The sequence below is a fragment of the Bacteroides sp. RTP31139st1_H2_RTP31139_211217 genome, assembly GCF_040227615.1.
In the GTDB taxonomy this organism is placed as follows: Bacteria; Bacteroidota; Bacteroidia; order Bacteroidales; family Bacteroidaceae; genus Bacteroides; species Bacteroides uniformis.
The window spans coordinates 1-54,319 of record NZ_JBCNZM010000014.1; the positions used below are offsets into that span (position 1 = coordinate 1).

The following is a 54,319-nucleotide window of genomic DNA, read 5'->3' on the forward strand; positions in this document are numbered from 1 at the left end:
ACAGTCAATGGATATGGGGGAAGACAGACAAAGGAAAATGAGAAAAGTTAGTGTTTTAAGGGGTGGGAAACTTTAGTACATAACTTTACGGAAAAATATGTTTCTAAAATATATAAATCAGGGCAACCGCATCAAAATGTCAATAACCTGATAATCAATACTTGTCGATTTTGTATTAATAGGGATAAGTGGGGTGGATACAAGGATGAGAAGTTTCAACAATTTACAATATCCCCCCTTAAAAATGCATAATTTTGTATTTGTCTGAATAATAGCCTGTTGTCAAAAATCATGTTTCTTAAAAAATATTACCCGCAAGGGAAATTTGAATTATATGGGGCAAAAAATCAATTTTTATGGGGTAGTAGTTTCGATTTGGACCAATGGTTTTTTTAGGAAAATGGACAATAAGGGAGAGGAGGAGGTTGAAAACTACGTTTGTTTCCTAAGCTAACGTTATTTTGATGCGGTTGCCCTGTATATAAATAGACAGCTGTGGGGAAAATGTGGGGAAAAATTAGATAATTAAAAAGGCTAAATGACTGAAAATAATCACTTAGCCTTTTAATCCGTACCCAGACCCGTACTTCGTAATTGCTGCGCCCATCATTCAAGACTGTCAAATCGGGTCTTTCCTGTCAAGCCAATGATGCCTATGCGTATGCCAAACACATGGATTACGGATTTCTCGTTCCGTGAACAAACACTTTATCCGCAACTCTGCTATGTGGTGTATTGGCTTAACTCCATTTCTATGGGCAACACTTTTGTTGCAGATTTCAAGCAGCTTTTATCGAAATACCCATCAGTAAGAACTCGTTTATTAGGCTTTCCTCATAATTGGGAACAAGAGCCTTTGTGGAGATAAAATAATTGCCCTGTTTCTTAAAAAGCACTGGGGCAAACCAGCTCCGTCTTTAATTGTTTCCAATAAATGGATTGTTTCAAGCCCCTATAGAAAGAGAACAAAAATTCCTGTGTGAAAATTAATCTACGACAAGGAGCAAGCAAGGAGCAATATCAAACAAAAATCAATACCTTTGCAGTACATATGAGATAGACCAAAACAAAAGTGGAATATCGGAAACGAATAGCAAGGAAAAGAGAAGAAACGACCCAAGTTGATGTCCTTTTTGAGTTAATAATCAATAAAAGCGTTAAATCTTCACCTTTTAGAATGTGCAATTAAAAATAACAACCATATTTCTGACTTATTATCTATAAAATATTGAGTAATAATCGGTTGTAAATACATTTATAGTACAAATGACGTAAAGAATGTCAAGGTACGTAATTTGAGGGTCACGAATGGAAAAATCGCAGCAGTGCTGGATGAATGTCTTAAGAATAGCGGATTGGCTTATGTCGTAAAAGACGGGGCCATTGCTATCCGTCCAGCCAATGAAGTGAATGCTGTGAAGGCAGTAGAACAAGCTAATGTTATTTCCGGAACAGTGGTGGATGAGACCGGTGAGCCCGTCATTGGAGCCAATGTTTTGGTCAAAGGTACTACAAACGGCCAGATTACCGATTTGAATGGAGGTTTCTCTATCAAGGTGGAGCATGCATCGGCTACCTTGCTTGTCTCTTATGTTGGCTATGTTCGTCAGGAAGTGAAAGCTACTTCGGGTAAGATATTGAAGATTGTATTGGTGCCGGATGCAAATATGATGGAAGAGGTGGTTGTAACCGGTTACGGTACATTCAAGAAATCTGCTTATGCGGGTTCGGCTGCCAGTGTGAAGAATGAAAAGATTGCCGATGTGCCTTCCGTTTCTTTCCAGGATTTGTTGCAGGGAAATGCTACGGGTGTACAGTTTACTTCTGCTTCTGGCCAGCCGGGTTCTTCAGCTTCTTTGAGTATTCGTGGTATGGGCTCTTTCAATGCCTCCAACTCTCCGCTGTATGTTATTGATGGAGTGCCCGTTACTTCCGGTTCGATAAACTCCATCAGTTCGGATGGTGGTCTGGATGCCATGTCAACCGTCAACACTTCGGATATTGAGAATATTACGATTATCAAGGATGCCGCTGCTGCATCACTCTACGGTTCGCGCGCTGCGAATGGTGTGGTTCTGATTACGACGAAGAAAGGTAAAACCGGTAAGGCTTCTATCAGTTTGAAAGCCGATTGGGGATTCAGTGACTTTGCTATGGATTATCGTCCTATTTTGAGCGGAGCAGAACGTCGCGAATACATATACAATGGTATGGTTCTTGGACAACAGCGCAGCGGCAAATCGGATGCGGATGCCATAGCTTATGCTGATAAGAATATCGACAAATATGCTCCGGTTCCCTGGTGCGGCTATACGGATTGGGGAGATTATCTGTTCAAGAAAGGAAGCCATTCCAGTTATGAGGCTTCCATATCCGGAGGAACCGACAAATTCAAATACTATTCTTCATTGTCCTATCTCAACCAAGAAGGTATTGTAAAAACATCGGGGCTGGAAAGAATTACCGGGCGTTTGAATGTTGATTTTCAGGCTACGGATAAATTGAAATTCGGTGGCAACATCATGTTTACCAATCTGAATCAGGATGTATATAGTGAAGGAACCGGTTATACTGCTCCTTTCTACTCCAGCGTAAGCAAATTGACGCCTTCAGATCCGGTTTACAATGAAGATGGAAGCTATAACCAGGACTTGATTTCGTTGTCAAGAAGAAATCCCGTTCTTGCCCAGGAGTACAATTACCAGCGTGAGTATGTTACCCGTATGTTCAATACGATTAATGCCGAATATGAATTTATCAAGGACTTGAAGTTAAAGTCTATTTTGAGCTATGACTATAACATCAGTAAGGGTAAAGAATGGAAAGACTCCCGTACCTCCGACGGTGAGAAGAATAATGGTGGAGCCGAAAAGGCATATAGTGAATATAACAAGTTGGTGTGGTCAAACCAGTTGACTTACAAGACTACTATCCAAAAGGACCACAATTTGGATGCCCTTGTCGGATATGAAATCGATTCCAAGTACAATGATTTCTTGTCGGGATATGCTACTAACTTCCTGACTCCGATAAAGAATGACATTGCCAACGGGCAGACTTTAGAGAGCATAGATGGTTCTTCCAAGAGGTCAAGAATGGTTTCTTACATCACCCGTCTCAACTATGACTACAAGAACAAGTATTATCTGGGTGGGAGCTATCGTATGGATGGCAGTTCACGTTTGCACAGAGATAATCGCTGGGGAAGTTTCTGGTCTGTTTCAGGAGCATGGCGTATTATCGAAGAGGATTTCATGAAACCCACGTCCAAATGGCTGACCGATTTGAAACTCCGTGCATCCTACGGTGTGAATGGTACGTTGCCCTCCGACTTATACGGCTATATGGGCTTGACGAGCCTTAGTGGCGGCTATATGGAGAATCCTGCATTGATTCAGTCGCAGATTGAAAATAGGGATTTGGAATGGGAAACGAATTACAACTTGAATATCGGTCTGGACTTCGGCTTCTTCAACCGTTTGAACTTCACTTTGGAGTACTATACCCGTACTACTAAGAACCTTTTGATGGACTGTCCCGTATCTATGACTACCGGTTTCAGTTCCTATCTGATGAATATCGGTGAGGTGAAGAACCAGGGTGTGGAATTGGAAATCAATTCCAAGAACATTGTGTCCAAAGACTTTGACTGGTCTACCTCTTTCACCCTTTCGCACAACAAGAATAAGATTGTGAAACTGGACGGCGAACAGACCCAGATTATCAGCGGCTCGCAGATTCACATGATTGGCAAGTCCTACCGTACATTCTACATGATAGAATTTGCTGGAATCAACCCCGAGACCGGTGCACCTCAGTTCTATACCAACGACGTGGACGAGAATGGAAACTATATTAAGGAAATCACAGAGAATAACAAGGATGCCAAAGCCATTCCTCTGAAGAAACATGCCGAGCCCAATGTGACCGGTGGTCTCTCTAATACTTTGCGTTACAAGTGGTTCGATTTGAGCTTCATGTTCTCTTATCAGTTCGGTGCTTATGGATATGATAACTGGGCACAGAAAACAGAACATGGCGGCAAGGACTTTACTCTTAATATTCCGGCCTATTATCGTGACAATTGGAAGCAACCGGGAGATATCAGTAAATATGAAGTGTTTATAGAGAAGCCGGCGGTAGCCATGAATGGCGTTACCACTACCCGCCGCTTGCACAGCACGGACTTTATCCGTCTGAAAACGTTGACTTTCGGTGTGACCGTTCCTAAAACATGGACCCGGAAAATCGGCGTAAACAGCCTGCGCCTTTACGCATCTGCCAACAACTTGTGGACTTGGGCCGCTTACGATTTCTATGATCCGGAATCAGTCAGTGCAGGTACAGCCGGCTGGGGAACACCTCCTTTGAAAACAGTAACTTTCGGTCTTAATTTGAATTTCTAACCTCATAATAAAGAAACACAATGAAAGCATTAAAATATATGATGATGGGGATGTTGGTCAGCCTGACCGCCTCCTGTGGCAATGACTGGCTTGATGTTGAATCCAGTACAAAGATTCCGACTGAAACCGCCATACAGAATCTGGATGATGTGGAATATAGCTTGAACGGTATCTACGACGTGATGCGCAGTACCAACTATTACTCGGGCCGTATGATTTATTACGGAGACGTGACGGGTGACGATGCGCAGTCCATAAAGACCGGAAAGCGTACCACCAGCTACTATATGCTGGACTATACAAAGGATTCCGGTCCGTCTTCCCACTGGTCTTATGCCTATAAGATTATCCAGAATTGTAATATCATTTTGTCTCAAATAGACGGATTGGATGTCAGTGAGGATGATACGGAATACTTCAACGACCTGAAAGGCCAGACCTTGGCTCTCCGTGGATTTGCCTTGTTCGACCTGACCCGTTTCTTCGGCTATCCGTATGCCAAGGATGGAGGAGCTTCTTTGGGAGTGCCTATTGTGACCGAAGTATCCAATACGGAAAACAAGCCGTCGCGCAATACCGTTGCCCAGTGTTATGAGGCAATCATCAAGGATTTGAAGGAAGGTGCTGACCTGCTGGATGAAGAATTCAACAAGGGTAAGATTAATAAGTGGGCGGCAATGCTGTTGCTGAGTAGAGCCTATTTGTATATGGAAGATAATCAGAATGCCTTGATTACGGCTGAAGCTGCCATTGCGGGAGCGGAAAAGAATAAGTACCGTTTGTGGACCAATGATGAGTATGGCACGATATGGGGAACTGATTTTGCCTCTTCCGATCCGGGAGAAGTCTTGTTTGAGTTGGTGAATCTGACAGTGGACGGCGTTGGTAAAGAAAGTGTGGCTTACCTTTGCTGGCAGGCGGGTTATGATGATTATTGCCTGACCAGTTCTTTCTATGAACTGATGCAGGAAGATCCGGATGATGTCAGGAATCAGGCATATACGGTTGTTCCTAAGACAAAGAGAGCTTACATAGCCAAGTATCAGCCGCAGAGCGGCAAGGCTGTGGAAGATTCCAATATTCCAGTACTTCGTCTGTCCGAACTTTATCTGATTGCTGCCGAAGCGGCTGTAAAGCTCAATAACAATGACAAGGCTGTAAAGTATCTGGATGCTATTGTCAGCCGTGCCAATCCGGAAAAGACCGTGCAGGGTAAGACGGTGACGTTGGATGATGTTCTGTTGGAACGCCGTAAAGAGTTGTTCGGTGAAGGACACCGTTTCTTCGACGCCCTTCGTAATCATCAGACTATCGTGCGCAAGGAGTCGACCAAGGAATTCCCGGAAATAGCCGAGACTTCACATCTGAAGATGGTGGATGAGAGCGTATCTTTTGATTGGAACTATTATCGTGTAGTATTGCCCATTCCTAAGGCGGAGATGAATTCCAATCCGAATATGCAGCAGAATCCGACTTATGGTGATTAATTCCAAAAAAGCGAGAATATGAAGTATCAGACTACTATTGTAAAGTCTTTTTTTACTGTATTTATTCTAACTTTCATCAGTTCCGGCCTAAGTGCCGGAACTCTTGGTTTAGACGGTAAGAAGAAGGATAAGGAGAAGAAGGAGGAATTGTCGGCAGACGGACCTTATGTGATTTATGAACCGGACGGCAAGGTGTGCGTCATAAGTGTTACAGCCCAAGGGCAGATAGAAGATACGACTTATACGGTGCTTCCTCAGGATTTCACCCTTCATGTCACGGACCACAAAGGGCGTTATCCGTTTGATGTGAAGCTGCATCCGGTCAAACGTCCGGAATGGCAATACAGACAACCGGATAAAGTGTTTGTGATGTCTGACCCCCATGGCAAGTTGAATTGCGTGATGAGCTTGCTGCGAGGCAACAATGTCATTGATAAAGACTACCATTGGAGTTTTGGAACCAACCATCTGGTGGTTATCGGTGATATATTTGACCGTGGCAAAGATGTGCCGCAGATATTTTGGCTGTTCTATAAATTGGAGAAGGAGGCGGCAGATGCAGGTGGTCATGTTTCGTTTCTGTTGGGTAACCATGAACCACTTGTGACGGCAAATGATTTGCGTTATACCAAAGAAAAGTACAAGACATTGGCCCGAAAACTGGGTATGGATTATCCGGCATTGTTCGGTCCGGACACAGAACTTGGCAAATGGCTTGGTACCCGTAATACGATGCAGACCATCGGACCTAATCTGTATGTGCACGCAGGTTTGGGAAAGGAGTTTTATGACCGTGACTTGAATATTCCCACAGTGAATGAGGAAATGAGCCGTGCATTGTTCATGAGCAAGAAGGAACGTAAGGCCTTATCGCCTCTCACGGCTTTCCTATATGGTAATAGCGGACCTATCTGGTATCGTGGATTGGTACGGACGGATGCAAAATACCATCCATTGGCACAAGACTCCCTGCAACTGATGTTGAAACGTTATGACGTCGAACATATCATTGTGGGGCATACTATCTTTAAGGATATTTCCACTTTCTATGATGGACGGGTGATTGGAGTGAATGTGGATAACGAGGAAAACCGAAAGAAGAAACGTGGGCGCGCTTTACTGATTGACGGGAATACCTATCTTGTGGTAGGAGATAAAGGAGCGATGCGAAAATTGTTCTGAGGCTGTTCTCTTTCTGATTATTTTTTAGGCGTGGAAGTACGTGGATTTCACGGAGAGACAAAGAAAAACTCCGTGTTTTTCGCGTAATCCGCGCCTAAAAAATATCATAATGTAAATATGCACTCTCGGATAGCTGGGGGGGAGGGAGTGCCTTCTCAAAGAGCGGCGATAACGGCAATCTCCGTAGCATTGTCTACGATATGTGCCGGATGAAACTCTTCCAGTTCTGTGCGGGGACGGAATCCCCAGGTGACTCCGCAGGCAGTGACTCCGGCATTGGCGGCCGTCTGCATATCCACTCCGGAGTCTCCCACATATAGCACGTCTTCACGGGATATCCGGGTGATGTCCAGAATGTCATGCACCACTGTTGGGTCGGGCTTCACGTTGACCCCTTCCCGTTGTCCGAAGACGGCGGTAAAACGTATGTTGGGGAAATAATGTGAAATCAGTTTCACGGTAGCCGATTGATATTTGTTGGAAGCCACTGCCAATATCATCCCTTTCTCCTGCAACTGTTCCAGTAGTTCGGGGATGCCGGGGTAAGGGCGGCTTTTATCAGCATTGTGCACGTCATAATAAGGCACAAACTCCTTGCGGACGCGCAGGACGTTTTCTTCGCTCTTTTCCCCTTCCGGGAGGGCGCGCTCGAACAGTTTGTTGATTCCGTTGCCAACCATGAAGTTATAGGCCGATTCCGGGTGAGTGGGATAGCCAAGCGCTTGCAGGGCATGGTTTGTACTTTGTGCCAAATCGGCTATTGTATTCAGTAAAGTTCCGTCCAGGTCAAATATAATCAACTTCTTCATTGCCTTCTCTATTTTTTAGTTTGCTGCAAATATAGGGCTTTTTGCGCTCATGTTCAAATGCTGTCTCGGGTTTCATCAGGTATTTGCAGAATAGGAAGCCCTGGGCTGATAATCAGTGCGTTATTACTGCATTCCTGCTGCATGCGTTTTGCAGTAGTACTGCAGATGGAGTGCAGCGTTACTGCAAATATGTTTGCAGTGATACTGCAACTGTATTGCAGTGGTACTGCACAAGCGTTGCAGTAGTTTTGCAGTGGGTGATCGGTATATTTTTTGCCGTTCTTCCCTTTTCTTTGCACACTTTCGGGCTTTTTATGCAAAAACTTCCTATCTTTGCAGCCGAATTTTACTAAAAATAGGTATGAGTTACAATTTGTTGAAAGGAAAAAGAGGCATTATTTTCGGTGCTCTGAATGAGCAGTCCATTGCCTGGAAAGTAGCAGAAAAAGCAGTAAAAGAAGGTGCAACCATCACTTTATCGAATACACCGGTTGCTGTCCGTATGGGCGAAGTGTCCGCTCTTTCGGAGAAACTGAACTGCGAGGTGATTCCCGCAGATGCTACAAGTGTAGAAGATTTGGAAAATGTATTCAAACGCTCTATGGAAGTATTGGGTGGCCCGGTTGACTTCGTGCTGCACTCCATTGGTATGTCTCCCAATGTGCGTAAGAAACGTACATATGATGATTTGGATTACGATATGTTGGAAAAGACGCTGGACATCTCCGCTGTCTCTTTCCACAAGATGATACAAGCTGCCAAGAAACTCAACGCCATTGCCGACTACGGTTCAATTCTGGCTTTGAGTTATGTGGCTGCGCAACGTACGTTCTACGGTTACAACGATATGGCAGATGCCAAGGCACTGCTGGAATCCATTGCCCGCAGCTTCGGTTACATCTACGGACGTGAACACCATGTACGTGTCAACACCATTTCCCAGTCTCCCACGATGACCACTGCCGGTTCCGGTGTGAAGGGTATGGACAAACTGTTCGACTTCGCCAACCGCATGTCTCCTCTGGGTAATGCTTCTGCCGATGAGTGTGCGGACTACTGTATCGTGATGTTTTCCGACCTCACCCGCAAGGTCACTATGCAGAACTTGTTCCACGATGGAGGTTTCTCCAGCGTAGGTATGAGCCTTCGCGCCATGGCTACTTACGAGAAGGGACTGGATGAGTATAAGGACGAAAACGGAAATATCATTTACGGCTAATGGAACTCGCACTTTATCTTTTGCCAGTCACGCTGGGCGATACGCCTATTGAAACGGTGTTGCCTCCTTATAATAAGGAGATAATACTGGGAATCCGCTATTTCATCGTGGAGGATGTGCGCTCGGCACGCCGTTTTTTGAAAAAGGTGGACAAGGGAATAGATATTGATGCGCTGACATTCTATACGTTGAACAAGCATACGTCGCCCGAAGACATCTCCGGCTATCTGAAGCCGCTGGTGGAGGGGCATCCGATGGGCGTGATCTCCGAAGCCGGTTGTCCGGCTGTGGCCGACCCGGGAGCGGACGTAGTGGCTATTGCACAACGGAAAAACTTGAGAGTGGTCCCCTTGGTGGGGCCCTCTTCCATTATCCTCTCCGTCATGGGTTCCGGCTTCAACGGTCAGAGCTTTGCCTTCCATGGTTATCTTCCCATTGAACCGGCAGAGCGTGCCAAAAAGCTGAAAATGCTGGAACAACGCGTCTATAATGAACATCAGACTCAACTTTTCATTGAAACGCCTTATCGCAATAATAAGATGATAGAGGATATTCTTCATAACTGCCGTCCGCAGACCAAGCTCTGCATTGCGGCGAACATTACTTGTGAAGGGGAGTATATCAAAACCAAGACCGTGAGGGAGTGGCAGGGCAAGACTCCCGACCTTTCTAAGATTCCTTGTATTTTTCTCTTGTATAAATAATAGCTTCCAGGTGCTCGAATTCATATTCCAGGCAACTGCTGAAGAAGTTCCGTCCCAGGTTGTGTTCCATTTGCTGGAATGTCCATAGCTTTCCCCCCTTGAAATTCTTATTGCATAGGATGGAGTCATCGTCCAGGTCTAGTGTGAAGAGATAGACCAGGCGGTTGGTGGCTTCATTCTCAAAATGATACATGAAGTTGAAGTGCAAATGGTCTAATGGGGCGGTGGGAAGCGTTTGTCGTAAAATTCTGTGTGCGCCTTGTTCCAATGTTTCTCCATATATCAGGTAACCCTCCATCAGCAAGTCGATTTTATCTTTCTCGAAAACGTTGCATTTGGGGCGGGGGAGGAGAAACAGCATGCCGTGTGAGGCAACGGCAATCCGGATGACCGGATTGATATAGTCGTTTTTCCGGTTGATGGCTTCTGAGGCGATGGCTTTCCCCATGACATCTCCTTTGGTATTGACTATCGGTACGAAAACCGTGTGGTTCATCACTATATTGAAATAGAAAATGCCGAACTGATTGAACAGAATGCCTGATATAAAGACGAGGGGAGGCGCCACATAAAACAGAATGTGGCGGGTAGTGTCTCCCAAAGGGTAACTGACCAGAACCGCCAAGAAGATAATCAGAAAATGCAGCAGGCTTATGATAAGGATTACGCGTGAGGATACGATGGCGGCTTCTGCCCCTTGTGCAAAAAGCTGCTTGCAGCATTTCTGTGTCTGAGACATGTGGTAGTCCAGAAATTTTCTCCTATTGAGGTAGATGACGAATGGGGGAATGATGGCACTGATTTCCAGCGTGAACGGAAGCATGAAACGGGGACAGTAGTTTACGAGGAATAGGGTTGTTACCGATAACAGCAGTAACATTCCGGTAGTACAGTAAAGTATGATTTGCGGAACATGCGTTCCTCTATGCCTCACCGAATAGATGCTAAACAAGAGTCCTACACCTGCACCGATGTAGATGGACATGTCCTGCGTTATAAACTCGCATAATATGATGGATATTATAACGGGGATGAATCCCAGCGACATATTGAATCTTGATGATAAAATTCTTTGATGGCTCATTATCCGTATTATGATTTTGTCGTTTACATCATAACAACTGGGAAATTTAAATGTTTCCTATTTTACTTCTTTTTTGTATAAAATGGATCTGTTTTTCCGCATGATAAGAGGAGCGTACCAATGGAGCGCTTTCCACTTGCTGAAACCCTTTTTTCAATCCTTTCTCTCTGTAGAGTGCAAATTGTTCGGGAGTAATATATGCTGCTACCGGATAATGCTTGTGTGTGGGTTGAAGGTATTGGCCTATAGTCAGTATGTGGCAGTCCACCCGGCGGAGGTCGTCCATCAGTTCTTCCACTTCTTCCGGAGTCTCGCCCAATCCCACCATAATGCCGGACTTGGTGGTAGTATTGCTTTCTGCAATTTGCCGCAACACTTCCAGGCTTGTTTCATACTTGGCGGCACTGCGTACGAGGGGGCTGATGCGACGGACAGTCTCCATGTTGTGCGAAATGATTTCCGGTTGTGCATCGATGACTTGTGCCACGAGTTCCTTTCTTCCCTGGAAGTCGGGAATCAGCACTTCGACGGTGGTGTCAGGGTTGAGCCGCTTGATTTCCCGGATGGTACGTACCCAGTGTGACGCGCCTAAGTCGGGCAGGTCGTCACGGTCTACGGAGGTGACGACTGCATGGGAGAGTTTCATCAAGGCAATGGACTCTGCCACATGTGTAGGCTCATCGGCATCCAGTGGCAAGGGCTTCCCGCTTGCCGTGTTGCAGAACTTACAGCACCGGGTGCAGATATTTCCCCCAATCATGAAGGTTGCGGTGCCTTTCCCCCAACATTCCCCCATATTGGGGCAACGGCCGCTGCTACAGATGGTATGTAGGCAATGCGATTCGACAATGCGTTTGGTCTCGGTATAGCGCTCGTTGGCACCGATGCTTATTTTGAGCCACTCAGGCTTACGTACTCTTTCGGGCATTATTTCAATTCTTTGTTGAAGAAGTTGGTCAACCGCGTGTATAGGTGTAACCGGGTATTTCCTCCGTAGATACTGTGGTTGCGGTTGGTGTAAACCTGCATATCGAACTGTTTGCCGAGTTGTACCAGTTGTTCGGCATATTCGGCACAGTTCTGGAAGTGTACATTGTCGTCTGCCATGCCGTGTACCAGCAGCAGGTTGCCGTGAAGCTTGTCGGCACGGGTAAAGGTGGAACTGGCCTTATAGCCTTCGGCGTTTTCTTTCGGTGTGCGCATAAAGCGTTCGCCATAAACGGTGTCGTAGTAGTTCCAGTCGGTAACGGCAGCTACGGCTACTCCGGCCTTGAATACCGGTGTTCCTTCACTCATACTCATAATGGTCATGTATCCACCGTAACTCCATCCCCAGATTCCGATGCGGTTTTTGTCCACATAAGGCTGGTTGCCCATGTAGAGGGCGGTTTCCACCTGGTCTTTGGCTTCCTTGATACCCAGGTTCAGATAGGTGCATTTGGCGAATTCGGCACCCCGTCCTCCGGTGCCACGCCCGTCTACGCAAACCACGATATAGCCTTGTGATGCCATGTAGGTTTCCCAGCTTACACTGAACTTGTCAAGCACTTGCTGTGAACCGGGGCCGCTGTACTGGTACATCAGTACCGGGTATTTCTTGCCGGCAGAGAAGTCGGCAGGTTTCATCATCCAGCCATTCAATGTGGTTCCGTCGGAAGTCTGGAAAGTGAAGAATTCCTTCCGTGGCATGTCATAGCCGCTGATTTCCTGCTTCAATGCCGCATTGTCCATCAGGGTGGCAAGAGTCTTGCCGGTATTGTCGTTCAGCGTAATGACGGTCGGAGTGTCCAGATTGGAATAACGGTTCATATAGTACTTCATGTTCGCACTGAACTGCGCACTGTTTGTTCCGGCTTGTGACGATAGTCTGGTCTTTTTACCTTTCCGGTCAATCTTGTAGATGGCACTGCGCATGGGGCTTTCCTCGTTGCTGCTGAAGTAGAAGCTTCCTTCTTCGGGGTCATAACCCAGGAACTCCTGCACTTCATATTGTCCGGCTGTCACTTGTTTCAGCAGATTGCCGCCTATGCTATACCAGTACAGATGGTTGTATCCGCTCTTTTCGCTGACAAAACTGAAATTTTCCGGATAGAAGACGATGTTGTCGAATACATTCTCGCGGATATAGGTATCGCTTTCATCACGCAGAGCCAGTTTGGCTACCGTGCTGCGAGGGTCGGCAAAGTATAGGTCGAACCGGTTCTGATGGCGGTTCAGTGTCATGACGGCAAGTTTGTTGGGGTCTTGGGTAAAGCGGATGCGGGGAATATAGCCGTCTGCATCTACCGGCACGTTTATCTTGCGGGTCACTTTCGACTTGATGTCGAAGGTGTGTACGGACACTTTGGAATTTACTTCTCCCGTTTTAGGATATTTGTAAGTATACTCTCCCGGATACTTCTCGAAAGGGGTGAAGTGGGGGGCTTGTCCGGCAAAAAGAGGGAAAGAGTAGGAGGGAACATCTTTCTCGTCGAAGCGGATGAAAGCCAGCATCTGGCTGTCGGCACTGAATTCCAGCGCACGGTTGAAGGAGAACTCCTCTTCGTAAACCCAGTCGGGGATGCCGTTCAGCACCTCGTTCTGTTTCCCGTCTTCCGTCACCTGGCTTTCGCTGTTGCCGTAGAGCAGTTTTACAAGGAAGATGTTGTTGTCGCGTACAAAAGCCACCTGGTTGCCGTCCGGTGAAAATACGGGCACCTGTTGCGGGCCGCCGTCCGAAAGCTTTTCCACAATGTTGTTGATTTTACCGTCCAGATTGCGCTTTAGGCTGTAGATGTAATGCACAGCCGTATAGGAATGACGGTAGATGGGAGTTGTTTCGGTGGCAATGAGCAGCTTACTGCCGTCCGGAGCAAAGCTGTAGCTGTCGAATGTCTTGAACGTGCATTCGCGTGCGGTAGCGGCATCAAACAGCACTTCCACGGGTTTTCCCGTTTTGAAGGAGTACTTGATGATTTGTGTCCTGTCCGCATTCATCTGCGAATAATGTTCCCCGTCTCCCGGGATGGGGATAACGCCGGAAATATTCTTCGGAGTGAACTTGCCCGATACGATTTCTTTCAAATCGAGTGCCTTGCCACTTTGGGCGAAACCTGCCAGCGTACAGAGGCAGAGGAGAAGTGCGATGCTTATCTGTTTCATATCTATCTTTTATGCTTATCTGTTTCCCTATTTTTTCTGGGGAACAAATATACAACAAAGGGAAGATTTATCGAAGCAGTGGGCCGATTTTATTCTTTTTGAACAGAAAAAGCCCGTCCTGCTTCTTGGGGGCGAAGCAGGAACGGGCCTCCGTCACTCATAGATGATGATTGGATGAGATGATGATTGGAATATCTTTCGTTACAAGCACTTGACTTTTCTTTGATATTCTGCAATGGCTGCATCCAGTCGTTCGTGGGCGGTTGTGTCACCCGGAACGTTGTGCGACGGATGGATGTACAAGTGTACGCCACGGTCGGCAAGGATTTCAGCAACGGTAGTGATGGTCATCCATACCATGGTGACGAAACTCAATGTAGACAACGGACCTACCTTGTCGAAGTGGTTCTTCAAAGGTACAGAGGCGTCTACCAGGGGAACGCAGGAATCCACTACGATATCTGCCAACTGGAAGAGGTTCTTTCCGCTGGAGTGGCGGCTGGCCTTGTCGCCCGTTTCGCTGGCCGAACCGTATACGATAACTTTCATGCCGCGCTTCTTGGCTTCCAATGCCATGTCTATATTGACGGCATTGATACCGGTATGTGAGAAAATCCACATACAGTCTTTGGAATCAAAATCATAATTCTTCATGATTTCCTGGCCGTAGCCTTCTGCCCGTTCCAGGAAGAGGAACTGATGAATACCCATCTGGCCGATAATCTGTGTGAAGAATGTCAGAGGCAATTCGCAAAGTGGGTGGAATCCTACAAAGCTGCCGATACGCGGATACATTTCTTCTACGGGAATTGTTGCGTGGCCGCAACCAAACGTGTGGACCCAACGACCGGCTTCGATGGAATCTGCCATAACAGTGGCTGCTTTTTTGATGTTTTCCAACTGGGTAGCCTCCAGTTTTTCCATAATGCCATGGGCATTCTTTAACCATTCGAGTGCTAACATAACTTTTTTGTTTTTTAAGAAGTTAATAAATTTATTTGAGTGAGCGTTTATACAAAAGGAACATGACGGCAAGTGAGGCAATCATCAGATAAGGATAAAGCCCGATGCCATTGGTGTATTGGGAAACCATTCCCATCAGGCCGTTCATTGCAGTCTGGCCGACGAGGGCTATGGCAAGCGCCACGCTGAATGCTGTTCCCGATAAGGACGGGTACCGGCTTCCAAGAATGCTGAGTATCACGGGATACGTGGCCGACAGCCCCATACCTACCAGTACCATGCCGACTGCCGCGCGTGCAAACCCCGGCGAGAACATAAGGAAACAGAAGCCTATGGCAGTGAGCGTAAGGCTGTAGGGCAGCACGGTTTCCGGTTTTATCTTCTTGAATATCGCAACCTGCACCATACGTGCCACGGTCAGTCCCGTTACCATGCAGGTCAGTGCAATCAATGCCTGATTGGCCGGAATATCCGTCATCTGCCCAAAGTAACTCGTGGACCAGTTGTTGCAGACACCCTCGATGCCGCTTTGGAAAAAAAGAATGAAGCTGAGTAGCAGTAAGCTGCTTTCTTTCAGCAGTCCCAATCCCTCTTTTACCGGGAAACCTTGCGCCTGCTTAGGGGCGGGGAAGCGTACGGGGATGCAGAATATAATGCCCGCAAGCATCACTACGCCAATTCCCAGCAAGATGGTTTCGAATGAATAATGCCTGGAAAGGGAGCCCAGCAACATTGGTATGCCCAATGCGCCCAGTCCGTAGAACATGCCCAGAAAACTGAGGCGTGAGCCTTTTTCGGATTCTCCTGAGATGTCGGATACCAATGCATTGGTTTCTCCGTTGAGGATGCCTCCGCCCAGGCCGATGCCGACGATGGAAGCTTGCAGCAGTGGCACGCTTTCAAAGAAGGCAAGTCCTTCCATCCCCAGCAGTACGATGATGCAGCTGGGCACCAGCAGGGCTTTATGTCCGAACCGGTCTACGATGGGACCGAAAATCAGGGAACCGGCCAGCATGCCCAGAGGCAGGAAAGTGACCAGTGAGGTTGTCTGCAACCCGCTCAGATTCAGCTTGGCTATGAGGGATGGCAGCACTGCTCCCAATGTAATCATGGAGACTCCGAAGAAACACATCCCGATGCACGCTGCCGTGAATACGAGATTCTTGTGATAACTGTTACTCATACAAGTGATTTTTGATGGCAAGAAACGCTGCTCCTATCAGTCCGGCATTACCGGACAATTGAGAAGGTACAAATTCCACCTGCTTGATGCTGAGCGGTTGCGCCCATTTGCAGGCTTCCTTGTAAATGTCATCTATAAAGATACCGGCAGGGCCGAATACGCCTCCGCCCCAAATTATCTTCTGCGGGTTGAGCAGGCTGACCAGATTTGCGGAAGCCATGCCCCACATCTCGACAGCTTTGTGCAATACGGAGATGGCAATAGGGTCTTTTTCATTATAGGCACTGAACACATCATAGGCCGATATGCGACAGATGGGTTTCTGGCGCAGTTTTCCTTTATATGACTTGTTGGCGCGTACGGCATCGCGTACCCGTGCCCCGATACCATTGCCGGAAGCGTAATATTCGAAACATCCGCATGCGTCATACTCTTCCCGGTAGGGAGGTTGCAGGGCCATCCAGCCGGTGGCGCCGATAATGTCGTTGGCTCCGTGCAACACGTGCCCGTCGATGATGATGCCGGCACCGATACCGGTTCCCACGGCAATGAATATGGCACTGTGACATTCTTTGGCGGCACCTTGCCACATCTCTCCATACATATAGCAGGTACGGTCGCTGTCGATGTATATCTCGATGCCCGGAGGCGTTACACTGCGCAGCTCCTCATAGAGGGGGTAGTTGTCCCAGCCCGGTATGTTGGGGGCCCATACCCGGTTGGTTTGGGAGTAAACGATACCGGGGATGCAGACACCTATTCCGTCGATGTGTATACGGCTTCTGCGTGCTACGGTAAGAAGTTTGGCGAGGATATCCGCGGCGAGCTTGCCCACTTCGTGACCGGTTCTTCCTTTCAGGAGCCGTTTGCGGTTAAACATCATGCTTCCGTCCGGAAAGAAAATGGCGCTGGCTATTTTTGTGCCGCCTATGTCCAATGCGATTGTTGCCATGGTGTTATAGTATTTATAGGTTGATTCATTAAGGTTGTATGCAAAGCTATGAATTTATTTCATTCTTGAGGTGTATAAACTGAGGAAATTGTGTGTAAAAAGAGTGTCTAATCACTAAATTGTGTTTAATGTAATTACGCTTGGATGTACTCTTTCTCAACTAATTAGTTATATATCAGTGGATGAAACATTTTTTAGTGCAGGTGGAAATTCTTTGTTTTATGTTCGTTAACAAATCGGGTGGAAAGTATTCTTGTTTTTGCAGGTTCATCCCACGGAAAAATCCTATATTTGCCACTTACATAAGGAATATGTATGGAAACCAAATCTACGCTCTATAATGAGTTCCCTCTTTTTCTGAAGCGATATTTTTCCTATAAGGTACAGAAAATATCGCTGAATGCCGGTTTTACGTGCCCCAACCGGGATGGAAACAAAGGAGTCGGCGGTTGCACCTATTGTAACAACCAGACCTTCAACCCCGATTATTGCCGTACGGAGAAATCCATTACCCGCCAGCTGGAAGAGGGCAAGCAGTTCTTTGCACACAAATATCCGGAGATGAAGTATCTCGCCTATTTCCAGGCCTATACCAATACGTATGGTGAACTGGAAGACCTGAAGCGGAAATACGAGGAAGCCTTGTCGGCAGACGGGGTGGTGGGCCTGGTCATCGGCACCCGTCCTGACTGTATGCCCGACAGCCTGCTGGACTATTTGGAGGAGATGAACCGGCATACATTCCTTTTAGTGGAGTACGGCATAGAGAGTACCGACGACAAGACACTTTGCCGCATCAACCGCGGGCATACTTTCCATGCCGCCGCCGATGCGGTGGAAAGAACCACTTCACGCGGAATCCTGACCGGTGGGCATGTCATCCTCGGACTGCCGGGCGAGACGCACGAAAGTATCGTGGTACAAGCCGGCGTACTGTCCCGTCTGCCGCTCACTACCCTGAAGATGCATCAGCTGCAACTGATAAGGGGCACCCGCATGGCTTTAGAGTACCGGCAGCATCCCGAAGATTTCCATCTGTTCGGTGTGGACGAATATATCGACCTCGTGATAGACTATATCGAGCATCTGCGGCCGGACTTGGTGCTGGAGCGTTTCGTCTCCCAGTCTCCTAAGGAACTGCTCATTGCACCTGACTGGGGACTGAAAAATTATGAATTTAATCATCGGGTTCAAAAAAGAATGAAAGAACTCGGTGCATATCAGGGAAAGAAGTATGAAATGTGAGAAAAAAGAATTATTTTTGCCGCAACTTTAAATATGGAATCAATCTAAATAAAGAATAATTATGAACCCAAAAACAGTGATAAAAGGAAAAATCCACTACGTGGGAGTGAATGACCGCAATAAGCATTTGTTTGAAGGTATGTGGCCGTTGCCGTATGGGGTTTCCTACAACTCTTACCTGATAGATGATGAGACGGTCGCTTTGGTCGATACGGTGGACATCTGCTACTTCGAGGTGTATCTGCGCAAGATAAAGAGCATTATCGGCGAGCGCCCCATCCAGTATCTCATCATCAACCATATGGAGCCGGACCATTCGGGCTCTATCCGCCTGATAAAGCAGCATTACCCCGACATCATCATCGTGGGCAACAAGCAGACCTTCGGCATGATAGAGGGCTTTTATGGCGTGACGGGCGAACAGTACATGGTGAAGGACGAGGATTTTCTGGCTTTGGGGCATCATAAGCTCCGTTTCTATATGACCCCGATGGTGCACTGGCCCGAGACGATGATGACTTTTGACGAAACGGAAGGAGTCCTTTTCGCCGGTGACGGCTTCGGCTGTTTCGGTACGTTGGACGGCGGGTTCCTGGATACGCGCATCAATCTGGACAGATACTGGGACGAGATGGTGCGTTACTATTCCAACATCGTGGGCAAGTACGGCTCTCCGGTGCAGAAGGCACTTGCCAAGCTGGGCGGTCTGCCCATTTCCACCATCTGCTCCACGCACGGGCCGGTGTGGACGGAAAACATAGCCAAGGTTATCGGCATCTACGACAAGTTGAGCCGCTACGCCGCTGACGAAGGTGTGGTCATTGCCTATGGTTCCATGTACGGCAACACGGAGCAGATGGCGGAAGCCATTGCGGCGGAACTTTCTGCACAAGGCATCAAGAACATCGTGATGCACAATGTGAGCAAGAGCAATCCTTCTTATATCATTGCCGACATATTCAAGTATCGCGGACTTATCATCGGCAGCCCCACCTACAGCAACCAGATTTATCCTGAGATAGAATCCTTGCTCTCCAAGATTCTGGTACGCGAAGTGAAGGGACGCTATCTGGGATACTTCGGCTCCTTCTGCTGGGCGGGTGCCGCCGTGAAGCGCATGGGCGAGTTTGCCGAAAAGAGCAAGTTCGAGATTGTGGGCGACCCGGTAGAGATGAAGCAGGCCATGAAGGACATTACTTACGAACAATGCGAAAACCTGGCACGTGCCATGGCAGAGCGTTTGAAGAAGGATAGGAAGTAGTTGAAAATTAAGAATTAAAAAATTAAGAATTGAAGTTGAAAATTACCCCTAATTTATTAACCTAATAAAACAATCACAATGAGACTAATCATTCAACCGGATTATCAATCCGTATCAAAGTGGGCGGCACATTATGTGGCTGCCAAAATCAAGGCCGCTCATCCGACACCTGAAAAACCGTTTGTATTGGGATGCCCCACCGGTTCTTCTCCGTTGGGCATGTACAAGGAACTTATCGACCTGAACAAGAAAGGCATCGTGTCTTTCCAGAACGTAGTGACTTTCAATATGGACGAGTATGTAGGTTTGCCCAAGGAACATCCCGAAAGCTACTATTCCTTTATGTGGAACAACTTCTTCAGCCATATAGACATCAAGCCGGAGAACACCAATATCCTGAACGGCAACGCTGCCGACCTGGATGCCGAGTGTGCACGCTATGAAGAGAAAATCAAGTCCTACGGTGGCATCGACCTCTTCATGGGCGGTATCGGCCCCGACGGACATATCGCTTTCAACGAGCCGGGTTCTTCCCTTTCGTCACGCACCCGCCAGAAGACATTGACTACCGATACCATCATTGCCAACTCCCGTTTCTTTGACAACGACGTGAACAAGGTGCCCAAGACTGCCCTGACCGTCGGTGTCGGTACTGTGCTTAGCGCCCGCGAGGTAATGATTATCGTAAACGGACACAACAAGGCACGTGCCCTCTATCATGCAGTCGAGGGTCCCGTGATGCAGATGTGGACTATCAGCGCCTTGCAGATGCACGAAAAGGGTATCATCGTTTGTGACGATGCGGCCACCGAAGAATTGAAGGTGGGTACTTACCGCTACTTCAAGGATATTGAGGCAGAGCACCTGGATGCGGAAAGCTTGCTGAAATAAGCAAACTAATAAAAGTTTTGCAATTCCACCCTCACCACCCTCACCGCTTGTCTGCATCTGCTTGTTCATCGGTGTTTCAGGGGTGAGTGAGAGCAATTTAAAAGGGTGAGGGCAAATTTTGCCCTCACCCTTTTTGTTCTCCTGATTTTGGTTGACTGTTTTCAGGACAGGGCGTTATGTGATGAAAACGGGCTCTGCTCCGCTGTAAGGCTTTGGGTGCCAATGTTAAAGATACCAAATACTCACTGCAAAACCAGTGCATCGTTTTTGCAGTGCCGCTGCAACATAGATGCAGTGCCACTGCAACTGTTTTGCAGTGCTACTGCAACGCCTTTGCAGTGTTACTGCAAAAGATGTGCAGTAGGTTTGCAGTGAGGGCTTGTGATGAAAAAGCCATGGGCGTGCTTTCTTTTTTGCGGAATATGTGCTATCTTTGTCATACTTGTAATTTAAACAGTAGCAGCTATGGAATTGAGTGGCAGACGCTATCCGATAGGGATACAGAATTTTGAGCAACTGCGTACGCGGAATTGTGTGTATGTGGATAAGACGGAGCTGGTGTACAAATTGGTGAATACAGACCAAATTTATTTCTTCAGCCGCCCCCGTCGGTTTGGCAAAAGCTTGCTCGTGTCTACGCTGGAGGCCTATTTCCAGGGGAAAAAGGAACTTTTCGAAGGGCTGGCTATGGAACGTCTGGAGCAGGAATGGGAGGTTTGCCCGGTGCTGCACGTTGATTTCAGCTTGACGAAATATACTGAGCTGCGTGACTTGACGGGGCAATTGAATTTGTTTTTATCCCGTTGGGAAGAAATTTACGGAAAAAAGGAAGAGGAAGAGGGGGCGGCAGAGCGTCTGCAAGGCATCATCCTGCGTGCCTACGCCAAGACCGGAAAGCCGGTTGTAGTGCTGATTGACGAGTACGATGCTCCTCTGCTTGACAGTAATTCCGATGCCCTTTTGCAACAACAGCTTCGCAACGAGATGCGCAAGTTCTTCAGTCCTCTCAAGGGGCTGGGGCAATATCTCCGTTTTCTTTTTATCACGGGTATCAGCAAGTTCAGCCAGCTGAGCATCTTCAGCGAACTGAACAATTTGCAAAATATCAGTATGCGCGATGACTTCAGTGCCCTCTGCGGCATCACCGAGCAGGAACTGCTGACACAGTTGAAACCCGACATCAGGCAGATGGCCGAAGCCAACGGCGAAACTTACGAGGAAGCTTGTGCGCATTTGAAGCGGCAATACGACGGCTATCATTTCAGCAAGGCATGTGCGGATATTTACAACCCGTTCAGTCTGTTCAATGCTTTCAATTCCAAAGAATACAAGAACTATTGGTTCTCCACGGGCACGCCTACTTTCCTGATAGATATTCTGTGCCATGCAGACTTCGATGTGCGTGCGCTGGAAGGTGTTGAGGCTACCGATGAGCAGTTTGATGCGCCTACGGAACAGATAACGAGTCCCATCCCGGTGCTCTACCAGAGCGGTTATCTTACCATTAAGGGCTATGACCGTAATTTCCAAATCTATCGTTTGGCCTATCCCAACGGTGAGGTCCGTAAAGGGTTCATTGAATCCCTGCTTCCCTCTTACGTGCACTTGCCTGCCCAGAACAACACCTTCTACGTCGTCTCTTTCCTTCGCGACTTGATGAAGGGTGATGTGGAGAGCTGCTTGGAGCGTACCCGTTCCTTCTTTGCCTCCATTCCCAAGGATTTGGATAACAAGACCGAAAAGCATTATCAGACCATTTTCTATTTGCTGTTCCGGTTGATGGGGCAATATGTGGAGTCGGAAGTGAAGAGTTCCGTAGGCCGTGCGGATGTGGTGGTGAAGTTGCAGGATGCCGTTTATGTCTTCGAATTCAAATACGACGGTATCCCGGAAGAGGCGTTGGCTCAGATTGACAGCGAGCAGTATGCCATCTCTTACCGGGCAGACGGTAGGCGTGTGGTCAAGATTGGTGTGAATTTTGACAGTGCCACGCGGACGATTGGTGGGTGGAAAATAGCTAAAGCTGATTAGAAACTCTTGTAAGTATGCTTATGCCATATTTTTATGGTTTTCTCGTTTTTCTTCAAGTATTTTATCTGCTGCGCAATGGTATCTTACCATTTCTTATCAGGCGAGCACGGTAAGAAGAAGATTAAGATTGGTGTCCCTTGTAAAAAAATGCTTAACTTTGGGGCGGATTAGTATTAGACACACCACATGGACGAGAAAAGAGAGAGACGACAAATGCTATTGACATGCGTTGCTATAGGGATTATTGCAGCAATAATTACCGGTTGGTTCTTGTATCAGAACCGGATGGAGTTCTGGAAAACGCAGGCACGGAGTACTTTTCGTGTGGCTTTGGGAGAGGAGTTGCAGAAAAGAAATATGGAGATACCTTTCTATGTGGAGGAGAATATTGACTTATCCATCATGGATGCCAATGACCGAAAGAAGGAACTGATAAAGGTATCTATGATAAGTAAATATGGAGAAAAAAGTTTCATCATACCTTATGAAAAACATATTCATAATATAGAGCGTCTTTCTGATTGGAGGTTAATACGTTCGATTGTACTTGAAGACCACCCTTTGATTGCCGACTCCTTGAACTTGCTGTGGAAGGAATTGTTGGGGCAGATTGAGTATCCCGGAAAAACGGTAGTACGCATATCTGTGACGGATTGGTGGGAGCATGAGGCTTGTAGTTATTCCGAAGACTCTCTTTATTTGTCAAAATCGGATAGTTTGGATACTCATTATTTAGGATATAGATGCGAAGTGGGTGTCACCGGATACCTTTATGGTCCTTGGTGGATGATTTTTTCTTGGAAGGATATGTTTTTGCTGGGTGCTTTGATTGTCTGTTGCACTTTGCTGTACTTTGTGCACGACTATATGAGTCGGATTTATCATCGTCTTTTTGTCAAGGAAATATCTGTCGTTGTAGAAAAGGAAGTTCCGGTAATTGTCTGCCATGAAAGTCAATTACATATTTATCGGTTGGAGGATGGATTACGTTTTGATGCTGATTTGGATATGTTGAAAAACGGTGATTTGTGTTTGAAGTTGACTCCACTATCGGCCAAATTGCTGCGAGGTTTTTTGGATGCCAAAGACTTCAAACTGTCTAATGATGAAATTCTGAATCTACTATGGCCGGATGGTAACGGTACTTTGAATAATCTGCATACAAATATCAAAAGATTACGTGGATATTTATCTCGAATTTCAAATTATAAGATAGAAAATAAAAACTTCAGTTACCAATTAAAAAATCCCCATTTCATCGAAGAAATCCCAGAGTAAGTAGTCTCTCTACAATAGGCTGGCAATAACTGACAATGCCTGTTTTTACTTGATTGTCAGTTATTGTCAGCCCGAAAATTTGGATGAAGCTTTTGTTTTCTACACCTTTGCCACCATCATTCAAATTGCAGTTATTAATATGAAAAACATGAAAAAGAAAATCTTATTTATTGGTTTGTTTTTGGTAGCAGTCGTCGCATCCTTTCGATTAAATACCAAATGTAAAAAATTAGAGTACTTGATATTGGAGAATATAGAAGCTTTGGCATCCGGAGAATCGGGGAGCGATTATAGATGTGCTGGCGTTGGTTCTGTGGATTGTCCGATCAATCATAGTAAGGTACAATATGTAGCAACGAAATATAGCTTTGAAGAACTTTATTAACATATTGTTCTTGTTCATTGCTTTAACGGCATGTACCTCTACTCCCCACTGTGAAGGATTGTCTTATACAGATTTCTCGCAAACGCGGGAACTGAAAGGAACAGTTATTCCGCTGGATACAGCTTTGTTCCGTTACCCTTTCCGTATTCGGATACAGGGAGATAAGGCTGTGGTGATGGATTTGCATGGGACAGACTATTTCTGTCATGCTTTCAGTTATCCGGAATTTCACTACATATCCTCTTTCGGCAAGCGGGGAGAATCTCCCGATGAGCAGATTTCTGTCGAAAATATCCGGTGGTATGGGGAATCTTTGTGGTCTCTCGATGCCAACAAGTCTGAATTAACTCGGTTTGGTTGTGATTTATCCGGTGATTCACTGTTTCGTCAAGAAGCAGTGAACCTGGATAAAGATATTCTTCGGGCTTTGGACTTTGTGATGGTGGATGATTCTACCTTTATTATTCCCGATTATTCGGGAGACAACCGTTTTTGTCGGGTGAACAGGCAAGGCGGACTGTTGTATAAAATGGGGGCAATCCTTTCTTCCAATGAGGATGCCATGAAGCATGCTCGTCCTGCATTGGCGCAGGCATGGCGCAGCTTCATCGATTACAATCCCCGAAACGGAGTGCTGGCGGCGGTCACCCAACTGGGCGAAGTGCTTGAAGTCTTTAACTTGAAAGACAGCACGCACGTGGTACGTATCGGGCCTCATGGCGAGCCGGAATTCAAATTGTCAGAAGGTTATGGCATTCCTACGGGCATCATGGGCTTCAGCGATGTGCAAGTGACGGACAGTGCCATTTATGCCGTCTTTCACGGACGTTCTTTTAAAGAAATAGCCCAGAATGCACGGAAAAGCATCCAGGTGGATGGTGGACAATATATTTATGTATTCAACCTGAAAGGAGAACCTCTCTGTAAATATGTACTCGACCATTGTATCTATGGCATCTCTGTAAATGAGCAAAAAGGGACGATTCTTGCTACGGATGTAAACAAGGATGAACCGATAATAGAGTATACAATGAAATAAAAGAAAAATATAAATAGGAATGGAGAGGAACGGATGGCAAACGTCTTGTTGGTGCATGATGAGCCGTCCGTTCCATAACCCACCCAGAAAGGAGGTCGAGGCAAAGATACGGATTTGGATTGAATAAGCAAAATGTATGCTTTTCCATTGAAAGGATAGATATGGAAGACAAAACAAAATATTATTGATTAAGAAAAATAAAGAAAACAATGAAAAAGATAATGAAAATAGCTTTTGTTGCAGCATTTGCGGCAGTGGCAGGATATGGTGTTTATGCTAACCAACAATCGGAAGCTATGTCTGATTTGATGTTGGCTAATGTGGAAGCATTGGCCGACTGTGAAATAACTAAAGGTGGTAGTGTGAAATTGAAATGTACTGGTGATGGCTCTTGTAGTAAAAGTTATTTAGGATACACTTTAACTTGTGATGGTACAAAAGTAGACTAAATTTTAATTGCGGTACTCTTGCTTTAGCTTGAGTACCTTTAATTGACAATAATGAAAAAAAAAATGTGTATATTGAGTGTTGTGATATTCATAATCTTGATGTCAGGGTGTGTACAACCTAAAAGGGAAAAAGTGCCGGTTCAAATATTGGATAGAGAGCTTTTAGCAAAAGCAAAAGTGTTACAAGCAGATACAATGGGCACTTTCGATGAATTTATATATGCGAAAAAATTCTGGGTTTATGCAGATAGCATATTGATAGTACTGAACAAGAAACATAAAGATGGATATTTTGTGGAACTACATAACTTGTTTACTAAAGAAAATATTGTTAAATTGTATAGATTTGGTGATGGTCCAGATGAAATGCTTAGTGCCAGAGTTGATATGAATGGGAAAACATTACTCGTCAATGATTTCGTAAAAGGGCAAGTTGCGGTTGTGAATTTAGACTCCCTTTTGAAAAATACTACATATACAACTCTTCCTATTCGACATCGGGCAATCGGAAGTCCTACTGCCGTACCTTATGGCGATTGCTTTTTGTTGGAAAATCCATACTGTTTTGCTGATGAGAATTTGAAGATAGAGCAGAATGCTCCCCGTTTTATAGTGACAGACGCTAAGAGGTCGTATGTAGAAGAGGTAAAATATAAATATTATACAAGAAATGTGACAGTAGATGGGTGTATTATCATGAATGATTTTAATGATAGGATAATATATGCTTGTATGCATAAGTCAGCTATGGAGATTTATGACAAGGATTTAAATTTACTACGAATGATAGAGGGACCGATAGATTTGAAAACAAGATATAGTCTAGATAGTGAGTCGGATATAGGTATTGAAATTAGTTTTAAAGATTATATTCCATATGCTTATTTGACCTATTGTACTGATAAAAATTATTTTTATTTGTCTTATGTTGGTGATTATTTGAAAATAGGAATGGGGATGAAGGACTTTCCAGGATGGATACTGAAATTTGATTGGGATGGTAGACTAGTCAATTGTTTTTCGGTAAGTGGTTGTGTACGGGCTATTTCAAAAAGTGAGAAGGAACGTGCTTTATATGTGACTGTTTTAAACAGAGAAGATGTACCGGTTTTACTAAAAATGTATGAAGACGAGATTTAGTTTTTGGTTTATAGCTGTTTTGTTATTAGTGGGCTGTAGTTCTATGACAAAAAAAATGGATGGAATGATGGAGGCGAATGATATTCTACGCTTAATGGTTTGTGAAAAGATGGCGACAGACTCTCAATACGATGCATTGATGGTTAATTTTGAGAAAATATTTGAGAAAAAAGTAGAACCATTTACTGGATTTATTTATTTGTTAAATTCAAACTGCTCTTTTTGTGTTGGTCAGTTTTTAGGCTTTTTATCTTTTTTGGAGAAAAAAAATGTAGATTTGCCTATAGTGGTAATTGTGGAAGAAGGAGGTAGTGTTTCTGCGCGATTTTATATGAAACAAGTAGGTTTTAGTGAATTGGAAAAAATAGAGTTTATAGAGGACAGTAAAGGAGAAATCGTATCGGAAAATTTAGAATATTGTAGTGGAATAGTTACTTATGTAGTTGAAAATAAAAAATATGATAGTGTATTATGTGGAGAAATAAATCTTTAACGTGTGAAAAAAGGGAATCGAAACTTAATTTGTATATTTTCTATTAAGGCTAATAATCAAGGGAATTTCAATGAAACATAGCGGTAAACTGTAATGTGGAGTCATCCTGACTAACTAATTAGTATCAAGGATATATGTGAGATGTTCTATTGAAGAAAAGAGGGGAATTTTATTACTTTGAAAGAAAAATCAAAAGTAAGGAATATAAAATGGCAGATTTTAATAATAAAATTTAAATAATATATAATGAAAACATATTATTATTTGCTTATACTTTTTTTCTTGTATGGCTGTGCAAATGAGAAAAAACAGAATGTAGAATATGTGAGTGCAACTTATGAGTTGCTGGATGATGAAATAGCAACTACCATGCCGGGAACCTTACGCGTAGCCGGTGATTTTTTGGTGTGGGAGGACCCTTTTGCGCGCGACTATTTTGTACATGTGCACGAAAAAGAGACCGGTCGTAAAGTGGGAGTGATGGGAAAGGTAGGAGAAGGTCCGCGTGAATTTATCACAGGAGGTATAAATGGCTCATGTATCGACAATTGTTTTTTTGCCGTGGATGCTAATGGAAAGACGCGTGGCTTCTTGTCTCTTGATAGCTTGTCGCAAAGTAAAGATGCGTTTATTCCTATGACGGAAGAGGAACGGTTATCGCGTCCTGCCATGGCTGAATATGCCAAGAATGTGTATATTGGAGTTGCGGATGCTGGTGCGGAACATTGTTTTGAAACTCTATTGCATGGTCAGGCTTCTTCATTTGGCAATTATCCCATTCCGCAGGTGAAACAATATTTAGGGGGAGAGAGAGGATATAATGCATCTCGTGGAGTATTTGTCTGTTCTTGTTATGATTTCCCTTATTTGGCATTGTATCAGCAGGGTGAGGATGAATTTTCATTTGTATGGGAATGGCGAACGGATGGTGACGAATACGAGATTCGGAACAATGAGGTGATTTTTGACCGCAGGGTAAAAGGTGTCCGGGGACTCTGCATGAGTAAGGATTTTATTATTACATTGCAACGAGACCGTAGAAAAGATGATACGGATGAATCTACAGTGGGAAGGGATGCAAGCAAATGTCCTCGTACAGTTTTCTTGTATGATTATGATGGAAATTTAGTGAAGATTGTTGATTTGGGTATTCCCGTAATGCGTATAGCATCTGAAGAACAGAGTAATACGTTGTATGCCATAGGGGTGAATCCGGATTTTGTCTTGGTGAAATATGAATTATAAGATAGGGCATTTAATCGTTATTTGCGTTGCACTACTTCTTTGTGTGGCTTGTGGGGAACAGCGTAATGCTGTGGCTGTCATCTATAAAGAACATTTTCCTATAGATACAATGCTTCCTATTAAGACATATCCGGCAGAAGAATTGGTACGTCCCGCTCGGATGAATAGAATCAACAATCGGGTGATTGCTTTTGGGGGATATGAAGAAGTAGGAATCTATGATTACCCCGATTTAAAATTCATAAAGAAAATGGTGCTTCCCGGTCGTTTTTCTGTTTCTCAAGGAAAAGATTGTTTGTATCTTGAATCGGGAGGAGAAGTGGATGCCTATACCTTGAAAAGTGATTCCTTGTGTAAAACATCTTCTTTTGTTATTGATAAAGTAAGTGAAAATATTGGGACGGTGCAAGAGTTGAATCCCGGGGTGTATATATATGCAGATAGGAGAAAACATCCGGGAGTGTCTGAATATCATGTGACAGATATTCAGACGGGAAGGAATGTCTCAGGGGGGAATTATCCGGAAAATGATATTCGTTTTAAGAATTTGGAAAGCTTTAAATCGGCTTATTATCATTATCTGATGATGAAACCGGATAGGAGTGCTTTTGTGGTTACTTACGCTTCTTTGAGACGTATCCGGATCTATGATCGGAATGAAAATTTGCGGCATGACGTCTTTCTGGAAGGTGGGCTGGGAAATTACAAGGTAGTTCCCGCTCGCCCTTCAGAGCAGTATTGGCATTTTAGTTGCCCGTTTGTAACGGATAGGTATATTTATTTGATAAATCCGAATCAGTTGGGTGCGGGGCCTTTGCTTCCGCATTGCAATTTGTTGGTTTTGGATTGGGAAGGGAATTTGGTCGCTAAATATCGTTTCAGTGTGCTTATCAATGATATATTTGTAGATGAAGAGAGAAATATTCTTTGTGGAAGTTGCTCTGATTATGAAAGTACACGATTCTTCAAGATGGATTTATTAGATAATTGATTGAAGGTAGTTTATAAATGATAACTTATGAAGAATTTTATAATAATAATCTTAGGTTTTGTGGTATTTGCTTCATGTGGAAAATCCAATAAAGACAAATCTTTTTCTTTGTTACAGAAATGGATAGGAAAAGAATTGAGTTTGCCTGCTAGGTCGGTTTTTACGATTCAAGGAAAAGATACGGTAGAATATCCCATTCAAAACACATATAAAATATTGACTTATATTGATTCTACGGGTTGTACCAGTTGTAAATTGAAACTTGCTGAATGGGAAAAGTTTATCACCGTAGTCGATTCTATACGACCTCATACGGTACAGTTCCTTTTTTTCTTGTGTCCTAAAAATGGAATGGAGATATATCAAACTTTACGGGTGGAAAGGTTTAAACATCCGATTTGTATTGATGAAGGAGACTACTTGAATAAGTTGAATCATTTTCCTGCTGATATGGCATTTCAAACTTTTTTGTTGGATAATGATAATAGAGTTGTAGCTATGGGTAATCCTATCCATAATTTGAAAGTAAGAGAGCTCTATTTGAAGATTATACAAGGCAGAGAAGTAAAATCTGATGATGAAGACAATGTTGTTCAAACAATTGTTGATGTGGATAAAGTTTCGACATCTATGGGGAATTTCGACTGGCAAAAAGAACAGAAGGTTACTTTTATCATGAAAAATGTAGGCGATAAACTGTTGGCAATAGAAGGGGTGGATACGTCTTGTGGCTGTATTTCTGTAGAGTACTCTAAAGAGCCGGTTCGTCCGGGAATGGATTTGAATTTGTCTATTATTTATAAGGCAGAACATCCTGAACATTTTAGTAAAACAGTAAGAATACATTGTAATTCGGAGTCATCTCCGATAATACTTACGGTTTCTGGTAATGCACAGTGAGTGTTTAAAAAAGTAAAAACGAAAATTAATAAGGTATGAGGAAATCTGTGTGGTTGTTTACATTATTGCTTCTTTGCTCTTGTGTGAACAACCATCGTTTGAGTAAAGCGCTTGAACTGGCTGGGAGTAATCGGGGCGAGTTAGAAAAGGTACTTATCCACTATAAAGATAGTGGGGAGAAATATAAAGCAGCTTGCTTTTTGATTGAGAATATGCCTAAATGTTACAGTTACAAAGGGTGGCTGATAGATACGTTGAGATATTGGAAAGCAACTACGGATTCTTTTGGTATCATTGATAGTAGTCAAGTAGCAAAATGGGAGAAATATCCGGCTTCGATGATGAATAAAGAGTATGATATTCATGTTATAACTGCTGATTATCTGATTCGTAATATAGATCAAGCCTTTGTGGTCTGGAAGAAAAGGCCTTGGAATAAAGATCTTTCCTTTGATGATTTCTGTGAATTGATTCTTCCTTATCGTATCGGTGATGAAACGCTTGAAGACTGGCGGAGTGTATACAGCGAGGAATTCTCGTTTTTATTGGACTCTGTTTATATAGGAACAGATGTAATGGAAGCCACGAAGGTTGTTATGGAGAACCTGAGGGAAAGGGGATTTCGGTTTAATAATGACTTTGATTCACCTCATATGGGTGCTCTTTTCCTATTGGAGCATCGGGCCGGAAAATGTGTGGACATGTGTGATTTTGGACTTTATGTTTTGCGCTCATTAGGAATTCCGGCCACAGCAGACGTGTATTTCTTTGAATCGGAATCCCGAATGGGCCATATCTGGGATGTAGTGAGAGATTCTTTGGGAAATTTTGTTAATATAAACTCTTTCCATGTGGCTAAATTTAAGTGGGACGTGGACGGAAGAAGGATAGGGAAGGTATTTCGCTATTGTTATGGTCTACAAAAAGAGAAACTGAAGTTTCTGAGTGTGAAAGATGAGATACCTCCCTTGTTCAGACATTGTTTTGTGAAGGATGTTTCTGAAGATTATTTTAAAGATGATTTGGTGTTGGATTTAAGTGATGTAGAAGACGACTATGTATATTTGGGAGTATTTCGTCCGCAAACGGCAGGAGAGGGAGTGGATATAGCTAAATTGAGGAAAGGAAAAGCGACTTTCAATAATATAGAGGCTAAAATGATATATATGCCTCTTGCTTATGAGAATTCAACCTATAAGCCCATAGGTTATCCCTTTTTCTTTGACGGTAAGGAGGCACATCCTTACATTCCTGATTTGTCTGTAAAGGATACTGTCGTTTTAAAAAGAAAAGCTGCTTTCTTTGACTGGATTAGATACTGTTTCAATATCATGGTAGGCAGTAAATTTGAGGTGTCAAATAGAAAAGATTTTTCAGGGAATGAACCATTTTATTGTATTTGCGATACCCCACATACCAACCGTACTTTTATACATTTGCCGGAACCGGTGAAAGGACGGTATGTTAGGTTCTCTACGCCAAAAGATATACGTATTGAATTGGCCGAGTTGTCTTTCAGTTATGATGGAGTGAAGGTGAATCCTCTGAAAATAGAAGGAGATGTTTCGGAAAATAAGTATCTTAAAATAGATAATATTATTGACGGTGACGTGCTTACTTACTATTTACCTAAAAAGGGAGGTGCTTCTATGGTGATTGATTTTGGTAAGGAGATATGTTTCAATGAATTGATGTATATGCCCAGAAATGATGATAATTTTGTCCGTATAGGCGATGTTTATGAGTTGTTTTATCATGGGGGAAAAGATGGATGGATTTCGTTGGGACAGAAAAAGGCTACCGATACTTTTTTGGTGTATGACAACATGCCTAGGGGCGCACTTTTTTATCTTCATGACATCACACGTGGCAAAGAGGAGCAAGTATTTCGGATTGAGAACGGAAAGCAGGTTTTCATATCAAATTTTGGGAAATGAGGTTTCGGAATAATTTATTCTTGCGTAAGTTGTTGGCTTGGGGCATTAATTTAGTCTATGGATTGTGTTTTGTGGCTCTTTGGGGACTGTTGGCTCAGTTGTTGCTTGTCACTTCCTTTAAGATTCCTTCTGATTCGATGGAACCTTCCTTGTTGGCAGGAGACTATATTCTGGTTGATAAGTGCTCAAAAGGAGCGAGGTTGTTCGATGTGTTTGCCGCATTGGAAAGGAAAGAGGTTAAGATTCATCGTATGCCCGGATGGAGGGAGTTCAAGAGGAATGATGTGCTTGTATTCAATTTTCCTTATCCGGGAAGTTGGGACAGCATTGCCTTTGATGTAATGTCATATTATGTAAAGCGTTGTATAGCAGTTCCGGGAGACACTTTGGAAATCAAGGACTGCCATTATAGGGTGAAAGGGCATGACGGATACTTGGGGAATACTGCTGCACAAGATAAATTGCAAAAATTACTTGACTCCGAGGAATTTGTGAATAGGGGAATAGTGGTTGAAAGTTATCCTTTTGATAAAGAACTGGGCTGGAGCATTGCCGAATTTGGACCATTGTACATACCGGCTAAAGGAAGTGTAGTAGAGATGGATTCACTGAACCGGATGCTTTATAGAAATCTGATAGAATGGGAACAGAAGGAGAAACTGACGTTCAGGAGGGATACTGTATTGTTAGGAGACAGTGTTATAAGCAGATACTGTTTCCGTGAGAATTATTATTTCGTATCCGGTGACAAGATGGAGAACTCGAAAGACTCACGCTATTGGGGATTGTTGCCTGAACCTTTTATTGTAGGCAGGGCTCTACGCATTTGGAAATCGAAGGATGATATGTCAGGAAGTATAAAATGGGAACGGGTATGGAAGAAAATAGAATAAGGCAAATAAAGGCTGTCGTTACTTGGACTGTGCTTTGGATGGCTGTTCTGGTTTTATTGTCAATGGTATGCGTAGCTTCTTCAGGGTTACTTCCTGCTGAAACTGTCGGGCAGTGGGTCTGGTTCGACAAGGCGTCCTTCTTGTTGGCTGGATGTATTCTATCGGCGCTTATCTTTAAGTCTAAAGGGGATTTTATAAGTTTGGATTCTGTGATTTCCTGGGTATTGGTTGTGTTGGGAGGATCTGAAGCTATTTTAGGGTTGCGCCAACTCTATGGCTTTGCAACTTCCGGTCACTCTATGTACGCCTTGACGGGTTCTTTCTTCAATCCGGGACCTTATTCGGGCTATTTGGCTATGATACTTCCGGTATGTTTGTATCAATGGCTGGTTTGTGGCAGGAGGGGGGGACGTGTTGTTGCCGGTGGTGTGATGCTGCTTATCCTTTGTGTGCTTCCGGCAGGAATGAGCCGTTCGGCATGGTTGGCGGCAGGAGTTTCCTGTCTGTGTGTATATGCTTGGCATATGGATTGGACGGATAAGTTCAGATTATTATGGCAGCAGCAAAGGCAGCGTGTGGTGATGGTAGTGGTCGGTGGATTCTGTGTCTTGCTATTGGCGGGCTATTTACTGTTTGTCTTGAAACCCGATTCTGCACGTGGCCGTCTTTTCATGTGGAAGATAACTTGTCGTGCCATTGCAGAAAAGCCGTTGACCGGATATGGGATTCATAATTTCGCAGCAGCCTATGGAAATGCGCAGGAAACTTATTTTGCAGCAGGTGATTATGAACCGTGGGAGGAACGTGTGGCGGGAAGTCCGGAATATGCATTCAATGAATATCTGCAGGCTGCGGTCGAACTGGGCATTCCTTTGGCGGTATGTCTATTGGTTGTGGTCGTGCTGTGTTTGTATAGGGGAGTCCGTAAAGGACGTTATGGTATCTGTGGGGCTATTCTTTCTTTGATGATATTCTCTTTTTCCTCCTATCCGCTACAACTTCCGGTATTTATCGTTACATTTGGAGGATTGCTTGTGGCGTGCTTGTCCGGTGCCGACCGTTGGCAATGGTTGGGGCTGGCTGTATCAGTAGGCATCATTGGCGGTTTTCGCCTGAAGAATGACTTGCAAGTGGAGCAGGCCTGTCGGGAGTGGATGAATGCGCGGGTGCTGTATAATGCAGGTGCGTATCAATCGGCAGAGAAAGAGTACGGGCGCCTTTATCCTCTGTTGAGGGACCGGGCATCTTTCTTGTTCGAATATGGGCATGGATTGCACAAGCAGCAGCAGTTCAGTAAATCCAACCGTATTTTGAAAGAAGCTTTACAGCGTAGTTGTGACCCCATGATACTGAATGTGATAGGCAAGAACTATCAGCAGATGGGTGATTGCTTGTCAGCGGAAGACTGGTTTATCCGTTCCACCCATCGTTTGCCGGGACGTATTTATCCCTATTATCTGCTTGCGAAGCTTTATGCGGAACCAAGCTTCAGGCAACCGGACAAGTTTGAAAAAATGAAGTGGATGGTATTGACGAAAGAGCCGAAAGTGCATTCTACGGCAATACGACAGATGAGGGAGGAAATAAAAAAGATTCAGCTTATTTTTGTCCATATTAAAAAAGATGAATAAAAACGGAAAGTGTTAATAATGAGTGAACTAATTGCTAAAGTGCTATGAAAAAAGTGTCCACATGCAAATATCGGTTCGTTTTTTTGAAACGATTAATTTTATCAATTTATAATTGAGTATGAATATGAAGACACAGAACTATCGATACCTGCTATGCATGGCCGTTGCCCTGCTTGCCGCCTGCTCCGATGCCGGAAAGGGAAAAGAGTCCGAGGAAGGGGTGGCAACCGTCCTGCCAAGTGAAAGCAATGAAGTGACCGTGAAAGTCCTGAAGCGGGCGACCTTTGAGCATGAACTGGTGAGCAACGGAAAAGTAACCGCCGGTGCCATGGCGGATTTGCGTTTTGAGACCACCGGTGTAGTGGCACACATCTACGTGAAGAACGGTGACCCGGTGCGCAAAGGGCAGAAACTTGCCGAACTGGATAAGTTCCGCCTGAAGAACAAGACCGCGCAGGCCAAGGATGCCTTGGAAAAAGCGGAACTTGAGCTGCAGGATGTATTGATAGGGCAAGGCTATCCGGTGGGGGATGCCTCCAAAGTACCTGCTGACATCATGAAGCTGGCCCGCGTGAGGAGCGGTTACGACCAGAGCCTCGCCCAGTATGAGCTTGCCGCGTATGAAGAGGAACACGCCACGCTGGTTGCGCCTTTTGACGGGGTAGTGGCGAACCTGTTCTCCAAACCGTTCAACGAGGCAAGTACCTCGGAAGCCTTCTGCTCCATTATCGGCACTCAAGGTATGGAGGTGGACTTCACGGTGCTGGAAAGCGAACTGCCGTTGATAAAGAGTGGCGACAAGGTGATTGTTACCCCTTATTCGGATGCCGGTTCCAGACAGGAGGGGCGCATCACCCAAATCAATCCTCTGGTGGATGACAAGGGGATGGTTAAGGTGAAGGCTACCGTCAATGGCAAGGGACGGCTGTTCAGTGGGATGAACGTGAGGGTGAACGTGCACCGCTCTCTGGGCGGACAGCTTGTAATCCCGAAGAGTGCCGTGGTGTTGCGTTCGGGCAAGCAGGTGGTGTTTACCCTGAAAGACGGAAAGGCGCAGTGGAACTATGTGCAGACCGGTCTGGAGAATGCGGAAAGCTATAGTATGGCCGACGATGCCCTGAAAGAGGGCGATACGGTCATTGTGACGGGAAATGTGAATCTGGCACATGAAGCACCGGTGAAGGTGGTTGATAGATAATGAGTGATAAGTGGTAATTCAAAATTCATAGTTCAATTGATAAAGTTTTTGATACAGCGGCCTATTGCCGTACTGATGGCATTTACAGCATGCTTCATTGTCGGGCTGGTGACTTACTTCACCTTGCCGGTATCCTTGCTGCCCGATATTGCCATCCCGGAAATTACAGTGCAGGTGTCGGCGCAGAATACCTCGGCGCGTGAATTAGAGAATACGGTGGTGAAACCTCTGCGGCAGCAGCTCATCCAGGTGGCGAAACTGAAGGACATGGACAGCGAGACGCGCGATGGTGCAGGCATCATCCGCCTGGGCTTCGACTTCGGTACGAATACCGACCTTGCCTTCATAGAAGTGAACGAGAAGATTGACGCCGCCATGAACTATCTGCCCAAGGATGCCGAACGCCCGAAGGTGATAAAGGCAAGTGCGACGGACATTCCTGTCTTCTACCTCAATCTGACCCTAAAAAACGACAGTGCATACGGCAAGGTGGACGAACGCGCGTTTCTTGATTTGTGCGAGTTTGCCGAAAATGTCATAAAGCGTCGCATCGAGCAGTTGGCGGAAGTGGCAATGGTGGATGTCACGGGTTTGGTCGAACGCCAGTTACAGATTGTGCCCGACCCGGATAAGCTTGCTGTGTTGGGGTTCTCCATTGAAGACATAGAAAACGTGCTGGCGCAAAACAACGTGGAGCCGGGCAGCATGACTGTGCGCGACGGCTACTACGAATACAACATTAAGTTCTCCACCCTGCTGCGGACAGAGGAGGACGTGAAGGGCATCCTGCTGCGCAAGGAAGGACGTATCATCCGCTTGGGAGACTTCTGCCGGGTAGAGATTGTTCCTGCCAAGGAGAAAGGTGTCTCCATGAGCAATGGCAAGCGTGCCGTTACCCTTGCCGTCATCAAGCAGGTGGACGAGAATATGGAAGACATGAAGCTTGCCATCAACAGTACGATGGACTACTTCAAGAAAGTATATCCCGACATTGATTTTAGCATCAGCCGTAACCAGACGGAGTTGCTGGACTATACCATCTCCAATCTTCAGCAAAATTTGTCGTTGGGTTTCCTGTTCATCTGCATTGTGGCGGTACTCTTCTTGGGTGACATCAAATCACCGTTCATCATCGGATTGAGTATGGTGGTATCTATTGTCATCTGCTTCCTGTTCTTCTACTTGTTCAAGATGTCACTCAATATCATTTCTTTGTCGGGATTAATCCTGGCGTTGGGTATGATGATTGACAGTAGTATCATTGTGACGGAGAACATTTCGCAGTATCGCGAACGGGGCTATTCGTTGCGGCGGGCTTGCGTGACGGGAACGAGTGAGGTGATTACGCCCATGCTGAGTTCGTCGCTGACCACTATTGCCGTATTTGTGCCGCTGATATTCATGAGCGGCATTGCAGGGGCGTTGTTCTACGACCAGGCATTCTCTGTTACGGTAGGGTTGCTGGTTTCCTACTTCACGGGCATCATGCTGCTGCCAGTCCTCTATATGCTGGTCTACCGGATGGGGTTGCGCGGCAGGTCGTGGTTCTCCCGCATCCGCATCAACAATCCGTTGAAGGAACATACGCTGGACCGTTTTTATGATGCGGGCATCGACTGGGTATTTTCCCACAAGACGGTAAGTATCATATTCTGTGTAGTTTCTGTTCCTCTTTGTGTCTTTCTGTTCTATTCCATAGCCAAGGAGCGTATGCCGCAGATAGACCAGAATGAACTGATAGTCCATGTGGAATGGAACGAAAATATACATGTGGACGAGAACCGGCATCGTGTGAATGTGCTGTTCGGACAGTTGTTGGACAAGACTGTGGAACAGACGGCTGCCATAGGCCAGCAGGACTATCTGCTGAACCGTGAGCAGGCTCTCTCTTCTTCGGAGGCAGAATTGTATTTCAAGACTTCCTCGCCTGACGGGATTGCTCCCTTGCAGAAGCAGGCGGGCGAGTGGTTGACACGGGAATATCCGTTGGCGACAGTCTCCTTTTCTCCACCCGAAACCGTGTTCGAGAAGCTTTTCGTGACCGGGGAGGCCGATGTGGTGGCGGGACTTTATGCCCGCAATAAGGAGAAGGCGCCGGCGGCGGAAGAATTGCGCGGACTGGAACAACAGTTTGCGGAGCTTACGGGGACAGCGCCCGTAGGTATCGCTTTCGAGAACCAGCTTGACATAAGCATCCTGCAGGAAAAGCTGTTGCTCTATGACGTTTCGTATGACGAGCTTTACCGTACGCTGCGGACAGCGTTCAAGGAGAACAGCGTAGCTATGCTCCATTCCTACCAGCAATACCTGCCTATCAGCATTGTGGGCGAGGAGCGGACAGTGAATGAGGTGCTGCAGCAGACATTGATACAGACCCGTCCGGACAGTAAGGGCGAAGTGGAGTATATTCCGCTTCGGGAGCTGGTAAAGGTGCGTCCGGCTGAGGACTTGAAAACGATTACGGCAGGACGCAACGGTGAATATATACCGTTCCGTTTCTATGAAGTGGACGATGCTCCGGAGTTGATGGAAAAGGTGAAGCGGGAGGCAGATGCCACGGGTGACTGGGATACGGCCTTCTCCGGCAGTTTCTTCTCCAACCGCCAGATGCTGGACGAGTTGGTGGTGATTCTTTTCATCTCTGTCCTGCTGATGTATTTCATTCTTGCCGCCCAGTTCGAAAGCTTCGTGCAGCCGCTCATCGTGCTGCTGGAAATTCCGATAGATGTGGCGTTTGCCCTGCTTCTGTTGTGGATATGCGGGCATACCCTGAACCTGATGTCCGCCATCGGACTGATTGTGACGTGCGGTATCATCATCAACGACTCCATCCTGAAGCTGGATGCCATTAATGAATTACGGAGGGCTGGTATGCCGTTGCTCGAGGCCATCCACGAGGCGGGGCGCAGAAGGCTCCGGCCCATCATCATGACATCGCTCACCACCATTTTCGCTATGGTTCCGCTGCTGTTCTCGTTCGACATGGGCTCGGAGCTGCAGAAGCCGCTTTCCATAGCGATGATTGGGGCGATGTTCGTGGGGACACTGGTCAGTCTGTTCATCATCCCGTTGATATATTGGTTTATTTATAGAAAAGAAAGAGCATGAAGAAATTAAGTCTTATACTTTTGTTCAGTCTGGGAGCCCTTTCCGCTTTTGCCCAACAGCGGATAACGCTCGATTTGCAGCAGACCATTGCCCTGGCGAATGACAGTTCGCTGGAAGCCTTCCGCACCAAGAACATGTATCTGGCCGGTTATTGGGAATACCGCACCTATAAGGCAAACCGCCTTCCCAGCCTGACGCTGAACATGACTCCGGCACAGTACAACCGCGATATCACCAAGCGTTACGACTCCGAACAGGACCTTGACATCTATCGCAGCCAGCAATCCTTCTATGCATACGGCAATCTTGCCGTCAGACAGAATTTCGACTTGACGGGCGGTACGTTCTATCTGGATACGGAGCTGGGCTATATGCGGAGCTTCGGTGGAAACAAGTATACCCAGTTCACCAGTGTTCCGGTTCGTTTGGGCTACTCGCAGAGTCTGGTCGGTTACAATCCTTTCCGTTGGGAACGCAGGATTGAGCCGCTGAAGTACGAAAAGGTGAAGAAGGAGTATATTTACAATGCAGAGCGAGTATCCGAGCAGGCCACTACCTATTTCTTTGCGCTTGCCATGGCACAGGCGGAATATGACTTGGCCAAGGACAATGCCGTCTCCACCGATACCCTCTACCGCATCGGCATGCAGCGCTTGAAAATAGCCGCCATCAGCCGTGCCGACCTGCTGACGCTGAAACTCGACGTGGTGAACGCCCGCAATACTTTGCAGAATGCCGCCAGTGCCTTGAAGCGCGCCATGTTTTCGTTGGCATCTTTTCTGAATATGGAGAAGAACACGGATATCAGGGTGTCGCTTCCGGGACGTCCGAGGGCGCTGACCATACCGGTTGATGAGGCTTTGCTGGCCGCTCAAGCCAACAATCCGGAATTTCTGGGGCTTCGTCAGGAAGTGCTGGAAGCCGAGCAGACAGTAGACAAGACGAAGAAGGAATCGCGCTTCAACGCCAGCATCAACGCCAGCGTCGGCTTCAACCAGGTGGCAGAGAAATTCGGTGAAGCATACAGGCATCCCATGCAGCAGGAGATGGTGTCGGTCAGTGTCTCCATTCCACTGGTGGACTGGGGCGTGAGGAAAGGCAAATACAACATGGCGAGGAACAATCTGAACGTGGTGAAGACTTCTGCCCGGCAGAGTGAAATCAGCATTGAGGAGGAGGTTATCATGACCGTCAGCGACTTCAACGTCCAGCAAGCCCTCGTCGCCAGTGCCGAAGAGGCCCTCGACCTTGCCATCCTGGCGTATAACGAAACCCGCCAGCGCTTCATTATCGGCAAGGCAGACATCAACAGCCTGACCCTCTCGCTGAACCGCCAGCAGGAAGCGCAACGCAATTACATCTCCGCCTTGCAGGACTACTGGCTGAATTATTACAAGATACGGAAACTGACGTTGCACGACTTTGCCAGCGGATTTTCGCTGTCGGAAAAATTTGATTATAATAACTGATGAAACGAGTTTCTTCCTTCACCGTCATAGTGGCGTTTGTCTGCCTTGCTTTGGTAGGGGTGGCGTTGATACCGCTGCTCCCCGTCAAGCTGAATCCGTCACGCAGCCTGCCCGGCTTCACGGTGGGTTTCAGCATGCCTGGCACTTCGTCGCGGGTGGTGGAGATGGAAGTGACCAGCAAGCTGGAATCCATGCTGGCGCGTATCCGCGGAGTGAAGCGGCTGAACTCCACCTCGGGCAACGGCTACGGCAACATTACTGTGGAGCTGGACAAGCATGCCGATGTCGAGGTAGTCCGCTTCGAAGCTTCCACCATCATCCGGCAGACGTGGCCCCAATTGCCCGAAGGTGTCAGCTATCCCACCATTCACATGAAAGTGCCCGACGAGAACGCCTCACGCCCTTTCATGTCCTTCACACTGAATGCCCCTTCCACTCCGATATTGATTCAGCAGTATGCCGAGGAGCATATCAAGCCGCGGCTGGCAAATATTCCGGGTATCTATAAGGTGGAACTCAGCGGTGCCACGCCCATGGAGTGGAGACTGGAATATGACAGTGAACAGTTGCGCTTGCTGGGTGTGACCCTATCGGACATCAGCGAGGCAGTACAGCGGCATTACCGGAAGGAATTTCTGGGTACGCACAATGTGGATACAGGTAACGGTAGCCGGGAATGGATACGCCTGGCACTGGTGCCGGAGAGCAACTCCCTTGGTTTTAATCCTGCTGCCATCACCGTGACGGCTACCGACGGGAAACTGCTCCGCTTGGACGAACTGGTGTCGGCTGTCCGTATGGAGGAGGAGCCGCAAAGCTATTACCGCATCAATGGGCTGAATTCCGTCTATCTATCCATTACTGCGGAAGAAACTGCCAACCAGTTGCAACTGAACCGTGCCGTGATGGACGAGATGGAAGCTGTTCGGCAGGTACTTCCTGTCGGATATGAAGTGCATACCAGCTATGATGCGACCGAGTACATACGGGAAGAACTGGACAAGATTTACTTCCGTACCGGTTTGACGGTACTCATCCTGCTTGTATTCGTATGGCTCATTACTCGTAAGTTGAAATATCTTTTTCTGATAGTTACCAGCCTGGCTGTAAATATAGCGGTGGCACTTATCTTCTACTACCTCTTCGGACTTGAGATGCAGCTTTATTCGCTGGCGGGTATCACTGTCTCGCTGAATCTGGTGATAGACAGTACCATTGTCATGACCGACCACATTCTGCACCGGCGTAATCTCAAGGCCTTCCTGTCGGTGTTGGCGGCAACCCTCACTACGATGGGTGCGCTTGTTATCATTTTCTTCCTTGACGAGAGGATACGGCTCAACCTGCAGGACTTTGCAGCGGTAGTGATCATCAATCTGGCTGTTTCCTTGATGGTGGCATTGTTCTTTGTTCCGTCGATGATTGAGAAGATAGGACTGGTGAGGCGGATTACGGGGAAGAAAAGGCGTCTTGTCTTGCCGGGGCTGACGCAAACATTCAAAACAAGGTTGGGACGGATTTTCAGACGTTTCCCCGTTTATTTCTCCTGCTGCTACTCTGCTCTCATCCGTTTTCTGTGCCGTTGGCGCTGGGCTGTATGCCTGCTGTTGCTGTTGGGTTTCGGTCTGCCTGTTTTTCTGTTGCCCGACAAACTGGAAGGAGGGGGAAAATGGGAAGCTGCTTACAATAAGGTATTCGGTTCGGATACCTATAAGGAGTCGGTGAAACCCGTTGTGGACAAGGCGCTGGGCGGCAGCTTGCGGCTTTTCATACAGAAGGTGTACGAAGGCAGTTACTTCACCCGTAATGAGGAGGTGGTGCTCTATGCCAACGCCAACCTTCCCAATGGCAGCACCCTCGAGCAGATGAACACTTTGATGAAACGTATGGAGACCTACCTCAGCCGGTTCAAGGAAATCAGGCAGTTTCATACTTCCATCTACAGCCCCCGGCGTGCCAGTATGCAGATTTATTTCAAGAAGGAAGCCCGGAACAGCGGTTTTCCCTATACACTGAAAGCCAATATGATAAGCAAGGCACTGGAACTGGGAGGCGGCAGCTGGGGCATCTACGGATTGCAGGACCAGGGGTTCAGTAATGACGTCCGCGAGAGTGCCGGCTCCTACCGCATCAGGATGTACGGCTACAACTACGACGAACTCTATGAGTGGGCGGAGAAGCTGAAGGCCAAGCTGCTGACGCACCGGCGTATCAAGGAAGTGCTCATCAATTCGGAGTTCTCCTGGTGGAAGGATGACTATCAGGAATTCTACTTCAACCTGAACAAGGAGCGCATGGCGCAAGAGGGCATCGACGCGCAAGTGCTTTTCTCTGCGGTGCGCCCCATCTTTGGCAAGAATCTGGAGATTGGCTCGGTAGCGGCCGAGCAGGGAACGGAGAAAATCAAGCTCTCTTCCCGCCAGTCTGCCGAATATGACATCTGGGCGATGCAGTTCTTCCCCTATGGAGTAGGAAACGGCAAGCATTACAAGCTTTCCGAACTGACTACTGTGGAAAAGGGACAGATGCCGCAGGAGATTGCCAAAGAAAACCAGCAGTACCGCCTCTGCCTGCAATACGAATATATCGGCTCCAATGAGATGGGCAACAAGATACAGAAACGTGTCCTGGAGGAGTTCAACAAACTGTTGCCGATGGGTTATACAGCCGAGTCGGACAGCAACAGTTGGTCATGGGGCGAGAAGGACAACCGCCAATACCTGCTTCTGCTGGTGGTGATAGCCATCATCTTCTTTACGACCAGCGTTCTGTTCAACTCCCTGAAGCAGCCGCTTGCCATCATCTTTGTGATTCCGGTTTCTTATATCGGGGTATTTCTTACTTTCTATTGGTTCCGGCTGAACTTCGACCAGGGCGGTTTTGCCTCGTTCGTCCTGCTGTGCGGCATCACGGTGAATGCCAGCATCTATATCCTGAACGAGTACAACAGCATCCGACGTCGTTTCCCCCGTCTTTCCGCTCTTCGTGCCTACGTCAAGGCGTGGAATGCGAAGGTCGTTCCTATTTTCCTCACGGTAGTTTCTACCATTCTGGGATTTATCCCTTTCATGATAGGTGAGGACAAGGAAGCTTTCTGGTTTCCATTGGCGGCGGGTACCATTGGCGGACTGGTGATGTCCGTCATCGGTATCTTCTTTTTCTTGCCGGTTTTTGTGCTGAAACAGCGTGATTTTCTTAGGAAATGATTACTTTTGCTCGATTTTGTTACCTGAATGGATACTTGAATTTTAAATATGGAAAGTGCGGAGTACTCTTTGGATGAGTTATTATGTCAGTCTCTTCTGTTGTTTCGTCAGTATCGGTTTTATGATGCTCCAGAATGTGGAGAAAAGGCATTCCGGATATTGGAGGAAGCCCATGTATGGATGGGGCGTACGCAAGAGTGTGTGGATATGGCGAAATGGGGGTGCGTGATAGAGTGTCTTGCGCAGAAATACTACATAGAAGATGATACGGATGCGATTCTGGAAGAAATTGATGCTGCCTTGGTTGCGCATTGGAAGAGGATAGAGAAAATCCATGCAGAAGTCACCACCGTTTATTTATGGCTGGGGTACTATTTCCTGCTACGTTTCAGAAACCGGGAATCCCGTTCCCATTCCCGTTGTAAACAGATAATGTCCAGCTTGTTGTGTGCTTTGGTCGAAATCTTCCGTAAGGTGGAGAAGGGGGGAGCCCCGACAGAAGTCTTGTCACATCTTTCGGTAGATGTTTGGGGAGAGACCGTCTGCTGGATGGAGCAGGTACATGATTCCCGTCTTTGCGAGAAGCAGTCGTCAGCTTTGCTGGCACAACTCTATAACCTGAAAAGTGTGGAGTTGGAAAAAGGTCTGGGAAAGCAGGATGCTTTGCTCCAGCAGATTCTGGAGTTTTATTGCTTTTAAGGGAAAATTATCTCTGCTTAGTTTTATCATTTCTGCTTCCACACTTCCACCTACTTCCTGCATCCCTTTATTCATCGGCATTACAAGTGCTGTGGAAGCAACTCAAAAAGGTGGAAGCAACTTTTGCTTCCACAGCGGAAATACGCCGAAAAGTAAGTTAATATCTTGTTTGTTAGTGTATTAATAGAATGTACAGCATTTTGCAAATATCTTGTTTACACGATATGCGTTTCGTGTAAACACGGTATTAACTTCGTAAAAGACCGTTTACCGATAGACTGCAGCTGGGCTCATAATAGGAATAAGATAGGTGCACAGTATGGGGAAACTATGAGTATAATAGGTGTTCAACGGTTATGAAGCACCTTGTTGACGGTCGTTAGTCGAGTGGTTGACGGCCGTTGGCAGAGCGCATCACGGCCGATAGGCGCTGATAACTCCGTACAGAAAATGGAAAGGAAGCCTATGTAAGGGGAAACAAGCTCTGAGCTATTTGTTTTGTTTGTCACATTTATCTTGTTTTTGTACATTGTTGAAGCGGTTTTTTGTATCTTTGAAGGGAGAGGCCGTAAAAAAGCTTATTCTCATCCAAAGTTTAATTATATATACATGGATTATGAAGCGATGTATAGTACTGTTCATAACATTCTGCTGTGCAGTTGTTTCTAATGCGCAGACAAATGGCATTGTGACTGATGGGGAAAAAGGATTGCCGTTGGCTGGTGTGAATATTTATCTCCAAAAGGATTCTGTGTATACGCAATGATAATCTGGTAAAGAACATGTTCATATGAAAAAACTGTTATATCTTGGGCTTTTGTCCGTTTGTGTACTGTTAGGTTCTTGCGTAGAGAAGAACGTATCCAATGTTTTTGATAAGGTAGAGAGGTATATGGATGTATATCCTGACAGTGCATTACTGCTGTTGGAGCAAATTCCTCATCCGGAGAAGCTTCGTGGAAAGCAGCGGGCAGACTATGTGCTGCTGTTGACACAAGCCCGTGATAAGAACTATCTGGATAGCATGCAGTCGGATTCGTTGATAAAGTTGGCGGTAGATTATTATAAGAATGGGGGTGATAACGTGAAAGCGGGGAAGGCATTGTTTTATTATGGCAAAGTGATGGATTTGCAGGGGAATGATACGCTGGCTATGCAAGCCTATTTGAATGCTTTGGCTAAATTGGAGAAAACGGAAGAGTATAAGCTACAAGGCTTGGCATATGAGTATATCGGTATTTTGAATGCAGATAGAAAGCTACACAAAGATGCTCTTGATAATTATCAAAGTTCGGTATATTGTTTTCAAAAGGCAGCCGATACTTTAGGGGTTATATATGCTTATCGGGATATTGCTCGTATTTATTATGTAGAACAACAATATGACAGTGTTTATAACTACATCAATAGGGCTTTGTCCTTGTGTGAAGAAAAGAAAGGATGTATCGATTTTGAACGAGTAACTCCTTCTTTGTTACAAGTAAAAGGAATTGCAAAAAGAAATGAGGGAGATTTGGAAAATGCAATAATCTTGTTGAAAACTGCGGTAGAGACTGAACAAGATAGGCATTCTATGCATCACTGTTCAATGTCATTGGGGAACATTTATTTAAATCAAAATAAGTTGGATGAGGCAAAAAGATATTTTACTTTAGCTTTGAAATCAGAAAGGCCTCGTACTCTGGCAGGGGCATACCACTATTTGTATCTGTTGGAAAAGAGGCAGAAAAAGTATGCAATGGCTCTCTATTTCAAAGAGAAGTCTGATTCGTTGTTGTCCGTTGACCTGGATGCTAAACAAGCATCTCAAATTTTGACTTTGCAACGTAAATATGAAAAAGGAAAGCTTCTTTTAGAAAAGCAACAAGTTGAACACGAAAAGAAAATACAGTTTTATTTTGGGATGGTAATCGTTTTATTTATTATCCTATTATGTCTTGTTTTGTATTTTCTTTTAAGAAAAAGATACAAAGAGATGTTCCGGAAAAATATGCAAGTAATAAAGGAGAATGAGTGCATGATTAAACGATATGTTTATGAACTTGATGTGTTGAAACAAAAAACAGGTGAAACAGCGGAAACAAATAGAGAGAAGGTTGGTAAATTGAATCAAAAGATTTTGCTGTTGGAGAGTGAGAATAAAAAAATACGTGAAAATGTATGTGTAAATGGTGTTTATCTCTTGGATCAATTGAAGAAGGAAAAGCTGATTGTGAAGAATATGACCAAACAAGAGAAAGAACAGCTCCTTGAATACATGGATTTGATATATGGTAATTTGATTTCTCGGTTAAAGAAAGATTTTAAATTAACGAGTGGTAACCTGATATTGATAGCTTTGCTTAAAGTTGGTTTCACTACCACTGAGTTGATGTTTACTTTTGACTGCGAGATGAATTCTATTTTTACGAAAAAACGGAGATTGAGGGAGAGCTTAAATTTGGATACTACTGATAAATTGGAAGAATTTATAACTCTTTATTAGAAGAACTTCTTGCTTTTCGTCCACTAACTTAGTAGCTTTTTTTTAGTATTTTCTTGATATATAGTTTGTTATTCTCTTTTGTGTTGTCCACTTGTACTTTCCCTAAGAAGTGATTAAATGGCTATCTTTGTTACATTCAAAACTAAAGATACTATGAAATCATTTTTTATTTTGTTAAGTTTATACTGCTTCTTTGTGGTAAATGTAGTGAATGGAAAGTCAGTAACTTTTCCTTCAAGAGTAGAAATCATCATGGATGAGGATTTTGATTTACCGGATGGTCCGGGGAATGGTCACCGTTCTATTCCTCCAGTGACTCCTTTTTTAGCATTTTTGAATGATGACCACTCCATTGACTTGGAGTTCTATCAATCTATAGGTGAGATTGAAATTGTAATTTCTCAGAATGGGGATGTTGTTTACTCTTCTACTGAGAATATTGACTCTCCAATATTGAGAAAAGTACAATTACAGAAAGGCTTAGTTGGTGATTTTTTACTTGAGATAAAAGGTTTGGATGGAGCTTATGCATTCGGTAGATTTACTATTCATTAATAATGGCTATATAGCACTATGAAACAAATCTCATTTTGCATCACTTGTATGAATCGGCTTAAACATTTACAAGAAACTTTGGAGAAGAATATTCTTGATAATTTCTTAGTAGATGAGGTCGAGTTTGTTGTGCTGGATTATAATTCGCAAGATGGATTAGAAGAATGGATTGCTCAATCTATGATGAAATATATTGAGATGGGTATTCTTGTCTATTATAGGACTACTGAACCAGCTTATTATCGACGCAGCCATAGCAGGAATATGGTTTTCAGATTGGCAGAAGGAGAAGTAGTATGCAATTTGGATGCAGATAATTACTTAGGTAGAGGGTTTGCAGAGTTTATGTTAAAAGAATTTAACAATAAAGAGCGTCTATTTTATACGAGTAATCTTTGTTATCGTGATGTTTTCGGAAGGGGCTGCTTGGAAAGAAAGGAGTTCGTTGAGGCGAGAGGATACAATGAAGTGTTTGTAGGATATGGTTTGGAAGATGTTGAATTTTTCAATCGTTTGTTGTGTAGAGGGCTTGTGCAGGAAATTTTTAATCAGAAGGAATTTTATAATGTTTTGATGCATGCAGATGAAGAGCGGATAGCACAAGAGTTTTTGTTGAAGAAGTTGCAGAGTGTCTATCTGGATTATATAAATCCCTACTCTACGAGAGTATTGATGTTGTATAAAGGACAACGTTTTGGCATAGGAGTGATACAGAACAATATTGCAATGAATTATAATCATCCGGATGAATCAGACATGCTAAAACAATGTATAGGGGATAAATATCGACTTGTGATAAAAGGAGAATGGAAAGAAGGAATATGGGATGAGATGGAGAACGGAATTCGACTGAATTTTAAAGATGAGGAAATGATACTTAGAAACAAATCTAATTGTTTGTATGATTTTAATCATCAATATTATAAAGTTAAAGATGCGAATCTGATAGTGGTAATTGTCATGGGTGTAACAGAGGCTATAAACTATCTGAAGATGAAAAAAATGGATAATGATTGTAAAACGGTAAATCCGAATGGGTTCGGACAAGGGATTGTATATCGGAATTTTGATTATACTAATAAAATACTCTTGGCATAATATGAAACAGAATTATACGTTGATGGGAGGAAAAGCGTGGTGTTGTTTTTCTGTTTTTTATTCTCGAAAAGCGTGGGGAAGCCTCTTGACTGAGGTTGTCTCATTCTATCGTGAGTTCCAAAGTTTGTTTCATTATTTTGTGGCTTATTTCTCTGAACAACAAGGAGAACATATCAAAGTCACTTTTTCGTTTGATATTGAGAATATGGTTGAAATACAGGAAAGGGTCGATACTCATTTTTTACTTTTCTTGAATCAAAATCCGTCAGTCCATCCTAAACAGTTCCCTTTCGGAGAAGATTTGTGGTGCTTTTATCCTAACAATTCTTTGGTCTGGAATCAGTATAAGATACAATATCCGGATTTAGATTTATTGCTGGATAAACAATTTACACTTTGCCTTTCCGGATTTTTGAGTGATACTTATGTGGGAGGCAAAAAGCAAATGGAGGGAGAGAACTTTAATTTGCTGGAGCAAATACAACAAAAAGTGTTTACAGAACAAAATGGGATTAGGCTTGCCAAATGGGGATGTTTGATAGAATGTTTAGCTCAAAAGTCTTTGATAGAGATGGATGTGGATGAACAACTTACAGATGTGGATGAATTCTTGATAGCTTTGTGGCAAGAGATGAAAGTGCCTTATATGGGTACATTTCAGTTCTTATTGTGGGTAGGAGATTATTTTCTATTTCGTTTCTATGACGAGAATTCTTTGTTTCGCTCTCGGACTTCTTGGATGTTGGAGCAAATAGTATTAGGTGTTGAACGGTTTTTCTGTCAGTTTGAGTATAGAGTGAGGTATGTTGAACCATTGTTTTTATTTCCAGTTGATGTTTGGCGAGATTTAGGTGAATGGTTACTGTGTGTGGAGAAAGTTTGTATATGTGAGTCGGTAAAAAATGTATTAGCTAAGTTATATGCTTTACCTGAAATGGAGTTTTTGTTACATTGTAATTTCCCAAAGAATACTTTGCGTTGGAAATATCGTGAAATAATATTTGTGGATAAATAATAGAGATAGTTTTATGCTATACATAAATTGAATGTTTAATTAAAATTTTGATGACAATGAAAAAGTTAGGTAAGATTAAATTGGATCAGCTTAATAAAGCTGAACTCAGTGAAAAGGAGTTGAATCGCCTTTTGGGAGGAGAAAACTGTTGTTTGTGTGCTTGCGCTGGACCGTCTGGACCGGTTGACAACTTTAATGCAAATGTTGCAGGTAGTCTGTACTCTCCATCGTGGACTGGCGGTACTCATGGATCACATAGCATGTAGGAATAGTAGTAAATAATACAAGTTTGATGTTTTTTATTCTTGCCTTGTTTATAGGAGAATAAAAATTGTATTTTGCAACTGTTTGAATTGTGAAGTAAGTAATTTGTACCGTTATTTTGGAAGTAGTGGAAGTGCATGATATGTGTGTTTTCTACTACTTTCAGAATGAGGTATATTGATGATTGTATTTATGAAAAATTGTTTTTTACTGATAGCTATTGCTTCATTCTTATTAGGATGTAGTGGCAATAAAAAGGAGAATACTTTGCAAGATGAAGAGGGTACTCCAGTTATTAATCTATCATCAGACAATGTGTCTAAGGTTGCTTTACTACCATTGAGCGAAGCTGCTGCGAAAGTGGAGATTGTTTCGTTGGAGGTGACGGACGAATCTCTAATAGGAGAAATTACTAAAATGAAGGTGACTGATTCTGACATCTGGGTGAAACATTATAAAGACAATCATGTCCTCCGATTTTCACGTTCCGGAAAGTTCTTGAATAAGGTAGGCAAAGTTGGACAAGGACCGGAAGAATATATCAGAATGGCTGATTTCTTCGTGGACGAGAACACCAAAGAAGTATATATCCAGACGACAATAGTTGGAGTTAAAGTCTATGATTATGAAGGCAATTATAAGCGGACAGCTGCAAAAACATCTCCGGATGATGTATTTATGACAATGTATTTCCAATTTGCATTGTATGATAACAAGTTCTTTATAGCTCAAAATCTGGCATTTATCAATAAACCGACACCAAAAGATTCGGTATGGTCTTTTGCATGGGTTGATAGTACTTACCAGAAAAAAAAGATATTCAAAAATCCGGCACATATCGGGCGTGAAGAGGAAATTATGAAGAACGGAATTAATTTCCAGCAGTTTGTTAACTATTGGTTAGAACCTTTTACCAGTATAGATACCTATGGCAATCAGTTGACCTTGAAATATCCGGATACCGATACGATTTATCGTTATGACAGCCCTGCGAATGAGTTGGTACCTCAATATATCATTTCAACCCATGAAGAAAAAGGTGATTATGGGGCGACTCATGTTTGGTTTAGGGAAAGAAGCGCTTTCGATTATTTTTCCATATATTCTTATTATCCGAGTAAGGATAATATCTATCTGTTGTGCAGTAAGGGGGAAACCATTTATACTTATTGTTATGGCAAACAGACTGGAAAAGTGAAAGTAAAAGAGCGAAAATCCGAGATTACGGAACGAATGCTGGGTAATCACACCCTTCGTAGGCTGGAAGGTGCTAAGTACTTTATCTTGGATAATGATTTGTGTGGAGGGTCGTTCCATGTAGATTATCGTTCACAAGGAAAGTATTGGATAGATGTACTTATTCCGAACAGTGAAGACAACTGGATAGATATAGACGAGATGAGAACTTCTGACGTAAAGGATGAATCTCTAAAAGCAAAATTCATCCATACTTTGGAGAATGTAGAGGAAGAGAGTAATCCGATATTGGTAATTGCTACATTAAAATAGTAAATGATGGATAAGTCTTTTTTGATAACTACTGGGAATCAGCATCAATATGTATATTCGGATGCTTTGTGCTATTTTCTTTATGTGCCGGAAGAAATGGCAACTGTAATGGAACATATGGATGCATCACTTGTTGATAGAACAAATTATTACGAACGTAAACTGAAATTTCTGAAAGAACATTGTTTTTTTGAAAAGAGAGGGGTAACATTTCAAACAGATTATAGTGAAGAATTGGTAAAACGAAACCTTGCAGGGTTGCGGCAATTATTGATTGAAGTAACTGATAGGTGTAATTTGGAATGTAAGTATTGTGGTTATGGTGAATTTTATTCTAATTATGACCGGCGAGAAACAGGTGACCAGGCTTTTGAAAACGTAAAACTATTGGTAGATTATTTGACTAAACTATGGTGTTCTGATTATAATGTTTCTCATAAAAATGAGATTACAATTGGATTTTATGGCGGAGAACCTCTGCTGAATATGAAACTGGTGAAGGAAACAATTGCCTATATTGAGAGTTTGAATTTGCCTTCTTTGATTTTTAATTACAATACAACCACGAATGCTATGCTACTGGACCGGTATATGGACTATTTGGTGGAAAAGAATTTTAGTATTCTGATTAGTTTGGACGGGAATGAGGTGCAATCTGCTTATCGGGTAGATAAGCATGGAAATTCGTCTTTCTCACGTGTAGTCAGAAACGTAAAGAAACTGCAAGAAACCTATCCGGATTATTTTGAAAAGAAAGTAAATTTCAACTCTGTATTGCATAACTTGAATTCTGTTGCAGAATGTTATTATTCCATCAAAGAACTGTTTGGGAAGAATCCTCGTATGGCGCAGCTAAATACTACTGGGCTTATTCCGGAACGTGTTGAAGAGTTTTCTAAAATGTTTAATGATAGAGTGAGGAGCTTTGATGAAGCAGTGCAACACGAGGATTTGAAGTATACTTTCATTAAGGATGGCAGCCGTTCCGTGAGCTATCATTCGATGTTGATGCGATATGGTGGTAATCGTTATGCTACTTATTTGGATTTGTTTGATACGGGGTGGGAAGACCGATACATTCCCACAGGCACTTGTCGCCCTTTTGAACGCAAATTATTTTTGACAGTTCGTGGAAAAATTCTTCCATGCGAAAAGATTGGACAAGAACATGCTATTGGATATCTGAAGGATGGAAAACTGAATTTGGACTGTGCAGCTGTAGCTAAATATTATAGTTCGATGTACGAAAAGGTAGTAAAAAGCTGTCGACACTGTTATTTAAAAAGGAGCTGCGGTCAGTGCTTGTTTTTGTTGAAGGAAAAGAATGGGCAATTGATATGTCCCGGCATACAAACGGATGCTAAGTTGAAAGAGGAGTTTGGGATTTTTTTAACGTATGCTGAGAATTATCCGAATCATTATGAGGAGTTGTTATCTTCTATTGTAGTCGATTAATTGAAAAAGGAGTAAATGCAATGAATTATTTATTTTATTTGGAGCCTTATGCGTTTTTGTTGCGTAGTAATGACAAAACAGTAGTTTATAATACTCTGAATGCAACTTATTTGATTTGTCCTGATTATCCGATTGTACAGTTGATTATTGAACAGTGGCAAAATCCGACGAATGGGTATAGTGTTTTGTTGGATAAGGAAATGATGGAAAACGAAGTTGTAAGACATTTTGTTGAGGCTGTAAGAGAATTGTTTTCGGGTGATTGTATAGAATATGACGGGAAATTTCCTAAGCCTTATATCTTTCAGCCAACTTTGTTCTTGAATTCAGATATACGTGTCAAAGATGAGGAAAAAAAAGCCTCTTTGGGAAATCGTGTTATGGAAAACCTTAATGAAGTAAATCTGTATTTACCGGCAACGTGTGAGTTGGAGTGTCCGGCTTGTACTTCTTACTTCCATCAAATAAATCACTGTACTGTTCACTCCGGTGATGGACTGAAAACAGACGATTATCGTCGATTAATACGCCAATTCTTGATGAATGGCATTAAACGGATTAATATATTTGCAGGAGGAAATCCGAATAAAAATAGCTATGTTAGGCAATTGCTTCCTGACATGGAAAAATCAAAGGTAGATGTGCATTTGTATTTGGATAATACATTCTTGTGTAGTGAATATGAAGAATTGGTGCAACAGACCAAATGTGTTTTAGAAGTTTTAGTCCATGCTGAAGGTTTTGGTAATCAGCTGACTGAAGATATGCAGAAGTTCCCGTACGATAGAGTGAAGTGGAATTTGATAGTATCCAATGAATCTGATATGGAACGTATAGAAAAAATGGAGATACCTGCAGAAACGGTAGTTCAAATAAAACCTTTTTATACAGCGGAAAATAAAGATTTCTTTAGAGAGTATGTCTACTTGGAAATGCAAGATATATTGGCTGCCCCTATTGATAGAAAAACGATATTTAGGCATCGGACTTTGAATGATAATTTTTTCGGTAAGTTAACAATTTATCCTTCGGGAGAAGTCTATGCCAATGTGAATTGCAGTGTATTAGGAAATATACAAGATTCATCTTTAAAGGAACTTCTCTATAAAGAAATAACAGAAGGAAATGCTTGGCTTAGAATTAGAGGCAATGAAAAACCTTGTAACCAATGTGTTAATAGGGATTTATGTCCCTCTATCTCTAATTATGAGCTGGTGATAGGAAAAAACAATTTATGTAATATCACTAGTGTCCACTAAAAATTTTTTGGTCACTAGTCGGTTAAAAATTAAATAAATTCGATTCACTTGAATCATTTA

General features: G+C 44.2%; 40 protein-coding genes and 1 pseudogene. 34 read left to right on the forward strand and 7 right to left on the reverse strand.

Going from position 1 to position 54,319, the window contains the following annotated elements:
- Positions 1-1,250: 1,250 nt before the first annotated feature.
- From ABUA47_RS03510 to ABUA47_RS03520, 3 genes and pseudogenes are all read left to right on the forward strand, one after another.
- A pseudogene (locus tag ABUA47_RS03510) lies at positions 1,251-4,406 on the forward strand (TonB-dependent receptor); the annotation flags it as partial.
- 20 nt (positions 4,407-4,426) lie between these two features.
- Entirely contained in the window at positions 4,427-5,893 is a 1,467-nt protein-coding gene (locus tag ABUA47_RS03515; protein WP_005823923.1) for a RagB/SusD family nutrient uptake outer membrane protein, read from the forward strand.
- Between the two features lie 18 nt (positions 5,894-5,911).
- Entirely contained in the window at positions 5,912-7,075 is a 1,164-nt protein-coding gene (locus ABUA47_RS03520; RefSeq protein ID WP_005823921.1) for a metallophosphoesterase, read from the forward strand.
- 155 nt (positions 7,076-7,230) lie between these two features.
- On the opposite strand, the gene ABUA47_RS03525 is transcribed toward ABUA47_RS03520, so the two are convergent.
- The gene (locus tag ABUA47_RS03525) at positions 7,231-7,884 is read right to left on the reverse strand and encodes an HAD family hydrolase (RefSeq protein ID WP_009037144.1); all 654 of its coding nucleotides are present in this window, start codon (positions 7,882-7,884) and stop codon (positions 7,231-7,233) included.
- A gap of 361 nt (positions 7,885-8,245) precedes the next feature.
- On the opposite strand from ABUA47_RS03525, the gene ABUA47_RS03530 reads away from it, so the two are divergent.
- Both ABUA47_RS03530 and ABUA47_RS03535 read left to right on the forward strand, forming a co-directional pair.
- Positions 8,246-9,103 carry an enoyl-ACP reductase gene (locus ABUA47_RS03530; RefSeq protein ID WP_005823911.1) on the forward strand — a complete coding sequence of 286 codons (858 nt, stop codon included), beginning with the start codon at positions 8,246-8,248 and terminating at the stop codon, positions 9,101-9,103.
- A complete protein-coding gene (locus tag ABUA47_RS03535) occupies positions 9,103-9,807 on the forward strand; it encodes an SAM-dependent methyltransferase (protein ID WP_005823906.1) in 705 nt (234 codons plus the stop codon). The genes ABUA47_RS03530 and ABUA47_RS03535 overlap by 1 nt, the downstream gene beginning before the upstream one ends.
- On the opposite strand, the gene ABUA47_RS03540 is transcribed toward ABUA47_RS03535, so the two are convergent.
- The 6 genes from ABUA47_RS03540 to ABUA47_RS03565 all read right to left on the reverse strand — a co-directional run bounded on the left by ABUA47_RS03540 (position 9,773) and on the right by ABUA47_RS03565 (position 17,130).
- Positions 9,773-10,891 (reverse strand): hypothetical protein, encoded by a 1,119-nt coding sequence (locus ABUA47_RS03540; RefSeq protein WP_008665606.1) that lies wholly within the window; start codon positions 10,889-10,891, stop codon positions 9,773-9,775. The two genes, ABUA47_RS03535 and ABUA47_RS03540, sit on opposite strands and share 35 nt — an antisense overlap.
- Before the next feature lie 46 nt (positions 10,892-10,937).
- Complete coding sequence (lipA, locus tag ABUA47_RS03545; protein ID WP_005823900.1) at positions 10,938-11,819, reverse strand: lipoyl synthase; 882 nt, start codon at positions 11,817-11,819, stop codon at positions 10,938-10,940.
- Complete coding sequence (locus tag ABUA47_RS03550) at positions 11,819-14,032, reverse strand: S9 family peptidase (protein WP_009037143.1); 2,214 nt, start codon at positions 14,030-14,032, stop codon at positions 11,819-11,821. The genes lipA and ABUA47_RS03550 overlap by 1 nt, the downstream gene beginning before the upstream one ends.
- 201 nt (positions 14,033-14,233) lie before the next feature.
- On the reverse strand, positions 14,234-14,995 hold the full coding sequence (locus tag ABUA47_RS03555) for a sugar isomerase domain-containing protein (RefSeq protein ID WP_005823892.1): 762 nt from the start codon (positions 14,993-14,995) through the stop codon (positions 14,234-14,236).
- Between the two features lie 31 nt (positions 14,996-15,026).
- Positions 15,027-16,178 carry an MFS transporter gene (locus ABUA47_RS03560; RefSeq protein ID WP_005835254.1) on the reverse strand — a complete coding sequence of 384 codons (1,152 nt, stop codon included), beginning with the start codon at positions 16,176-16,178 and terminating at the stop codon, positions 15,027-15,029.
- On the reverse strand, positions 16,171-17,130 hold the full coding sequence (locus ABUA47_RS03565) for an ROK family protein (RefSeq protein ID WP_035450155.1): 960 nt from the start codon (positions 17,128-17,130) through the stop codon (positions 16,171-16,173). Before ABUA47_RS03565 ends, ABUA47_RS03560 begins: the two co-directional genes overlap by 8 nt.
- A 315-nt stretch (positions 17,131-17,445) precedes the next feature.
- Between ABUA47_RS03565 and ABUA47_RS03570 the strand changes: the two genes are divergently transcribed.
- The 29 genes from ABUA47_RS03570 (at position 17,446) to ABUA47_RS03710 (ending at position 54,259) form a co-directional block, all read left to right on the forward strand.
- Positions 17,446-18,375 (forward strand): TIGR01212 family radical SAM protein, encoded by a 930-nt coding sequence (locus tag ABUA47_RS03570; protein ID WP_035450153.1) that lies wholly within the window; start codon positions 17,446-17,448, stop codon positions 18,373-18,375.
- A gap of 61 nt (positions 18,376-18,436) precedes the next feature.
- Positions 18,437-19,636, forward strand: a complete 1,200-nt coding sequence (locus ABUA47_RS03575; RefSeq protein WP_005835258.1) for an FprA family A-type flavoprotein — start codon at positions 18,437-18,439, stop codon at positions 19,634-19,636.
- Positions 19,637-19,714: 78 nt separating this feature from the next.
- The gene (gene nagB, locus ABUA47_RS03580; RefSeq protein ID WP_005823882.1) at positions 19,715-20,527 is read left to right on the forward strand and encodes a glucosamine-6-phosphate deaminase; all 813 of its coding nucleotides are present in this window, start codon (positions 19,715-19,717) and stop codon (positions 20,525-20,527) included.
- 465 nt (positions 20,528-20,992) lie between these two features.
- Positions 20,993-22,558, forward strand: coding sequence for an ATP-binding protein (locus ABUA47_RS03585; protein WP_035450152.1), 1,566 nt, complete (start codon positions 20,993-20,995; stop codon positions 22,556-22,558).
- A 186-nt stretch (positions 22,559-22,744) separates the two neighbouring features.
- Positions 22,745-23,836 carry a helix-turn-helix domain-containing protein gene (locus ABUA47_RS03590; protein WP_349824537.1) on the forward strand — a complete coding sequence of 364 codons (1,092 nt, stop codon included), beginning with the start codon at positions 22,745-22,747 and terminating at the stop codon, positions 23,834-23,836.
- Between the two features lie 49 nt (positions 23,837-23,885).
- Entirely contained in the window at positions 23,886-24,221 is a 336-nt protein-coding gene (locus ABUA47_RS03595) for an NVEALA domain-containing protein (RefSeq protein WP_349831425.1), read from the forward strand.
- Entirely contained in the window at positions 24,205-25,260 is a 1,056-nt protein-coding gene (locus ABUA47_RS03600; protein WP_044468875.1) for a BF3164 family lipoprotein, read from the forward strand. Before ABUA47_RS03595 ends, ABUA47_RS03600 begins: the two co-directional genes overlap by 17 nt.
- Before the next feature lie 209 nt (positions 25,261-25,469).
- Complete coding sequence (locus ABUA47_RS03605) at positions 25,470-25,709, forward strand: NVEALA domain-containing protein (RefSeq protein ID WP_035450150.1); 240 nt, start codon at positions 25,470-25,472, stop codon at positions 25,707-25,709.
- A gap of 51 nt (positions 25,710-25,760) precedes the next feature.
- Complete coding sequence (locus tag ABUA47_RS03610; protein WP_133303864.1) at positions 25,761-26,849, forward strand: hypothetical protein; 1,089 nt, start codon at positions 25,761-25,763, stop codon at positions 26,847-26,849.
- A complete protein-coding gene (locus tag ABUA47_RS03615; RefSeq protein WP_035450144.1) occupies positions 26,833-27,342 on the forward strand; it encodes a hypothetical protein in 510 nt (169 codons plus the stop codon). Before ABUA47_RS03610 ends, ABUA47_RS03615 begins: the two co-directional genes overlap by 17 nt.
- A 324-nt stretch (positions 27,343-27,666) precedes the next feature.
- Positions 27,667-28,587: a hypothetical protein gene (locus ABUA47_RS03620; RefSeq protein WP_133303865.1), complete on the forward strand. Its 921-nt coding sequence runs from the start codon at positions 27,667-27,669 to the stop codon at positions 28,585-28,587.
- Entirely contained in the window at positions 28,577-29,578 is a 1,002-nt protein-coding gene (locus tag ABUA47_RS03625; protein ID WP_133303866.1) for a hypothetical protein, read from the forward strand. Before ABUA47_RS03620 ends, ABUA47_RS03625 begins: the two co-directional genes overlap by 11 nt.
- 27 nt (positions 29,579-29,605) lie before the next feature.
- Entirely contained in the window at positions 29,606-30,478 is an 873-nt protein-coding gene (locus ABUA47_RS03630; RefSeq protein WP_117703465.1) for a DUF1573 domain-containing protein, read from the forward strand.
- Positions 30,479-30,513: 35 nt separating this feature from the next.
- Complete coding sequence (locus ABUA47_RS03635; protein WP_035450051.1) at positions 30,514-32,415, forward strand: hypothetical protein; 1,902 nt, start codon at positions 30,514-30,516, stop codon at positions 32,413-32,415.
- Positions 32,412-33,308 carry a signal peptidase I gene (gene lepB / locus ABUA47_RS03640; protein WP_035450049.1) on the forward strand — a complete coding sequence of 299 codons (897 nt, stop codon included), beginning with the start codon at positions 32,412-32,414 and terminating at the stop codon, positions 33,306-33,308. Before ABUA47_RS03635 ends, lepB begins: the two co-directional genes overlap by 4 nt.
- Entirely contained in the window at positions 33,290-34,939 is a 1,650-nt protein-coding gene (locus ABUA47_RS03645) for an O-antigen ligase family protein (RefSeq protein ID WP_035450074.1), read from the forward strand. Before lepB ends, ABUA47_RS03645 begins: the two co-directional genes overlap by 19 nt.
- A gap of 124 nt (positions 34,940-35,063) precedes the next feature.
- Positions 35,064-36,137 (forward strand): efflux RND transporter periplasmic adaptor subunit, encoded by a 1,074-nt coding sequence (locus ABUA47_RS03650; RefSeq protein WP_034525355.1) that lies wholly within the window; start codon positions 35,064-35,066, stop codon positions 36,135-36,137.
- Positions 36,138-36,173: 36 nt separating this feature from the next.
- On the forward strand, positions 36,174-39,245 hold the full coding sequence (locus ABUA47_RS03655) for an efflux RND transporter permease subunit (RefSeq protein ID WP_035450047.1): 3,072 nt from the start codon (positions 36,174-36,176) through the stop codon (positions 39,243-39,245).
- Complete coding sequence (locus ABUA47_RS03660; RefSeq protein WP_005823863.1) at positions 39,242-40,714, forward strand: TolC family protein; 1,473 nt, start codon at positions 39,242-39,244, stop codon at positions 40,712-40,714. Before ABUA47_RS03655 ends, ABUA47_RS03660 begins: the two co-directional genes overlap by 4 nt.
- Positions 40,714-43,920 (forward strand): efflux RND transporter permease subunit, encoded by a 3,207-nt coding sequence (locus ABUA47_RS03665; protein WP_035450045.1) that lies wholly within the window; start codon positions 40,714-40,716, stop codon positions 43,918-43,920. Before ABUA47_RS03660 ends, ABUA47_RS03665 begins: the two co-directional genes overlap by 1 nt.
- Positions 43,921-43,968: 48 nt before the next feature.
- Positions 43,969-44,619, forward strand: a complete 651-nt coding sequence (locus ABUA47_RS03670; protein ID WP_008665573.1) for a hypothetical protein — start codon at positions 43,969-43,971, stop codon at positions 44,617-44,619.
- A 790-nt stretch (positions 44,620-45,409) separates the two neighbouring features.
- Positions 45,410-47,104, forward strand: a complete 1,695-nt coding sequence (locus tag ABUA47_RS03675) for a tetratricopeptide repeat protein (RefSeq protein ID WP_035450039.1) — start codon at positions 45,410-45,412, stop codon at positions 47,102-47,104.
- Positions 47,105-47,221: 117 nt separating this feature from the next.
- Entirely contained in the window at positions 47,222-47,659 is a 438-nt protein-coding gene (locus ABUA47_RS03680; RefSeq protein WP_005823851.1) for a DUF3244 domain-containing protein, read from the forward strand.
- 18 nt (positions 47,660-47,677) lie between these two features.
- Positions 47,678-48,757, forward strand: a complete 1,080-nt coding sequence (locus ABUA47_RS03685) for a glycosyltransferase (RefSeq protein ID WP_035450037.1) — start codon at positions 47,678-47,680, stop codon at positions 48,755-48,757.
- A gap of 1 nt (position 48,758) precedes the next feature.
- Positions 48,759-49,772 carry a hypothetical protein gene (locus ABUA47_RS03690; protein WP_034528836.1) on the forward strand — a complete coding sequence of 338 codons (1,014 nt, stop codon included), beginning with the start codon at positions 48,759-48,761 and terminating at the stop codon, positions 49,770-49,772.
- Between the two features lie 56 nt (positions 49,773-49,828).
- The gene (locus ABUA47_RS03695; RefSeq protein WP_005835287.1) at positions 49,829-50,038 is read left to right on the forward strand and encodes a TIGR04149 family rSAM-modified RiPP; all 210 of its coding nucleotides are present in this window, start codon (positions 49,829-49,831) and stop codon (positions 50,036-50,038) included.
- 190 nt (positions 50,039-50,228) lie between these two features.
- Positions 50,229-51,545: a 6-bladed beta-propeller gene (locus ABUA47_RS03700; protein WP_009037127.1), complete on the forward strand. Its 1,317-nt coding sequence runs from the start codon at positions 50,229-50,231 to the stop codon at positions 51,543-51,545.
- A gap of 3 nt (positions 51,546-51,548) precedes the next feature.
- Positions 51,549-53,000, forward strand: a complete 1,452-nt coding sequence (locus ABUA47_RS03705) for a radical SAM peptide maturase (RefSeq protein ID WP_009037126.1) — start codon at positions 51,549-51,551, stop codon at positions 52,998-53,000.
- 20 nt (positions 53,001-53,020) lie between these two features.
- A complete protein-coding gene (locus ABUA47_RS03710) occupies positions 53,021-54,259 on the forward strand; it encodes a TIGR04150 pseudo-rSAM protein (protein ID WP_035450035.1) in 1,239 nt (412 codons plus the stop codon).
- Positions 54,260-54,319: the final 60 nt, after the last annotated feature.

Bases quoted from the DNA above. Each gene is read 5' to 3' on its own strand.
- ABUA47_RS03695 (WP_005835287.1), top strand. From the start codon at position 49,829: ATGAAAAAGTTAGGTAAGATTAAATTGGATCAGCTTAATAAAGCTGAA.
- ABUA47_RS03670 (WP_008665573.1), top strand. From the start codon at position 43,969: ATGGAAAGTGCGGAGTACTCTTTGGATGAGTTATTATGTCAGTCTCTT.
- ABUA47_RS03585 (WP_035450152.1), top strand. From the start codon at position 20,993: ATGGAATTGAGTGGCAGACGCTATCCGATAGGGATACAGAATTTTGAG.
- ABUA47_RS03540 (WP_008665606.1), bottom strand. From the start codon at position 10,891: ATGAGCCATCAAAGAATTTTATCATCAAGATTCAATATGTCGCTGGGA.
- ABUA47_RS03690 (WP_034528836.1), top strand. From the start codon at position 48,759: ATGAAACAGAATTATACGTTGATGGGAGGAAAAGCGTGGTGTTGTTTT.
- ABUA47_RS03610 (WP_133303864.1), top strand. From the start codon at position 25,761: ATGAAAAAAAAAATGTGTATATTGAGTGTTGTGATATTCATAATCTTG.
- ABUA47_RS03570 (WP_035450153.1), top strand. From the start codon at position 17,446: ATGGAAACCAAATCTACGCTCTATAATGAGTTCCCTCTTTTTCTGAAG.
- ABUA47_RS03630 (WP_117703465.1), top strand. From the start codon at position 29,606: ATGAAGAATTTTATAATAATAATCTTAGGTTTTGTGGTATTTGCTTCA.
- lepB (WP_035450049.1), top strand. From the start codon at position 32,412: ATGAGGTTTCGGAATAATTTATTCTTGCGTAAGTTGTTGGCTTGGGGC.
- ABUA47_RS03705 (WP_009037126.1), top strand. From the start codon at position 51,549: ATGATGGATAAGTCTTTTTTGATAACTACTGGGAATCAGCATCAATAT.
- ABUA47_RS03535 (WP_005823906.1), top strand. From the start codon at position 9,103: ATGGAACTCGCACTTTATCTTTTGCCAGTCACGCTGGGCGATACGCCT.
- ABUA47_RS03555 (WP_005823892.1), bottom strand. From the start codon at position 14,995: ATGTTAGCACTCGAATGGTTAAAGAATGCCCATGGCATTATGGAAAAA.
- ABUA47_RS03590 (WP_349824537.1), top strand. From the start codon at position 22,745: ATGGACGAGAAAAGAGAGAGACGACAAATGCTATTGACATGCGTTGCT.
- ABUA47_RS03560 (WP_005835254.1), bottom strand. From the start codon at position 16,178: ATGAGTAACAGTTATCACAAGAATCTCGTATTCACGGCAGCGTGCATC.
- ABUA47_RS03700 (WP_009037127.1), top strand. From the start codon at position 50,229: ATGAAAAATTGTTTTTTACTGATAGCTATTGCTTCATTCTTATTAGGA.
- ABUA47_RS03625 (WP_133303866.1), top strand. From the start codon at position 28,577: ATGAATTATAAGATAGGGCATTTAATCGTTATTTGCGTTGCACTACTT.
- ABUA47_RS03685 (WP_035450037.1), top strand. From the start codon at position 47,678: ATGAAACAAATCTCATTTTGCATCACTTGTATGAATCGGCTTAAACAT.
- ABUA47_RS03710 (WP_035450035.1), top strand. From the start codon at position 53,021: ATGAATTATTTATTTTATTTGGAGCCTTATGCGTTTTTGTTGCGTAGT.
- ABUA47_RS03520 (WP_005823921.1), top strand. From the start codon at position 5,912: ATGAAGTATCAGACTACTATTGTAAAGTCTTTTTTTACTGTATTTATT.
- ABUA47_RS03575 (WP_005835258.1), top strand. From the start codon at position 18,437: ATGAACCCAAAAACAGTGATAAAAGGAAAAATCCACTACGTGGGAGTG.
- ABUA47_RS03615 (WP_035450144.1), top strand. From the start codon at position 26,833: ATGAAGACGAGATTTAGTTTTTGGTTTATAGCTGTTTTGTTATTAGTG.
- ABUA47_RS03525 (WP_009037144.1), bottom strand. From the start codon at position 7,884: ATGAAGAAGTTGATTATATTTGACCTGGACGGAACTTTACTGAATACA.
- ABUA47_RS03645 (WP_035450074.1), top strand. From the start codon at position 33,290: ATGGAAGAAAATAGAATAAGGCAAATAAAGGCTGTCGTTACTTGGACT.
- ABUA47_RS03530 (WP_005823911.1), top strand. From the start codon at position 8,246: ATGAGTTACAATTTGTTGAAAGGAAAAAGAGGCATTATTTTCGGTGCT.
- ABUA47_RS03665 (WP_035450045.1), top strand. From the start codon at position 40,714: ATGAAACGAGTTTCTTCCTTCACCGTCATAGTGGCGTTTGTCTGCCTT.
- ABUA47_RS03660 (WP_005823863.1), top strand. From the start codon at position 39,242: ATGAAGAAATTAAGTCTTATACTTTTGTTCAGTCTGGGAGCCCTTTCC.
- ABUA47_RS03675 (WP_035450039.1), top strand. From the start codon at position 45,410: ATGAAAAAACTGTTATATCTTGGGCTTTTGTCCGTTTGTGTACTGTTA.
- ABUA47_RS03550 (WP_009037143.1), bottom strand. From the start codon at position 14,032: ATGAAACAGATAAGCATCGCACTTCTCCTCTGCCTCTGTACGCTGGCA.
- ABUA47_RS03680 (WP_005823851.1), top strand. From the start codon at position 47,222: ATGGCTATCTTTGTTACATTCAAAACTAAAGATACTATGAAATCATTT.
- ABUA47_RS03605 (WP_035450150.1), top strand. From the start codon at position 25,470: ATGAAAAAGATAATGAAAATAGCTTTTGTTGCAGCATTTGCGGCAGTG.
- ABUA47_RS03650 (WP_034525355.1), top strand. From the start codon at position 35,064: ATGAAGACACAGAACTATCGATACCTGCTATGCATGGCCGTTGCCCTG.
- lipA (WP_005823900.1), bottom strand. From the start codon at position 11,819: ATGCCCGAAAGAGTACGTAAGCCTGAGTGGCTCAAAATAAGCATCGGT.
- ABUA47_RS03515 (WP_005823923.1), top strand. From the start codon at position 4,427: ATGAAAGCATTAAAATATATGATGATGGGGATGTTGGTCAGCCTGACC.
- ABUA47_RS03565 (WP_035450155.1), bottom strand. From the start codon at position 17,130: ATGGCAACAATCGCATTGGACATAGGCGGCACAAAAATAGCCAGCGCC.
- ABUA47_RS03635 (WP_035450051.1), top strand. From the start codon at position 30,514: ATGAGGAAATCTGTGTGGTTGTTTACATTATTGCTTCTTTGCTCTTGT.
- nagB (WP_005823882.1), top strand. From the start codon at position 19,715: ATGAGACTAATCATTCAACCGGATTATCAATCCGTATCAAAGTGGGCG.